This is a genomic window from Variovorax sp. ISS6 (genome assembly GCF_056523145.1).
Genome location: NZ_JAWRZC010000002.1, coordinates 111,261 through 168,241, shown reverse-complemented (window position 1 = coordinate 168,241; position 56,981 = coordinate 111,261). Strand labels below are relative to the sequence as shown.

The window sequence follows — 56,981 nt, the reverse complement described above, 5'->3', positions numbered from 1 at the left end:
CAGCTCGTAGAGCACGAAGTCGCTGACGCAGGCGAGGAAGAAGACGTAGTGCGGCTGGCCCGGAAAGGCCCGGATCACCACGGCGTACGACAGCAGCCGCAGCCCCACCTCGAGCAGCGCCCAGCGCGCCAGCGAGGCCACCGGCACGCGCAGCGCGAGCAGCATCTCGTGGTGCACGGTGTAGGTGCGCAGCAGGAAGTAGGGCGCGATGCACAGGAAGATCTCGAGCGCCTCGTGGCCGACCTTCAGCAGCGGCGCGGCCAGCACGATCAGCGCGGCCAGCCCCGCGAACAGGCCGCAGCCCAGCAGGAAGGATTGCCGTGCGAGCTTGAGCACCGAGGCATCGAGCGCCTCGGCGCTCGCCGTGCGCATCGCCGGCGTCTTGGTGTAGAGGAAGGCCTGCACGAACTGCGAGGGCGCCTCGGCCAGCAGGAACGCGAGCTTGAAGGCGCCCACATAGCTCAGCGGCATGAAGAAGGCCACCACCAGCAGGTCGGACTTGCGCAGCACGAACAGCAGCAGCGAGTAGACGGTGGCGCCGCCCTGGGCCGAGAGCGCCAAGGTGGCGGCCCCGCGCGGTGGCCGGCCGGCGCGGCCCGCGCGCACGATGGCCGCGGCCACCAGCACGAAGGCGAACAGGTTGATGGCCAGCAGCTGCGGCACGTCCAGGGTGTCGCCCGCGTGGCCCAGCGCGGCGAGGCCCGCCACGCCCAGCACCAGGATGCTCGAGCGGAGGCCGGATTCGAGGTTCAGCAGCCCCGCGTGGCCGAGCCCGCGGCTGTAGGCGAGCCGCAGGCTGTTGAACGAGAAGACGGCGAGCGTGGCGGCGACCAGCACCAGCGCCATGGCGGACGCGGGCACGCGCTGCAGCGCCAGCATGCCGAGCGCCAGCAGCAGCGCGATCGGCAGCCCGATCGCGAGCGTGCGCACCAGGTCGCCGCACTGGATGCGCGGGCCCGGGCCGGCGGCGTGGCGCGAGAACAGCAGCGAACTGCCGAGCGTGCCGATCACCAGCGCCGCCTCGAGCACCGACTGGTAGATCGAGTAGGCACCGAAGCGCGCGGGCGCCACGTGGGCGGCCAGCAGGAAGACGGCGAGGAAGCCCGAGAGATAGACGTAGAAGCGCGACGCCATCGCGCCCAGCCCGTGCAGCGGCAACGCGCGCAGCAGCCCCGCGGCGGGCAGGCTGCGCAGCACGGGCGGCAGGCGGAGCGGTCGGATCGGCATGGTGGGTGTCGCGATCGGCGCGTTACTTCGAGGGCGGCAGGTCGGCGAGCCGATCCGCGGCGGGCGCGCGCCGTGCGAGCAGGCCCATGCCGAAGGCCCGGTTCTTGGCCCGGCGCGCGAACTGCAGCCCGTAGGTCAGCAGCGCGACCCGGCGCGTGCCGCCGCGCAGCGCATGCGCTATCGCCAGCTTCGCGCGGCCCTGGAAATGCAGGGCCAGCGCGTTCACCGTCTCGCCGGCCTGCGTCGTGAGGCAGGGCTGGCCGTCGCGGTAGGTCAGGTGCTTGGCGCCGCCCAAGAGCCGGAACTCGTTGGCGCGCAGGTTGTGGGCGCTGCTGATGTTGTGGTCGATCACGCAGCCGCCGAACACGCGGTTGATCGGCCGCGCATTGCCGCTCGCCTGGGCCCACAGATGCAGCAGCGTCATGTCCGATACGCCGCCGCGCTCGCCCCGGGCAGCGAAGCGCGCGGCGATCTCGCGCAGCGTCGCGCGTCCCGCGCGGCTGGTGTAGGTGTCGAGCACGAAGGCGACGAAACCCGCGAGGCCCGCGGCGCTCCAGTAGCTCACGTGCGGCGATATCTGGCACGGGTCCCAGCCATCGAGGGGCTCGATGAACGAGCCCGAGAAGTCCGCCTCTCCGACCAGCCGACGCACGTGCGCACCGAGGCCGCGGAACAGCAGCACGTCGCTGTCGAGCAGCACGAACTCGCGGCATTCGGGCCGCGCCTCGAGGTGGGCCGCCAGCAGGAAGTAGCGCCGGAAGCAGATCTTCTCGAACGCGGGCGTGTTGCTCGACAGGTGCACGTAGCTGCGGCACAGGCGCTCGTAGTCCGCGCCGGCCTCGGTGCCCGCGAGCACCAGCAGGTTCTCCCGCGCGCGGGCCGCCGATTCGCGGCACAGCGCCAGGGTCTTGTTCTGGCGGTCTTCCACCACGATGAAAAGAAGCGGTTGGGTCATGGTCGGCGAGGCCTGGGGCGGGAGCGGTGAATTCAGGGAGCGGGCGCCGTCGCGCTGCGCACCAGCGCGACATGCGCGGGCAGGAAACGGAAGTCGGTGTCGAGCGGCAGGTCGAGCGTGAACAGCCCCTTGCGCGCCACCGCCTCGGCGATCCAGCCGCGCAGCTGGGCCGCGGCGAAGCGCGGCGCGGAGACACGGCCCCACGAGGCGGCCAGGGGCGTCAGCACGTGGAACATCAGGTCCGAGGGCGGCGCGGCCAGCTGCGCGGGCGGGTCCATGAACTCGCCGGCCATCAGGTTCTGGCATGGCGCGGCCTTGAGGCTGAAACGTTGCGGCCCTTCGCCCGCGTTGAAGGCGAGCCAGCGGTCGCTCGCGCCGCTGCGCGCGGCGCCGCACAGCGCGTTCCAGTCGGAGGGCGTCATGTCGCGCGTGTTGTAGGTGCCGTCGAACCACCAGCCGCGCACCAGCGTGCCGTAGCGCTGCGACCACTCGCCGATCACCTGCGACCAGCCCGCGATGAAGCGCGCGGGCGGCGGCTGCTGTTCCGAGACGTCGCCGAGGCATCCCATGAGGTAGCGATCGTCCTGCGGCGCGCGAAACGGCAGGTACAGCACCATCGCGATGCCGCGGCGGCGCAGCGCGCGGCCGATCTCCAGCGGCAGGTCGCGCGGCGGGCGGTCGCGTGCGCTGGCCGGGCACAGCGCCTCAAGCGCGGCATTGGGCGCGATGTACTGGCCGCTGTTCTGCCCCAGCGTCAGCACCAGGTAGGAGGCCCGCATCTCGGCCAGCGTGGCCGCGAAGGCCTCGACGTCGAAGCGCGCCATGTCGGCGATCGAGCGGCGGTCGGGCAGGTAGTGGACCATCACGCCGAAGCCGGGCGGTGTCAGCGCGGGCCATTGCGCGGCAAGACTCGGCTCCGCGGGAACGGTGGTTTGGGCGGTGGCCGTCGCGGCGAACAGCGTCGTCGCCACGATCCGCGCCAGGAACGAACGAAGCATGCGGGTCATGGCAGTGCGGCCTCGAAGGAAGCGGCCGTGCGCTGCAGCCCGAGATAGCGCGTCGCCACCGCCGCGGGCGTGCAGGCCGGCGCGTTCGCCCATGCCGGGCATGCCTGCCGGTGCGCCGCGAGGTGGCGCGCCAGCGCGTCCAGGTCGCAGCACTGGTCGTCGACGAAGAAGGCATAGCCGCCGAACAGCTCGCGGTGCACGGGGATGTCCGACAGCAGCAGCGGCACGCCCAGCGTTGCCGCCTCGGCGGCGGAGAGGTTGAAGCCCTCGAAGCGCGACAGCGAGATGAAGGCCTGTGCGCCGCGGTAGAGGCCGATCAGTTCCTCGCGCGATACCAGCCCGCGGTGGTGCACGCAGCCGCGCAGCGCGGGCGTCTCGGCCGCCACCATGCGCGCCACCTCGGCCGCGCCGTTGCCCGTGATGTCGAGCCGGTCGACCAGCCCCGCGCGCTTCATGCGCTCGAACAGCCGCAAGGTGCCGCCGAAGTTTTTGTGCGGGTAGTAGTGGTAGGCCGCGATCAGGTAGCGCTCGCCCGCGGGCGCGGCCTCGGGCGGGGCCTGCATGGCGACCGCGTCGACGGGGTTGAAGATCACCGTCGAATGCGCGCAAGACCCGAAATGGCGCTCGAAGTCCTGCTGGCTGCTGCGGCTGATGAACACCACGTGCGCGAGGCTGCGCGCGAGCCGGCGCAGGTTCCAGTCGAGCCACAGCCGCTTGCTGCGGCTGAAGTGTTCGGGATGGGCCTTGTACTGCAGGTCGTGCACGATCACGATCGCGTCGCGGTGCCGGCCGAACAGAGCGAAGGGCAGGAAGTAGTTGGGGAACAGCGAGCACAACCGCCGTTCCGCCCGCCAGGCATGCAGCTGGTGGAGGTTATAGAGCAGCGTCTCGAGCACGAAGCGGCTGAGCCCGGTGCGGCGTGCCAGTTCGAACAGCCGCGGGTGCCGCTCGCTGGCCGAGGCGATCGCCTGGCCGGCCGACAGCCGCATGCTGCGCAGCAGCACCTCGCAGACGTTGAGCACGCCGCCGGCGCCCCGGTTGAGGCGCAGCGTGTCGTAGAAGAGATAGTCGGGCATCGTGGAGCTCATGCGTGGGCGGCGGGACGTGGGGCAAGCGCGCGGCGCGCGGGACCGAAGCCGGTGCACAGGGCACCGACCAGCAGCGCCGCGATCAGCCCCGAGGCCGCGAACGGCCCCCAGCCCAGGATCGGCCCGCGCATGAACGGCACGTAGGCCGCGAGCAGCACCAGCGCCGCGAGGTAGCCGCGCGAGAGCGGGCCGTGCGTGTCGATCGCGCGGTCGACCCGGCGAAACAGGCTCGACAGCAGGAAGCCGAACACCAGCGGGCCCGGCAGGCCGAAGTCGAAGAAGACGGTGGCGAATTGCGCCAGCGACAGATTGCTCTGCGAGAAGTTGCCGAGCACGGCGGGCCAGCCCAGCGGGTCGAAGTCGGGAAACAGCTTCATGTCGCGCGGCAGCACGAACGAGAAGCCCGACAGCAGGTAGCGGCCGAAGCCGAGATCGGGCGACGGTGCGCGCTCCAGCAGGCCGGCCACCACGTACATCGCATCGAAGTCGGGGCTGTAGGGAAAGGTCGCGAGCGACTCGCCCCACATGCTGCCGCGCGACAGCAGGTTGAACACCGGGCCCAGGCCCGCGATGGCGGCGAAGACGACGAAGGCCAGCGTCCAGCGCCGCGAGCGGCCAAGGCCGTGGATCAACAGCGGCAGCAGGCCGATCAGCAGGATCTGGCGCGCGGTGTTGACCGGGTTCGCCGCGATGGCGGCCGCGGCCAGCGCCAGCGCGGCCAGGCACCAGGCAGTGGCCGTGCGCTGACGCAACGCATGGATCGCCAGCGCGACGAAGCACATCAGCACCACCAGCTTGGGCAGCGTCGAATAGACGATGAAGTCCAGCGGCGGGTTCTCGATCTCGCCGGGCAGGCCGCGCGCCACGAAGTTGAGGTCCGCGCGCGCCAGCAGCACCGCGAAGGCCGCGCCCAGCAGGCCCAGCAGCAGCAGCGGATGCGCCGCGCCGGACGCCGGCGCGGTGCCCGCGATGCCCGGGATGTGGCGCAACGGTGGATCGACGACGCCGAAGCGCGCCGCCTCCACGCCGGCCATGTACAGCAGCAGCAGCATCAGCGCCTGCGTGTGCGCCACCGTGCCGATCACGCCGGCTTCCCAGAAGCTCAGGTCCTGCGCGATCTGGATCGCCGGCGCGAGCGAGAAGTAGGTCAGCAGGGTGGTGTAGTGCACGAGCAGAAACACGCTCGCGCCCGGGCCGCCGAGCAGCGCGAGCTGCAGCAGCGACAGCAGGAACACCGCCGCGTAGCCCCACACCGGGTCGAGCAGGCCGCACAGCATCGCCGCGGCGAGGCCGCACCAGAAGCACAGGATTCTCATGAGCGTCTCGCCGTTCGTTCGTTCGCGGGCGGCGGCGCTCAGGCCGGTGCCATGGTCTCGACCGGCCGCACCGCGCGGCTGTAGTCGGCATAGGTGCGCCGCAGCCCGTCGGTCAGCGGCATCGTGGCGTGCCAGCCGATGCTGGCGGCGCGCGACACCTCGAGCAGCTTGCGCGGCGCGCCGTCGGGCTGCGAGGTGTCGAACTGGATCCGCCCGCGGTAGCCGACCACCTCGCGGATGTGATCGGCCAGCTCGGCGATCGACAGGTCGTCCCCGGTGCCGAGGTTGATGTGGGCGCGCATCGGCTCGGTGTGCGTGTCGTAGACGGCGCGCGAGAGGTTCATCACCGCGATGCAGCCGTCGACCATGTCGTCGACGTAGAGGAACTCGCGGCGCGCGCGGCCCGTGCCCCAGATCAGCACGCTGGGCGCGGCGGTGGACTTGGCGAGGTGGAAGCGCCGGATCAGCGCCGGCACCACGTGGCTGTTCTCGAGGTGGTAGTTGTCGCCGGGCCCGTAGAGGTTGCTCGGCATCACGCTGCGGTAGTCGATGCCGTGCGAGGCGCCGTACTGCCGGTTGTAGCTCTCGCACAGCTTGATGCCGGCGATCTTGGCGATCGCGTAGGGCTCGTTGGTCGGCTCGAGCCGGCCGCCGAGCAGCGCCTCCTCGGCGATCGGCTGGTCGGCCAGGCGCGGGTAGATGCAGCTCGAGCCGAGGAACAGCAGCCGCGTGACGTTCGCAAGGAAAGCCTGGTGCGTCACGTTGGCCGCGATCATCAGGTTCTGGTAGATGAACTCGGCCGGGTAGCTCATGTTGGCGTGGATGCCGCCGACCTTGGCCGCGGCCAGGTAGACCTGGTCGATGCGTTCGCTCGCGAAGAAGCGGCGCACCGCCTCCTGGTCGAGCAGGTCGAGTGCCTCGCGGTCGCGCGTGACGACCTCGTGGCCCATGGCGCGCAAGCGCCTCGAGAGCGATTGGCCCACCATGCCGCGATGGCCTGCAACGTAGATACGCATAGGTTCTTTCGTGAAGTTCGGAATCCGGGATCGATGGCTGCGGCGGCTTCGCTAGCCCGAACCGCGCGCGCCGGCCACCACGGCGAAGGTCTTGAACAGAATGGCGACGTCGTGGCGCAGCGACAGCGTGGCGACGTAGTCGGCGTCCATGGCGGCGCGGCGCCGATAGCTCACCTCGCTGCGGCCGCTGATCTGCCACAGGCCGGTGATGCCGGGGCGCACCGCGCAGTAGTGGCCCCAGTAGCCGCCGTACAGGTCCTTCTGCGAGAACATGCAGGGGCGCGGGCCGACCATGCTCATGTCGCCCTTGAGCACGTTCCAGAACTGCGGCAGCTCGTCGATGCTGTACTTGCGCAGGATCGCGCCGAAGGGCGTGATGCGCGGGTCGCGGTCCAGCTTCTGGTACTTGGCCCACTGCAGCCGCGCCGCCGCGTCCTCGCGCAGGTGGCGCGCCAGCACCCCGTCGGCGTCGGCCACCATCGAGCGGAACTTGTAGAAGCGGAACACGCGGCCGTTCTTGCCGTAGCGCGGCTGCATGTAGATCGCGGGCCGGCCCGAGCTCAGCAGCACGCCGATCCACACCAGCGCATAGGCCCAGCCGAACAGCAGGAAGAAGCTGCCCGCCATGGCGATGTCGACGCCGCGCTTGGCGGCCATCAGCGCGCGCCCCTCGAGCGAAGGCGCGGCCGGCGCGGTCTGCAGCAGGCTCATGCGGCCGCCCCCGTTGCGCCCGGCGCGGCCAGCGGCGGCGTGAGGGCCGGATACTCGTGCGCGCGCACCCGGTAGGCGCCATAGCGGTAGGCATGGCTGCCGTAGTAGCGCTGCCGCGCATCGAGCGCGTTGAGCACCACGCCCTGGAAGCGCGCGCCCGCATGCCGCAGCTCCTTCATGCTTTGCGTCAGGTCGCCGAGCTCGTTGTCGCCGGCGCGCGCCACCATCAGCAGCGTGCCCATGTGGACGGCCATCTCGGGCGCCTCCGAGGCCAGCAGCGTGGGCGGCGCATCGACGATCACCGTGTCGTAGCGCTGCGAGAGCCGATCGAGCAGCCGCGCGAAGGCATCGCCGCACAGCAGGCCGGTGGGGTCGCGCGGCGGCACGCCGCTGGCCATCACGTCGAGTTGCGGCAGCACGGCGCGGTGGATCGCGGCCCGTTCGTCGATCTCGCCGAGCAGCAGCTCCGCCAGGCCGTCCTGCGGCGCCAGTCCGAAGTACGGCCCCAGGCTGCTGCGCCGCAGGTCGGCGTCGATCAGCAGCACGCGCCGGCCGCCGGCGGCGAGCACCACCGCCAGGTTGGCCGACACGAAGCTCTTGCCGGCGCCCGGCGTGGCGCTCGACACCATGATGCGGTTGTTGCGCGCGCCCGGCAGCGCGAACTTGAGCGCGGTGCGCAGCCGGCGCACGCCCTCGAGCGCCGGGTCTTCGGGGTGCTGCATCGCCAGCACGTGCACGCCGGGCAGGCCGTGCTGCGCCGCGCGGTCGAGCAGGCGCTGGTGCCGGCTCAGCGCCACCGTGCTGTAGACCTCGAGGCCAGTGTGGGCCTCGATCTCGGCCGGGCTCGCGACCGTGGCGCGCCACGAGCGGCGCAGCAGCACCGCGCCCAGGCCCGCGAACAGCCCCGCCACCAGCGCCAGGCCCATCGCGATCGCCGCCCGGGGGCGGATCGGCTTCTCGGGCTGCAGCGCCGGGTCGAGCACGCGCACGTTGCCGATGCGGCCCTCCTTCGCGAGTCGCATCTGCAGCGAGCTGTTGAGCAGCGCCACGTAGAGGTCGGTGTTGACCTTGATGTCGCGCTGCATGCGCAGCGCGTTCTGCTGCAGCTGCGGCATGCGCCGGATGCTGAGCTCGACGGTGCCGAGCCCCTTGCGCAGCGCGGCGATCTGCGCATCGATGGTCTGCACGCTGGGATCGCGCGCGGTGAAGCGCTCGGTCAGCTCGAGCCGCTTCTGGGTGGCGTCGAAGAGCTTGGCCTGCAGGGTCACGTTCTGCGTCAGCGCATTGCGTGCCTCGTCGTCCAGGCTGATGGTGCCGTTCTGGTTGCGGTACTGGTTGTAGGCTTCCTCGGATTGCTCGAGCTGCGACTTGAGCTTGGGCAGCTCGCCGCCCAAAAAGTCGAGCGCGCGCTGCGCCTGCGCGGTCTTCTGGTCGATGTTGAGCCGCACGTAGAGCCGCGCCACCTCGTTGAGCAGGGTGGCCAGCTGCATGCGGTCGTCGTGCTGCCAGCTCAGGTCCATCACCGAGGACTGCTTGCCCTTCTCGATCACGCGCAGGTCGCGCTGCAACGCGAGCAGCGTGAGCTGCTTCGACTGGCGCACCAGCTCGAACTGCGCGCCCGGCAGGCCGGCCATCGATCCCACCAGCAGGTGCAGCGGCCCGAGCGCGGTCTCCACGTCGAGCGGCGCCCCCACCGTGCCGACGATGGGCTCGGCCAGCTTCGGATGCGTCAGCGTGAAGCTGCTGCGCGTGCCCGCCGTGAGCAGGAAGCGCGAGCCCTCGAGTTCGGGCGGCACGTCCATCTGCGCGACGACGATGCGCTCGGCGCCATGGACGTAGCCGCCCATGCCCAGCAGGCCGGGCTGCGACAGTTCCCTGGTGCCGCGCGCGAGCCAGGCGCCGACCAGCGGCAGGTACAGCGGCCGGGCCTCGATGTAGAGCTTGGTGTCCTCGATCGCCTGGCCCAGCACCAGCCGCGACTTGAGGATCTCGGCCTCGCCCGCGGTCGGCGTCTTGGCGTTGAGCGCGCTGCTCGCCGACTCGCCCAGCAGGGTGCCGCCCGAGCGCTCGGCGTCTTCCACCTGCAGCAGCACGTTGGCCTCGTACACGCGCGGACCGAACAGGGTGTAGAGCGCGCCCAGCAGCAGCGCGGCCGCGACGAACTTCGCGATCGTCCAGCGGTTGTCGAGGAAGAGGTCGATGTGTTCCCGCAGGCGCGAGCGCGCCAGGGGAGCATCGGCCGGCGGGTCCGCGGGCGCGGGGGCCGCGATGAGCGATCGGGCATTCATGGGTTCACCTCGTGGTCTGTCGGGGGCGGGAGCGGGGGGAGCCTGGCGAGCGGCGCGCCATCAGCGGCGGCTCGCCGTGCCGCCGAGGTTCACGACCTGGGCGGCGGGCAGGATCAGGCTGATCACGCGGTTCCAGCGCACCAGCGGCACCGGGTCGATGTAGACCACGTCGCGCGGCCGCAGCTCGAAGCGGTCGGCCAGCGCGAGCGCCACCGGGTTCTTCGCGTCGAGGTGGTAGACGTCGGGCACGTCGCCGCTCGCGTTGCGCACCACGTAGATCTGCCCGGGCGAGGAGGTCTGCAGCTCGGGACCGCCGGCGTCGCCGATCGCCTCGTTGAGGCTCAGCCGGCCGTTGCGCATCAGCAGGGCCGAGGGCCGCAGGATCTCGCCCATCACGTAGACGCGGCTGTCGTCGCGCGTGCCGACGTTCACGACGTCGCCGCTGCGCAGCGGGATCCGGCCCGCGTCGTAGCCCTGGACCTGCAGCGCCGGCAGGTCGATCGTCAGCGCGCGCCCGCCGCGCGTGAGCACGATGCGCGAGCGGTCGGCGCTGGCGTTGGTGCTGCCCGCGCGGCTCAGGGCCTCGGCCAGCGTCATCGGCACGTCGGTGAAGATCTGCAGGCCCGGCATGCGCACGTCGCCCTCGACGTAGACGCGGCGGCTGCGGAAGGTCTGGATGCGCGCGCTGACCAGCGGGTCCTTGACGAAGGGCGCGATGCGCCTGGCGATCATCTCGGAGGCGGCGCTCTCGGTCAGGCCTTCCACCTTGGTGCGGCCGATGTAGGGAAAGCTGATCTCGCCTTCGCCGTCCACGATGAAGCCCGGCGCGACGCTCACGCCGGTGGCGTCGGTCTGCTGCGAGATCACGGCGCCCTGGCTGGGCATCAGCTCCGGATGGCGGTAGACCACGATGCCGATCACGTCGCCGGCGCCGATCGTGTAGGCCGGCGACTTGCCGAACAGCTCGCGGACCTCGGGCGATGGCCCCGTCGGCTGGCGCGCGGCCAGCTCGCGCACCAGCGCGGGGGTGATCGGCACGATCCGCGGTTCGCCGCGCGCGCCGGTCGGCCCGCTACCGCCCGTGCTGCCCGCGCTGCCCGAACTGCGCCAGGTGCCGCTGTCGGGCGAGCTGAAGCCCGGGATGCCGCAGCCGGCCAGGCCGAGCGCGAGCAGTGCGGCCACGGCCGCGGCGCCGAAGCGCGCGCGGTGCCCCGGCTGTGCGGCGGGGGCGGTTGAAACGAGGGGCGTCATGGGGTGTCCTTGGAATTCCGTGAGGGGTTACTGCGGCGCGAGCGCGCCCGCGATGGGCGGCTCGAGCGGGGCCGCGGCGGTGCCGGGGCTGCGGCGCTCGGCGGCGGTGCCGCGGGCGCGGGCGATCACCCAGTCGCCCACGGCACCGAGGAACAGCTGCTGCCCCCGGGCCGTGCAGACCGTGTGATCGAGGTCCCGCAGGAAGTCGTACTGCGCGGCCTGCAGGAAGGGTTCGTCGCGGAACGCGCCGAGCTGGTCGCGTCCGCGGTCGCTGACATGCAGCGAACCCGAGTAGAGGAAGTGCAGCGCCACCTGGCGCGCCCACAGGCGCCGCATGGTGGCGCGGAACCAGGCTTCGGCGACGACCGGCGGCAGCTCCTCGCTGAAGAAGCCCGGCAGCGGCCGCGCCGCGCCGGAACGCGACAGCCAGCGCGACAGGCCGCGCCCGATCCAGCGCCGCACCTTGCCCGCGAAGGCGGGATGGGCGGGCGCGGCCAGCGCGCGGCGCAGCGTGCGTTCCCAGCGCGCGCGCCGCTGCGGAAAGGCGAAGCCGTCGAACAGCGACAGGCCGATCACGCGCGCATCGACCATGCCGGCGCTCATCGCATGCTCGGCGCCCGAGCACATGCCGACGATCACGAAGCGGCGGATGCCGAGCCGCGCTTCCACCAGGTCCATGGCCGCCTGCAGGTCGTGCACCGCGCGCAGCGCCAGCGGCACCGCGCTCGCGCCGCCGGGCGCCTCGCTGTCGCCGATGCCGCCGAGGTCCAGCCGCAGGCTGCTCATGCCTTGGGCAGCCAGCGCATGGGCCAGCTTGACGTTGATGCGCCGCGGCCCGACGCGGTGGTTGGCGCCCATGTTGAGCATCAGGCAGCACACCGGCAGCGGCTGGCATTGCACGGGCTCGGTCAGCATGCCGAGCAGGCCGTCGCCGTGGCCGAAGCGCACCGGGCTTTGGGTCATGTCACTCATGGAGGGCCCCTTGCAGGCGGTGAAGCGCATCGGCCGGAACCATGGCGCTGTTGGGATAGGGATCGGCGGTCCAGTCGAGCCGGTGCTGGAAGTAGGCAAGGCGCACCGGCATGTGGCGCGACTGCTGCTCGGCCGCCCACTGGGCGGTGTGGGCCTCGTCGGGACGCGCGAGCACCAGCGTGTCGTGCAGCGCGGTCAGCGGCAGCGAGGCCGGTACGAGCGCCGAGAGCTGGGCGCGCAGCTGCGTCGACAGCGACACGCCCAGTGCCTCCTCGGGCACGGCCTGGGCATCTCGCAGGTAGCCGCGCCGCCAGCCGAGGTCGGGGATGCAGAAACTGGTGTCGACCGCCTCCACGTGCCGCTCGCGCAGCATGCGTGCATAGCGCGGGCCGTCGATCACCGGCTCCCACAGCACCAGCCGGGCCGGATCGCAGCGCCCGTTGCGCGCCGCGAGCACGGCGAGGGTGGCGCCCAGGCGCGCGCCGACCCAGACGATGCGCGCGTCGGGCGCCAGCCCGCGCAGCGTCTCGTGCGCCGAGCACAGGTCGCGGCGCCAGCCGTCGAGTTCGCCCGAACGCTCGTCGCCGGGCGAATCGCCGGTGCCGTGGAAGTCGAAGCGCAGGGTCGCGATGCGCGAGCGGGCGAGCCGTTCGGCCAGCACCTTGAAGAAGCGGTGCGTGCGCAGGCCTTCCTGGCCGAAGGGCGGGCACAGCAGCACCGCGGTGTCGCCCGGGTGCGCCTGTTCGGCGGGATGGAACAGGCCGAACAGCTGGCGCGAGGCCGGCCCGAACATGAGCGGGCGGGCCATCATCGCGCCACCTCCACGCCACGGACCGGGTCGCCGGCGAAGGCCGCGCCCGGGTTGGCGCGCAGGGCCTGCATGGCGAGCATCTGCGACAGCGCCTCGGGCGTATCGAACAGCGTCTCGGGCGCGCGCCATTCGGCGAGCGAGGCCACGCTGCCGGGCCGCGCGGGCGCCGGGCCCACCACCAGCCACAGGATGCGGCCGCCCAGCGGGACTTCGACGCTGCGCAGCTCGGGCCGCAGGCCCACCTCGACCGTGTCGGGCCGCACCCGCAGGCCCAGGCCGATGGCCTTGAGGCAGGCTTCCTTGCGTGTCCAGCAGGTGAGGAAGGCGAGCCCGCGCCGGGCGGCCGGCAGCGCGAGCAGGGCCTCGTACTCGCGGGGCGTGAAGTGGCGCTCGGCCAGCGTCAGCGCGTCGGGCACGGGGCGCAGGTGTTCCACGTCGGCGCCCAGCGGGCCGCGCGTGCCGACCGCGATCAGCGCCAGCGCATGGCTGTGGCTCAGCGAGAAGCGGATGCGCGGGCGCTCGGGCATCCACGGCTTGCCGAACGGTCCGCAGACCAGGCACAGCGTGTCGGCGCGCAGCGCGCTCTGCTCGGCCAGCGCCCGCCGCAGCGCGACATGGGCGGCGATGAAGCGCTCGCGGTCGATGCCGAAGTGCAGGCGCGAGGCCCGCACGCGCTCCTCCTCGGACAGCTCGCGTTCGCAGTCCGGGTCCAGCCGCAGGTCGAGGTCGACGTAGCGGCACACGGGCGCGTCGATCGAAAGGGCGTAGCCGGAGCCGTTCATCGAAGTACCTTCGTGCTTCGCACTGCGGTGCGAGCTTGCTTGGGGCGGCCCGGCGCGGCGCTCATGCCCGGTCCCCGCGCAGCCAGCCGCTGAGGGTGCGTCCCAGCAAGCCGAGCGTGCGGCCGGGGGTCGGCGCGCGCTTCGGGCCCCCGGCCTCGGCCGGCGTGATATCCGCGGAGGGCGGCGAGGCCGCCAGCTGCGCCAGGTTCTCGAACAGGTAGCGGCGCGGCTCGACGCGATGGCCCAGGGTCAGCGCGGTCCGCTCGACCGAGCGCTGCACCAGCAGCGAATCGCCGCCGAGGTCGAAGAAGTTGTCGCTGGCGCGGATCTCGTTGACGTCGATGCCGATCACGTCGGCCCAGATCTGCGCCAGCCGCGCATGCTCGGGCGGCAGCACGTCGGCGAGCGGCAGCGCCGCCGCGGCGGCCTGCGGTGCCAACGCTTCGGGCGGCTCGGCCGCGAGCTTGCGCAGGTAGGCCGCGCTGGGCGAGCCTTCCTCGCTGGCCAGCTGCGCGAGCGTCGCGTGCGGGCGGTCGGCCGCGCGGCGCAGCAGCTCGAGGTAGCGCTCGCGCAGCCGGGCGCCGGTCTCGCGCAGGTAGATGTCGGCGTTGTAGATCAGCGCGCCCTCGAGCCCGTGCGGGGCGTCGAGCAGCCACACGCCGATGTCGTCGGTGGCGCCGCGCTGCAGCAGGTGCATCTGCTGCGTGCGCAGGCTGCCGATGCGGGAACCGCGTTCGCGCGCATCCTGGAACGAGAACATCGTCTGGTAGGCGCCGGCCGCCCGGGCCGGGCCGCCGGGCTCGGCCACCAGGCGCTCGAACGGCACCTGCTGGCAGGCCATCAGCGCGAGCAGCTCCTGCTTCACGTAGCGCAGGTACGCGGGCAGCGTCAGGCCGAGGTCGATGCGCAGCGACACCGGCAGCATGTTGTTGAAGACGCCCATCACGTTCTCGGTCTCGGGCTGCTGCCGGCCGCGCACCGGGTTGGCGACCACGAGGGTGTCGCTGCCGATGGTGCGGCTCATCGCGAGCGCATGGATCGCGAAAGTGAACATGCTGAGCGTCACGTCGAGTTCGCGCGCGGTCTCGCGCAGCCGCTGGGTGGCGGGCAGGTCGATCGCGATCCATTGCGAACCGCCCTGGCCGCTCCTGCCGGCGCGGCGCGGCATGTCGGTGCGCGGCAGGCGCGGCGCGGCCACGGCGGCGGCGCGCTCGCGCCACAGCGCGCGCTGCGCCTCGAAATCGGGCGTGGCCATCCAGCCGGCCAGCCACTCGGCATAGTCGCCGTGCGTGGTCGCGAGCGCGGGCAGCGCGTGCGGGCGGCCACGCTCGGCCGCGTCGTAGAGCGCGGCCAGCTCGGCCTGCAGCAGGTCGAAGGACCAGCCGTCCCAGACCAGGTGGTGCGGCACGAACACGAAGACATGCGCGTCCTCGTCGATGCGGAACAGCGCGGCGTGCAGCATCGGCGCGCGGTGGATGTCGATCGGGCGGTCGGCCAGCTCCTGCATGCGCTCGGCGAGCTCGGCCTCGCGCTGGTCGGCCGGCAGCTCGCGCAGGTCGATCACGGGCAGCGAGAAGTCGACCGCGCGGGCGATCGACTGCACCGGCGCGCCGTTGGCCGGATCCACGCCCATGCAGGTGCGCAGCGCGGGCTGGCGGCGGATGATCTCGCGCAGCACGGCCTCGAAGCGCGCGGCGTCGAAGGCGCCGAGCAGCCGCTGCGCCGAGGGCGCGTTGTAGACCGAGCGGCCCGGGTGCAGCTCCTCCATGAAGCGGATGCGTTCCTGCGACGGCGTCATCGGCGCCAGCTCGCGCTCGAAGTGGCAGGGCAGTGCGGTCTGACGCGTTTCGCCCGCGCCGCGCAGGGCGGTGATGGCGGCAGCCAGCCGCTGCGCGGTCGGCGCCTCGAACAAGGTGCGCAGCGGCAGCGCCAGATCGAACTCGCGGCTCAGCAGCGTGGCCAGCCGCGCGGCCAGCAGCGAATGGCCGCCCAGGGTGAAGAAGTCGTCGCCCATGTCCATGCCCGGCAGGCTCAGCACCTGCTCCATCGCCGCGAGCACCTTGCGCTCGACCTCGTTGGCGGGGCCGGCACCGCGCTGCACCGCCGCGCGCGGCAGCGCGCCCGGCGGCGGCAGCGCGACGCGGTCGAGCTTGCCGTTCGGCAACGTGGGCAGCACGGGCAGGGTGACCACGTGCTGCGGCAGCATGAAGGCCGGCAGGTTTTCGCGCAGGTGCTGCATCAGCGCCCCGAGCTCGAAGGCCGCGCCCGCGGCGCCCGGCTGCAGCGCCAGGTAGGCCACCAGCCGCACGTCGCCGGGCCGGTCCTCGCGCGCCACGACCACGCTGCGCGACACGCCCGCCGCCTCGTTGCAGCGCGCCTCGATCTCGCCGGGCTCGATGCGGTAGCCGCGCACCTTGACCTGGAAGTCCAGCCGTCCCAGGTGTTCGAGCAGGCCGTCGTTGCGCCAGCGGCCGCGGTCGCCGGTGCGGTAGAGGGCGGTGGCCTGCCCGAGGATGCGCGCGCTGACGAAGCGCTCCGCGCTCAGTTCCGGCCGCTCGAGGTAGCCGAGCGCGAGGCCCTCACCGCCGATGCAGAGCTCGCCCGGCACGCCGACGGGGCAGGGCTGCAGCGCGGCATCGAGGATCCAGACGCTGGTGTTGTCGATCGGCTGCCCGATCGACACGCCGTGCGCGGCGATCGTGTCGCGTCGCATGTTCCAGGCCGTGGACCAGACGGTGGTCTCGGTCGGGCCGTAGACGTTCCACAGCTGCGCGCAGCGCTCGAGCAGCTCGAGCGCGAGCCGCCCGCGCACCGGCTCGCCGCCGATCCAGCCGCGCAAACCGGGCGCGCCGGGCCACTGCGCGTCGAGCAGCAGCTGCCACATGCCGGGCGTGGCCTGCAGCACGGTGACGTCCTCCTCCTCGAGCAGCGCGCGCAGGCGGCGGCCGTCCATGGCGGTCTCGCGCGGGACCATCACGATCTCGGCGCCGGCGGCCAGCGGCAGCAGCAGCTCGGCCACCGCGATGTCGAAGGACAAGGTGGTGACCGCGGCCAGCCGGTCGCCCTCGCCGAGGCCCGGCGCCTTGCGCATCGACTGCAGCAGGTTCGCCACCGCGCGGTGCGGCACGCACACGCCCTTGGGCGTGCCGGTCGAGCCCGAGGTGTAGATGACGTAGGCCGCGTCCTCGGGGCCGGCATCGTCGTCACCGGGCGGCAGCGCGCCCGCGGGCGCGCGCTGCCAGGCGGTGTCGCGGTCGAGCTCGAACACGCGCTCGGCGGCATCGGCACGCCAGCCGCGCGGCGCGGTCGCGATGTCCGAGCTGGTCAGCAGCAAGGCGAGCTGGGCATCCGCGGCGTAGTGATCGAGCCGTGCCTGCGGAAAGCCCGGGTCGAGCGGCACGTAGGCCGCGCCCGACTTCAGCACCGCCAGCAGCGCGACGACCATGTCGATGCCGCGCTCCAGGCACAGGCCCACGCGCTGGCCGCGGCCCATGCCGCGTTCGCGCAGCGCATGCGCGAGCCGGTTCGACTGCGCGTCGAGCGTGCCGTAGCTGCAGCGGCGCGCGCCGTCGCGGATCGCGGGGCGATCGGGCTGCAGCAGCGCGCTGGCCTCGAAGCCGGCATGCGCCAGCGGCAGGCCCGCCAGCGGGCTCGGCGCGGGTTGCAGCGCGAGCAGCTCGCGCGCCGCCTCGGGCGAGAGCAGCGCCAGCCGGCCGATGGGCTGGTCCGGTGCCTGCACGGCCGAGCGCAGCAGGCACTCGAACATGTCGAGCCAGCGCCGCACGCTGGCCTCGTCGAACAGGCCGGTGTTGTACTGGGCCTCGACCACCAGGCCGCCCTCGGCCGGCCGCAGGTTGAGGAACAGCTCGAAGTTCTCGTAGCGCCGCGGCACCGTGTCCTGCGTGACCGCGAGGCCGGCGAAGTTCTGTGCGCTGCCGGCCACGTCGGGGTCGAGGTTGAACATCACGCTCACCAGTGGCTGGCGGCTCGCGTCGCGCTCCAGCGAGAGCTTGCCGAGCAGCGCGCCATAGGTCAGCGACTGGTGCTCGAAGGCATCGAGCACGGCCGTGCCGCATTCGCCCATCAGCGCGTCGAAGCGCAGTTGCCCGCCCACCGCGAGACGCAGCGGCAGCAGGTTCACGCAGTGGCCGACCAGCCCCGGCATGTCGCGCGAGAGTTGCCCCGAGGCGGGAATGCCGATCACGATGTCGTCCTGCCCGCTCAGGCGGTGCAGCGTGGCGGCGAAGGCGGCCAGCAGCCCCGCGAACAGGCTGGTGCCGGACTTCGCGCTCGCGCCGCGCATCGCGCTCACCAGCGCGCGATCGAGCCCGCGCTCGATGCGTTGCGAATCGAAGCCGCGCACCGCCGGGCGCGGCCGGTCGGTCGGCAGCTCGAGCACCGGCAGGGTACCGGCGAAACGCGCGAGCCAATGGTCCACATGCGCCTGCATGGCGGGCCCGGCCGCCTCGGCGGCTTCCTCGGCCGCGAAGGCCGCGTAGCTCGGCGCGGCGCGCAGCGGCAGGCCTTCGCCGATCTCGTCGGCATAGAGATGGCCGAGCTGCTCGGCGATGACGGCCCACGACCAGCCGTCGCACACCACGTGGTGCGCCGACATCACGAGTTCATGCTCGGCATCGCCGAGCCGGTACAGCGCAGCCCGGAACAACGGACCGTGCTCGAGCGGGAACGGGGTGCACACCGCGTCTCGGTGCGCGGCGTCGAGCGCCTGCGCGCGGCCCGTCGCATCGAGCGTGCGCAGGTCGCGCAGCTCGAGGGCCGGCGCGTCGCCGCCGCCGACCAGCATGCTGCGGCCGTCGGGTGAGAGGGTGGCGCGCAGCGACTGGTGGCGCTGCACCAGCCGCGCCAGCGCGCGCGACAGCGCCGGGCCATCGAGCGTGCCGCGCAGCCGCAGCAGCACCGATTCGTTGTAGGCCAGCGAGGCCTCGGCGCTCAGCATGGCGCCGAGCCAGACCTCGCGCTGCGATTCGGTGGTGGGAATCACGCACTCGACGCTGCCGCGGGCCGGCGCGGTGTCGATGGCATCGGGGGTAGAGCGAAGCACGGCGTTCATGCGACCGCCTTGGCGTTCGCGCCACCGGCCGGGGACTGGTCCGCCACCGCGGGCACCGCGCCGCCGTCGACGGCCGGCACGTACCAGAAGGGCTGGCCGTCGACGTCGCGGGCGAGCACCGAGCCGTCCTGCGCGTTCCTGCGCACGTCGAAGCTCAAGGGACTGGGCGCGCGGCGCGGCAGGAAGTCTGACTCCTGCAACTCGGCCACCGAGGCCTTGAACGCCGCCTGGATGGCCGCGATGTCCTGTGCGCCGTGGGCGCTGGTCAGGAAGCAGGGGAAGTTGTCGAGGATGTGGATGCCGCGGCTGCGCATCATGGCGAACAGCAGGTCCTGCAGCGGATGTTCCTCGAGCCAGTGCACGCGCCACAGCGATCCGCAGTGCCGTATGGCGATCGGCGCGCCGACCTCCAGGCACCAGGCGCTCAGTTCGTCGGCCATGGCGCCGGTGCGCTGGTTCAGGCCCTCCTGCAGCGCCGCGCCGGCTTCCTTCAGGTGCGTGAGCGCGGCCTTGGCCGCGGCCAGCGCGAGCGGATGGCGCACGAAGGTGCCCGCGAAGTAGGTGACGCCGACGCCCGGGATGGAGTCGTCGCCGTACTGCCAGGCGCCGCCGTCGAGCGCGTCCATGTAGGCGCGCCGGCCCGCGACCACGCCGATCGGAAAGCCGCCGCCGATGACCTTGCCGTAGGTGGCGAGGTCGGCGCGCACGCCGAACAGCGCCTGCGCGCCGCCGAGCGCGACGCGAAAGCCGGTGATGACCTCGTCGAAGACCAGGCAGCAGCCCTGCTGCTCGGTGATGGCGCGCAGCGCGTGCAGGAACTCGCGCGGCTGGAAGTCGGGCCGCCGGCTCTGCACCGGCTCGACCAGCACGGCCGCCAGGTCGCCGGCGTGCTCGCGGATGAAGGCCAGCGCCTCGGGCGTGCCGTAGTCGAGCACGCGGATGTCGCCGAACATGCCGCTCATCACGCCGGGCGCGGCGGACAGGCCCTTGGCGTTGCGGCCCGCGCGCACCAGCACCTCGTCGAAGGTGCCGTGGTAGGAGCCGGTGAACACCACCACCGTGCTGCGGCCGGTGACGGTGCGCGCGATGCGCAGCGCCGCCATCACCGCTTCGGAGCCGGTGTTGCAGAGGCCGGCGCGGTCGCTGCCGGTGAGCTCGCAGACCAGGCCTGCGACGTCGGCCGCCAGCGGGTGCTGCGGGCCGATCTCGTAGCCGGCGTCGAGCTGCCGGCGCACCGCCTCCTGCACGAAGTCGGGCTGCCAGCCGAACATGTTCATGCCGAAGCCGTTGAGCGCGTCGACGTACTCGTTGCCGTCGATGTCCCAGAGCTTCGAGCCCTTGGAGCGCTCGACCACGATCTGGTAGACGATCTCCTTGGTCAGCGGCCGGAAGCCGTTGACCACGCGCGGATCGGCCATATGCGGGCGGTTGTCCTCGGTGAACTGCTTGCTGCGGCGCGTGCGCTCGACATAGCGGCGCACGAAAGCCGCGAGCCGCGCCTGCTGCCGCGCGCTGGGTTCGGCCGTGCGCTGGGTGTGGATGCGCGCGATGGCGCCGAAGGCCTTGGCCACGTCGTAGCGCTGCGGCGGGCTCGCGGCCGGGACCGCCTCGGCGGTGGGCTGCGGGACTACGGCGGGAGCAGGCGCGATCGAGGCGGCGCCGGACATCAGCGCGAGTTGCTGGCGCATGATTTCCATTTGCTGCGCAATCAGTTGTGGCAACTGGAATGCGCCCGCGTTTTCATCGAGCCGCGGGACCGCCATCGCGGGCATGACAGGCATCGCGGCGGCGCTCGGCACCTCGTCCTGCAGGCTCTGGCGCAGGAAGGCGGCCAGCGCGTCGAAGCTGCGGTGCTTCTCCATCAGTTGCCTGAAGCTCAGCTCGACCTTGAAGTGCTTGCGAATCTGCGTCGCGGCCTGCGTCAGCGTCAAGGAATCGAGCCCGAGTTCGGCGAACGGCGCATGCCCGTCGGCCTGCGCCATGTCGAGGCCGCAGATGTCCTCGAACAGCGCGCGCAGGCGGGCGTCCAGGGTGGACGCGGACGCGGGGGGAAGAGGCGGGGGCGTTGCAACGGTCACGGTGGACTCCAGGGCGATCGGGGGGACGAGGGGTGCGGCGGCTGGCGTGGCGGCCGAGGCGGAAGCGGAAAGAGGGGGCGCGATGTCGACCCAGCAGCGCTGGCGCTCGAACGGCGTGGTCGGCAAGCGCACGCGCCGCGCATCGGTTCGGGTCGACAGGCGCGCGAGCTCGATCTCGGCGCCGCGGGTCCACAGCCGCGCGCAGGCCAGCCGCAGCAGCGCCACCTCGTCGGCCGGATCGCCATGCAGCAGCGACACCGCCGTGCCCGCGTGCTGGCGCGCGAGCGTGGCCAGCGTGTTGCGCGGCCCGGTCTCGACGAACAGCGGCTGCGACAGCCGCGCGAGGGTGTCGCGCAGCGCGGGCGAGAAACGCACCGTGCCGCGCACATGCTGGGCCCAGTAGGCGGCGCTGGTGGCTTCCACTTCACTGAGCGGCTGGCCGGTGAGCGTCGAGACGATGGGAATCCGCGGCGCGCGCAGCACCATCTGCCGCACCAGCGCCTCGAAGGGCGCGACCACCTCGTCCATCATCGAGGAATGGAAGGCGTGCGAGGTCTGCAGCGCGCGGCTCGCAATGTCCTCCTGCTGCAGCGAGGCCTGCAGGGCGGCGATGGCCTCCGACGGCCCCGCCGCCACGCAGGCCGTGGGGCCGTTGTCCGCCGCGAGCGACAGCGAGGGATCGAGCCGCGCGAGCAGCTCGGCCGCGCCGAGGCGCACCGACAGCATCGCGCCCGCCGGCTGCGCCTGCATCAGCGCGCCACGGCGCGCGACCAGGCGGGCCGCATCCTCGAGCCGCATCACGCCGGCCAGCACGGCCGCCACGAACTCGCCGACGCTGTGGCCGATCAGCAACTGCGGCCGGGCGCCGAGCGAGAGCAGGCGGCGCGCCAGCGCATATTCGAGCGTGAACAGGGCCGGCTGCGCGACGGAGGTCGGCAGCAGGGCCTGCGGATCGCTCGAGAACATGCGCTCGCGCAGGTCGACGTCCAGTTCGCCCGCGAAGGCCGCGAGGGCGTCGTCGAAGGCGGCCGCGAACACCGGGTCGCCCGCGTGCAGCGCCCGGCCCATGCCGGCGTACTGGGCGCCCTGGCCCGGGAACATCAGCACCAGTTGCGGCACTCGCGCGCCCACGCTGCCATTCGCGCGCCATGGCGAGCCGGGGTCGCGCAGCGCGGCCACCGCGTCGTCCGCGCGGGACGCCACTACCGCGCGGCGGAATGCATGCGCCTTGCGGCCGACCGCGAGCGTGTGGGCCACGTCGGCCAGCGAATCCTCGGGATGCGTCTCGAGGTGCGCCGCGAGCCGCTCGGTCGCCATCGCCAGCGCGGCCTCGGAACGCGCGGCCAGCGGCAGCACGTGCATGCCCTCGTCGGGCGCCGAGGGCGCGCGCGCGGGCGCCTCCTCGACGATGACGTGGGCATTGGTGCCGCCGACGCCGAAGGAGCTCACGCCGGCGCGGCGAGGCTGCGCGCCGCGTGGCCAGGGCTTCGGATCCGGGTTGACGCGAAAGGGCGTGCGCTCGAAGCCGATCGCGGGATGCGGTTCGGTGAAATGCGCGGTTGGCGGTATGCATTCGTGCTGCAGCGCCAGCGCCGTCTTGATCAGTCCGGCCGCGCCGGCGGCCGTGACCATGTGGCCGACGTTGCTCTTGAGCGAGCCCAGCGTGCAGAAGTCCAGCGCATCGGTGTGCTCGGCGAAGGCACTGGCCAGCGCCTCGACCTCGATCGGGTCGCCCATCGGCGTGGCGGTGCCATGCGCCTCGACGAAGGAGATGCTGCGCGCATCGACCCGGGCCGCGGCCAGCGCCGCGCGGATCACCGCGGCCTGCCCGTCGACGCTGGGCGCGGTGAAGCTGGCCTTCGCGCCGCCGTCGTTGTTGACGCAGGCGCTGCGCAGCACGGCATGGATGGTGTCGCCGTCGGCCTGCGCGTCGGCCAGCCGCTTGAGCAGCACCACGGCCGCGCCGTCGCTGAAGACCGTGCCCTGCGCCTTCGCGTCGAAGCTGCGCGTGTGGCCGTCGGGCGAGAGCATCGCGCCCTCGTTGTAGAGGTAGCCGCTGCGCGGCGGGCAGGTGACTGCGGCGCCGCCGGCCAGCGCCATGTAGCACTGGCCGCTGCGCAGCGCATGGAAGGCCTGGGCCACCGCGACCAGCGAGGTCGAGCAGGCGGTGTGCACGCTGACCGCCGGCCCGGTGAGGTTGAGCCGGTGCGCGACGCGGGTGGCGATGTAGTCCTTCTCGTTGGCCAGCATCGTCTGGAACTCGCCGACCGCCTCGACCAGGTCGGGCCGGGTGCTCAGGTGGCGCTGCGCGTAGCTGGCGTTGTACATGCCGGCATACACGCCGACCGGGCCCGGCGCGGCATCGGGCACGTAGCCCGCGCGCTCCAGGCATTCCCAGCAGATCTCGAGGAACACGCGCTGCTGCGGGTCCATCAGCGCGGCTTCCTTGGGCGCGATGCCGAAGAAGGCTGCGTCGAAGTCCTCGATGCCGTCGATCACGCCGCGCGCCCGCACATAGGCCGGGTCGCGGCGCAATGCATCGCTCACGCCGGCGTCGAGCGTGGCGTCGTCGAAGAAGCTGATGCTGTCGCGGCCGGCCACGAGGTTGTCCCAGAACTGCTCGACATCGGCCGCGCCCGGAAAGCGGCCGGCGGTGCCGATGAGGGCGATGGCATCGACATCGGCGTCGGCGGCTACGGCACGTTCGTGCGGCGCTTCGATGGCGGCGCGGGCTTTCGCCTTGCCGCCCGGGCGCAGCCGGGTCGCGATCGCCGCGGGTGTGGGATGGCTGAAGAACAGGTTGGTCGACAGCGGCACGCGCTGGTCGCGTCGGTCGCGCTGGAGCACGGCCAGCACCTGCAGCACGCGCATCGAGTCGCCGCCCAGGTCGAAGAAGTTGTCGTGCCGGCCGACCTCGGCGAGCTGCAGTGCGTGCGCGAAGGCCTCGCACACCGCCTGCTCGGCGGCATCGCGCGGCGCCTCGTAGGCCTGCGCGAGCGCGGGGCGCTCACCGGCCGGCTCGGGCAGGGCCTGGCGGTCGAGCTTGCCGTTGGGCGTGAGCGGCAGCCGGGGCAGCCACAGCTGCGCCGAAGGCAGCAGCGCGGCGGGCAGCCGGGCCGCGAGGTGGGCGCGCAGCGCCTCCCAGGGCAGCGGCTGCGCACGCGCGACCAGGTAAGCGACCAGGCGCAGCGCGCCGCCCGCATCGGGCCGCGCGGCGACCGCGCAGGACTGGATGGCCGGATGCGCGAGCAGGGCGGTCTCGATCTCGCCGAGCTCGACCCGGTGGCCATGGATCTTGACCTGCCCGTCGCGGCGGCCGACGAACTCGATCGTGCCGTCGGGCAGCCAGCGCGCCAGGTCGCCGCTGCGGTAGAGGCGGTCGCCGGCCGCGCCGAAGGGGTCGGTGACGAAGCGCTGCGCGCTCAGCGCGGGCTGGCCCAGGTAGCCGCGTGCCAGGCCATGGCCACCGATGCAGAGCTCGCCCACCAGGCCCGCCGGCAGCAGCGCGAGCGAAGGGCTCAGCACGCGCAGCACCGTGTCCTGGATCGGCCGCCCGAGCGGCACCGAGCGCAGCGTGTCGGGCAGCACGGCGGGAATGCGGTGGGTCGCCGCGAAGGTGGTGCACTCGGTCGGGCCGTAACCGTTGCTGAGCACCAGCCCCGGCAGCGCAGCGAGCGCGCGCCGCACATGCGGTAGCGACAGCGCTTCGCCGCCGGTGATCAGGTGGCGCAGGCCCGCGAGGTGGGCGGGATCGTCGTCGACCACCGCATTGAAGAGCGCGGCCGTGAGCCAGGCCGTGTGCACGCCGTGCCGGGCGATGGTGCGCGCGAGCCCCGCGCCGGTGGGCAGCCGTTCGTCGTGGACCACGCAGCAGCCGCCATTGAGCAGCGGCCCCCAGAATCTCGAGCGTGGCCGCGTCGAAGCCCAGCGGCGCGGCATGCAGCATGGACAGGCCATGGCCGAAGGCGGCGAAGTCCGAGCCCACGACCAGGCGCAGGATCGCGCGATGGCAGATCGCTATGCCCTTGGGCGTGCCGGTGGAGCCCGAGGTGTACATGAGGTAGGCCAGCGATTCGCCGTCGACGTCCGGCTCATGCCAGCTGCCGCGTGGGCCGTCATCGGCGCGCGCGTCGACACGCATCACCGGGGTCGATGAGGGCAGCAGCGCGTCGAACGCCTCGGTCGTGATCGCGAGCCGCGCACCGGCCTGCGCCAGCATCGCGGCGATGCGCTCGCGCGGTTGCTCGGTCGGGATCGGCAGGTAGGCCGCGCCGGCCTTGAGGATCGCCAGTTGCGCCACCACCGCGTCGATCGAGCGCTCGAGCACGAGAGCGACTGTGTGGCCAGCCTGCACGCCGCGCTGCTGCAGGCACTGCGCGAGTGCTTCGGAGCGCCGGTCGAGTTCGCGGTAGCTCATGCGCGCCTGGCCCTGGACCAGCGCGATGGCGTCGGGCACGGCGGCGGCCTGGGCGCGGAAGCGGCCCGTCACGGTCAGCGCGCGGTCCAGCGGTGCCACGGGGCGGTTCCACTCGGCGAGCTGCCGTTCGCGGTCGGCCTGCGGCAGGCCTCGAATCTCGGCGATCGGTGCGTCGGGGCGCGACAGGAGGTCGGCCGCCGTGTCGGCCACTGCCGCGAGCAGTTGCTGCAGCGAGATGGCATCGAGCCAGCCGGCGGCGGCGTCGGCATGCAGGCAGGGGGGCTGGGCGCTGAAGCGCAGCCGGATCGGCGCGGGCGCCGCGGCGGCGTCGATGGCATTGACGGCATCGCGCAGCCACAGCACGGCGGGCAGTTCGGCGGGCAGCGGCGTGGCGCTTGCCTCGCCGCGCTGGCGGTCGATGGCGGCGATCCACTCGCCGGCGGTCGGCGCCGCATCCCAGGCGAAGGACGAGGCGAATGCATCGTCGGCGCTCGCGGCCTCTTGCAGGACCGGTGCGGGCTGGCCCAGCCAGCGCGATTGCAGCAGCACCCAGGCCGCGGCCCACGGTGCGTCGGGGAATCGGTGGGCGCTGGCCGAATGCCGCGCCGCGTCAATCGGCAAGGGCAGGGTGGCCGCCAGCCTCGGACCGGCGCCGCGCCCGGAGCGCGACGCGAACAGGTCCTCCCATGCGAGGCTCCGGCTTTCCGGGAGCTCCGGAAACATCGTCTGAATGTCCATATCACCGTCCGATTCGAAATTGCAAAAGACAGCGAAAAAACAGCTTCGAACGGCTATTGATTCGACGACGCAAGAGGTTGTTTGTTATGAATTTGTGTCGAAATAGTAGGAGGTTTGAAGATGTGCGTGGGCCCTATTTGGAAGGCCAATTACGTTTGGACTTGCTTATTTCAGATGGGAACTACCGAATTTCGATTAAACGAGGTAGCCATTTGGCTTTTCGGCCGGAAAAGCCTGGCAGAGGCTCTCGCGATGGGTATGCCGGGCCCGTTCCAAGGGTGGTTCCCCTGGAGAAATCCGCGTTTTCTCGAAGCATCGCAGCGAGTGCGAGCGGGCTGGAATGGTGGCTCTCAGGGCTGGCGGGAAAAGGGAGGATCGGCTCTTCAATTCGGCTCGGCGCGATTTCAATTGCGCGATCCGCGGCGCTGGCGTTATTAATTCATCCGACTCGTAAGCAGAATCGAAAAATCGGCCGGGGATTTGTAATTTCCGGAAATCGCAAGCAGCATCGGCCTCGACGCGAAAAATCAATTCTTTCGAAAGGGGCCTGCAATGCTCTCGAACCTGCTGGCGCGGCTGCCCCGCGCGAATGCCTATCGGCGCAAGTTCCTCGACAACCAGGACGACAACCTCTTCATGGGCTCGTTCGAGAGCTTCGCCGCGGCCGAAGCGGGCGCGCCGCCCTCCAAGGCGGTGGGCTACGACAACGCGCAGGCGGCCACGCAGCTCTACAGCCACCAGATCTACTTCTACGACTACCCGGCGCTGTTCTGGCTCGGGCGCTCGCTCGAGGACGGCATGACGCGGATCTTCGACCTCGGCGGCCACGTGGGGATCAAGTACTACGCGTTCCGCCGCGTGCTGCCCTATCCCGATGGCCTGCGCTGGACCGTGTGCGACGTGCCAGGCGTGGTGCGCGCCGGCGAGGCACTGGCGCTGCAGCGCGACGCGGCGGCCCAGCTGGGCTTCACCACGGCGCTGGCCGACGCCAGCGGCTGCGACGTGCTGTATGCCTCGGGCAGCCTGCAATACCTGCCGCAACGGCTGTCGGAGATCCTGGCCGCGCTCGCGGTGAAGCCCCGGCGCATCGTGCTGAACACCACGGCGCTGCATCCCGATCGCACCCTCTACACGCTCAACAGCATCGGCTTCGCGGTCTGCCCCTATCGCATCGAGCATCACGACGACCTGATGGCACAGCTCAAGCAGGCCGGCTACCGTCGCCGCGATGGCTGGCGCAACGAAGGCAAGCCGATCGAGGTCCCGTTCGTGGATGGCGGCGACAAGGCCTATTACGCGGGCTGCTGCTTCGATCTGGCCGGCTGATCCGGCACCCGCCCGCGCCGCGCGCGTCCCGCCTGCATGCCTGGCGCAGGCGTTGCGGCGGAGGTTCGTTCCCCATGGATGGGAGAGTGAAGCTAGCCAGAACGTCTAGCTATGATTTATTTTCCATCCATCGGAGGACCTAGCCTCTAGACTATGAGCATTCATAGACTGATCCGCGAAGGGCGCCGACGGCTCGGGATGAGCGAGCAGCAGTTTGCTGACGCCGTCGGTGTGAGTCGGGGTGCAGTCCAGCAATGGGAAAAAGCCGGAGGCACCGCACCCAAGCGCGCCAACCAGCCGCGCGTTGCCGAACTGCTCGGCATCTCCGTCGGCGAGCTGCTCTCGGGCGGCCCGAACATCAGCCAGGGCACGGTCATGCGCGCTGAGGTACCGCTGGTGTCCGAGGTCGAGGCGGGCAACTACACGGTCATCGACAACTTCAAGCCACGCGGCAATTTCGAGACCGTCCCCGTGACGGTCCCGGTCAAGCGCCACACCTATGCGCTGCGCGTGCATGGCGACAGCATGGCCAGCGAACTGGGCGACTCTTTCCCCGAGGGCTCGATCATCGTCGTCGAACCCGACCTCGAGGTGCTGCCCGGCGACTACGTCATCGCGCTCAACGAGCACGCGCAGACCACCTTCAAGCAACTGGTCAGGGACGGGGGCGAGTTCTACCTGCGGCCCCTCAATCCGCGCTATCCCATCAAGCCGCTCGGCGCGGCGCGGGTGATCGGGGTGGTGCGCGAATTCAGCAAGCGCTTCCGTTGAGAGCCGCGCGAGCGCAGCGGCGCGGGGCGTCAGGTCGATTCGGATAGATAGAATTGCTACTCATTGATATATTTACTATCAATCCGATCTCTCGAGATACCCCTTCGCCTGGCGAACGGCGCCTGCCTGTCATGACTCCCGACAACGAACTCGACTTCTGCTACCAAGGGTGGCACGTGAAGATTCGCGTCACGACCGCGCAGGGCGCGGCCTTCGCATCGGGCCATGCCGATCTGGATCTGGGCGGCATCGTCCGGCGCCGGCTCGTCGTGGCGGGCACGGACGGCCCCGATGTCATCGATGCGTTGAAGCGGGATGCGAGGACCTTCGTCGAGCAGTGGAGCCGCGAGCGCCATCTCGATTCGTGAAGCACCGAACGGCGCCACGGGCCGCGAAGGTCTCGTGTCTCTGGCCTACGACTCCGCCGTGAACCCGATGCGTTTGACCAGCGGCCCCCAGCGCTCGAACTCGGCCTGCTGCGACTTCGCCATCTCTTCCGCGGTGGAGCCGCGCGCGATCAGGCCGACGACGCCCAGGCTGTCGATGACGGCGCGCTCCTTGACCGCGGCGTTGACGGCGGCGTTGGCGCGCGCGATCGCGGCGGCCGGCGTTTGCGCGGGCGCATAGAAGCCGAACCATTCCTCGGTCGTGAGCTCGGCGAAGCCCTGTTCCGCGAAGGTCGGCACCTCGGGCGAGAAGGGCGAACGCTGGCGGCCCGAGGTCGCGATCATCCGCAGCTTGCCCGCGCGGTGGTTGGCGAGGAAGTCGCCGCTCGGCGTGACCATGGCGGCGATCTGCCCGCCCACCACGTCGGTGATGCCGGGCACCGAACCGCGATAGGGCACGTGCCGCAGGTCGACATTGGCCGTGAGACCGAGCAGGGCGCCGATGAAGTGCGGCGTGGAACCCGCGGCCGGCGAGCCGTAGTTCGCCTCCTGCGGGTTGGCCTTGGCCCAGGCCAGGAAGTCCCGCACCGTGACCACGCTGGTGGGCACCTTCGGTCCCACCGCGAGGCCGTGGTGCATGACCGCGCCGATCGACACGGCCACGAAGTCCTTGTTCGCGTCGTAGCTGAGCTTCGAGTAGACATGCGGATAGATCGAGGTGCAGGAGAACGGCGACAGCGCCAGCACCGATCCGTCGGCCGGCGCCGACTTCAGCACCTCGAGCGCGATGCGCCCGCCGGCCCCCGGGCGGTTGTCGACCACCGCGACGTTGCGCGAGTACGCGGAGCCCGCGACCTTCTCGCCGATGCGGCGCGCCACGCTGTCGCCGGCACTGCCCGCGGGAAAGCCGTAGTAGATCTTGACCTGGTCCAGTGCCTGGGCCGAAGCCGCGAGCGGCAGCAGCGAGCCGAGCGCGCCGCCGCCCGCTGCCTGAATGAAGGTCCGTCGTGTCTGCATGAAAGTCTCCTCGGTCGTTGTGAATGTCGTGGTTCAGGCGGCGGACGCGATGTCCGCGCCGGCCTGCGGCGTGCGCACCTTGGCGCCCGCGCCGTCGAGGAAGGCCTGCACGCGCAGCTTCGCCTCGGGCGCGCTCTGCGTGATGGCGCTCATCAGCGCTTCGGTCATCAGCCCGTGGTCCGCGGGCTGTTCCGCGATGCGCGGCAGCGCCTGCATCACCGCGAAGTTGGTCAGCGGCGCATTGCGCGCCACTTGGCGGGCCAGCGAGAGCGCGTGCGACCAGGCCTTGCCCTCGGCCACGAGGTACTGAGAGAAGCCGACGCGCTCGCCCTCGTCGGCGCGGTACACGCGGCCGGTGAGCATCATGTCGGCCATGCGCGAGACGCCGATCAGCTTGGGAATGCGCACCGATCCGCCACCGCCGACGAAGATGCCGCGCGTGCCTTCGGGCAGCGCGTAGAAGGCGGTGGCATCGGCCACGCGCACATGGCAGGCCGCGGCCAGCTCGAGGCCGCCGCCGATCACGGCCCCGTGCAGCGCGGCGATCACGGGCACCGGGCCGAACTGGATGGCATCGAGCGCCGCATGCCACATGCGCGAGTGCTGCACCGCCTGCGGCGGATCACGGTGGGCCAGTTCGGACAGGTCGAGCCCGGCGCAGAAGTGCGCGCCCTGGCCGCCTAGCACGGCGGCGCGCACATGGCCGGGCAGGTTCTCGAACGCATGCCGCAACTCCAGCACCAGGCCGTCGTTGAGGGCATTGCGCTTGCCGGCGCGGTTCAGGTGCAGGTGGGCGATCTCCTCCTGGAGTTCGAGGGTCAGGAACTGGTACTGCATGGCTTTCGATGAGGTCGGGGAAGAAGCTTTTTCGCGTTTCTCAATACACGTACAGATGTGTATGGTGAGGCGATGCTATCAGCCGGATCCGGACGGACGGCTCAGGGTTTGCCCAAGGGAATGGGCCCTGACTCTGGTGCATGCGGGCCTCCGCTATCATCGGCGCATGCTGACGACCACCCCTGGCAAACCGCGCCCGCGCAAGGCCTCGGCCGCCCTGCAGCGCAAGAGCGAGGCCGGCGCCAAACCGGCCTCCGAGCGGTCCCAGCTCGGGCCCGCCGACTGGATCGTGGCCGCGACCGAACTGCTGATCGACAAGAGCATCGACGCGGTCCGCGTCGACGTGCTGGCCAAGCTCCTGCAGGTGACGCGCGGTTCCTTCTACTGGCACTTCGTCGATCGCGACGACCTGCTCAAGCGCATCCTCGTAAGCTGGCAGGAGGCGCAGACCGAGCAGATCATCGCGCGCTACCGCAAGCAGGGCGTCCAGGCGCAGGACCTGATCGTCGAGCTGGTCGAGCTGCCGTTCCATGGCCGCGCGGCCATGAAGGGCGCCTCGGTCGAACTCGCGGTCCGGGCCTGGGCCCGGCGCGACGAGATGGCGCGCATGATCGTCGACGAAGTCGATGCCAAGCGGCTCGCCTACATCGAGGAATGCTTCCTCTCGTGCGGCTTCGACGCCAGGTCCGCGCGCTCGCGCGCCTTCACGCTCTATTGCTACATGCAGTCGGAGTCGCTGTTCAGGAACCAGGGCTCCGCCGCCGACAAGGCCGAGCGCCGCCGCTTCGTGGCCCAGATGCTGCTGGCGCCGGAGCCCGGCAAGGCCCAGGCACGCTAGCTCAGTCGTAGGCGCAGCTGAAGCTGGCCGCCAGGTTCTTGTCGCCGGTGCCGCGGTACTTCGGCCAGGTCGGATAGCGGCACAGCGGACGGGTCATCTCCACGCTCTTGCCGTCGGCCGCGAGCCGCGCCGCCGTGAGCGAATCGTCGGGCGCCTTGCCCTTCTCGACCCAGTTCTCGAGGATCGCGAGGTTGTCGACGATGCCGGCACCCGGGCCGCCCGGACCATGGACCACGCCCGGCAGCATGTAGAAGCGCATGAAGGAATCGGTCGTCTCCTGGCCCAGCTTGCCGACCACGCTCTGGTAGTAGTCCGTGGCATAGCCGGGCGGCACCAGGTTGTCGCTCGCGCCGGCCCACAGCAGCAGCTTGGCGCCGCGTCCCGCGAAGGCCGACAGGTCGGGATTCGTCGCGTTGACCTTCTCGGAGAGCTCGAGCCAGCGCGCCGGATCGGCCCCCGGCGTGTAGCCGAGCACCGTCGTGTTGACGTTCGAGGTCACCTGGTACTTGAGCCACCAGTCGGAGAAGAAGTAGAGCTGGCTCGCGGGTGCCGTCGGGCTCGCGCCGAACTGCGCGATGGTCCAGTTGCCGGCGGCGGCAGCCTCTCCGCCCACGCCCCAGGCCGGCGCCCTGGTGATGCCGTTCGCCACCGGCACGGGCAGCGTGAAGTCCGAGCGCATGAAGTCGACCGACGCGATCTGCGGATCCGACAGGCAGCTGTCGCCGCTGTCCGCGCCGCCCGGGCAGCGCAGCGTGCGAACGTCGAAGCGGCAGGCGCTGACATGGGAGATGACGCCGTCGACCGCGCCATCGAGGCCGTCGCAGGCCGCCATCTGGGCATCGCCGAACAGCTTGATCTTGGCCGGGCTGAGCCAGCCAGCGCCGTTGTTCGAGAACGCCAGCTTGGCCAGCGCGATCCCGCGCTGGATCACGTTGCTGTAATCGACCACCGGCTCGCCGGCCACGATGCCGTCGTAGCTCTGCGGATAGCGCTGCGCCTGCAGCAGCGCCTCGCGGCCGCCCGTGGACATGCCGTAGAAGTAGGTCCTGGCGGCGGGCTTGCCGTAGATCGACTGGATCGCGGCGCCGGCCGCCTTCAGCACCTGCGGGTGGTAGGCGAAGGCGAAGTTGTCGAAGGCCGAGGGGTTGTTGAGCGTCGAGCTCAGGTCAGGCACCTGCACGCCGCCATCCGCGCTGACCCATGCATAGCCGCGCTTGTAGACGTCGCCATTGGCCAGCATCACGAGGTCGGGCCCGACGACCACGCCGTCGTAGCCGCCACCGCCGATCTGCACCAGCCGCTGGTTCCACACCGACTCCTCGGGCAGGTCGATGCGGAAGTTGATGGTCGAGGTGGGCGAGCTCACGATGGCGCCACGCACCTGGCAGGTCTGCAGCGTGGTTGCGGACGCGGCCATCACTTCGGCCGTGGCGATGCTGCCCGGTCCGACGGCCTTGCCGACGAGTCCGCTGCAGCGCTCCTTGAACGCGGCCCGCGGGGCCGGCGGTGCGGATCCCGGCCCGTTGGCGCCGGCATTGGCCGCTGCGATCGCGGCCGCCAGCGCGGCCGCGTCTCCACCCCCGCCGCTGCCGCCTCCGCACCCGGCGACCAGCGCGGCCAGGCTGCATGAAAGGGCAAGGGCTATCGATCTGTTGCGAGTCATGTTGTCTCCGGTTTGGGGCGCCAGTTCGATCATTCACCATACACATGTGAATGGTCGGAGCGGATGATAGGGAGGACAAAGCGATACGCAGCCCGGGCTTACCCTGACTTTTCCATACAGTAGTGAATGTTCAAGAACGCGACGACTGCTGCGTCGTCGCGGCTCAGCGCACCTCGATCTTCAGCCCGTCGAGCACCCGCCCCCAGCGCTGCCGCTCGTCGGCCACGAAGCGCGCGGTCTCGGCCGGCGTCAACGCACGCGGGAACACGCCGAGTTCCACGAAGCGCGCCGCGAGCCGGGGATCCTGCAGCACCTGGCGGACGTCGCGGTTCACGCGCTCGACCACCTCGGCGCTCGCGTTCTTCCGGCCGAACAGCACGAACCAGCCGCTGAGTTCCGGGCTGCCCGGCAGCGTCTGCGCCAACGTCGGGAGTTCGGGCTCGCCCGGCAGGCGCTCCGAGGCGGTGGTGGCCAGGGCCTTGATGCGCCCGGACTGGCGCATCGCGCCCACGCCCGGAATGCCGTCGACCATCAGTTGCGCATCGCCATTGACGAGGGCATTGAGGGCGCCTCCGGTGCTGCCGAAGGAGACGATGTTGACATCCAGCCCCGCGGCCTTCCGGATGTACTCGGCCGACAGGTGCGGAATGGAGTACTGGCCCGTGGCGGCCACCGTGATCGGCTGCCTGCCCGAACGCGCGAGCGCGAAGGCCTCGGCGAGCGTGTTCGCGCCGAAGTCCTGGCGCGCGAGGATCATCATGGGGCTCAGCGCGACGAGCGCGATCGGCGTCATGTCCGCGTCGACATCGAAGCGCGGGTTCGCCAGCGTGCGCGGCGTCACCGCGATGACCGCCGCCTGCGCGAGCAGGAAGCCGTGCTGGTCGGCCGGCGCCTGCTTGAAGGCCGAGATGCCGATGACGCCGCTGGCGCCCGGCTTGTTCTCCACGATCACGGGCTGCTTCCAGAGCTGGCCGAGCCGCTCGCCGAGCAGGCGCGCGATGACGTCCGGCGCGCTGCCCGCCGCCGTGGGCAGGACCACGCGCACCGGCTTCACGGGCCAGTCGTCGGCGCATGCGCCCGGCGAGAGAAGCAGCGCGGCCGCGGCGGCGGCCAGATGGGCAAGGACTTTCATGCGGCGGGAGTCTAGGCAGCGCGTTCGCACGGCGGCAGATGCCGCGGCGTCGATGAAGATAGGTCGCGGTTATGGCTGCGTGCCGCCGCGGTGGGCCGTGACGTGGTACTCGATGTGCCGGCGCAGCAAGGTCAGCATGTGCTCGGCCGCGGGCGTGAGCGGCATGGCGGCTTTCGCGATCAGCACGATCTCCGCGCCCGGCAGCGTCTCGCCGATCGGGATCTCGACCAGGAAGCTGTCGAAGGGCCGGGCGTCCGCGTACTGGCGCGGAACGATGGCGAGCATGTCGGTGCGGGCCAGCAGCGAGAGCAGGGCCGTCGGGTATTCGCACTGCACCACCGATCGCGGCACCGGCAGGCCCAGCCCCAGGAAGACCTGGTCGTGCTCCGCCGCGGCCAGGCCCATCGCACCGGGCACCAGCCACTGGGCCTCGGTGAGTTCGCCCAGCGATCTCGCATGGCGCAGCGGATGGCCGGCGCGGCACACGACGGCGCGCGTGTTGGTGAACAGCTGCTCGACGCAGAACTCCTCGCTCAGCGACACGGCCGGCCGGGGCCCGATCGAGAAGTCGAGCGCGCCCGCGCGCAGCTCGCTGAACATCACGGCGAAGGTGCCCGAGACCACGCGCACCGCGGCATCGGGATAGCGCCTGCGGAATTCGGTCAGCGCCTCGGGCAGGGCCGTGAGCGCGGCGGCCGCCGACACCGCCATGTTCACATGGCCGCCCGCGCCGCCGAGGTGCTGGAGTTCGGAGGCGGCGCGCTGCAGTTCGTTGAGCACCGTCTCGGCGCGCGGCAGGAAGGCGCGGCCCGCGAAGCTCAGCACGGCGCCGCGCGCATGCCGCTCGAACAACGCGCTGCCCAGTTCCTTCTCGAGCTGCTGGATGCTCTTCGAGAGCGAGGGCTGCGTGAGCCCCAGGCGCCGCGCCGCCGCGCGCAGGCTGCCGGTGGAGGCCACGGCCACGAAGTCGCGCAACTGGTGCAGTTTCATCGATCGTCCCGGGTGCCAAACGCCACGCGCTGGCGATAGCCGCCGGCGATCGAGCGCGAGAAATTGCCGTCTTCTGGCCCCGCGAGGCCGTGGCTACCGTGCGGGGGCCGTCGATGCAGGGCACCCGCGAAGACCGGCATCCACCCCCACGAGGACCAGAAGACATGAGACAAGAAAAACGGGCCGTCATGGCCCTCGCGCTCGTCGCGGCGCTCGCCGCGGCCACGCCCGCCCGGGCGCAGGGCAGCCTGCAGACCTACGGCCTGCTCGACCTCGGGGTCGAGCACGTGCAGGGCCATGGCGGGCCGGGCGCGATCGGCGTCACGCGCATGCAGTTCGGCACCCTGCCTTCGCGCCTGGGCTTCCGGGGCGCCGAGGACCTGGGCGGCGGCACGCGCGCGATCTTCAACCTCGAGATGGGCTTCAACGCCGACACCGGGGTCATCGCCAACGGCGGGCGCAGTTTCGGCCGCACCTCCACGGTCGGCCTGGCGGGCGACTGGGGCACGGTCACGCTGGGCCGGCAACTGACCTTCCTGTTCTGGTCGATGACCGAGTCGGACATCATGGGACCCGGTGCCTACAGCTCGAGCTCGCTCGATCCCTATCTCGCGAACATCCGAGCCGACAACGCGATCGCCTACCGCGGCAGCTTCGGCGCGTGGAGCGTCGGCGCGCTCTACAGCCTGGGCCGCGACGTGGTCGCGACCAACAGCCCGGGCGGCACCAACTGCGCGGGCGAACTGCCCGGCGACGCACGGGCCTGCCGCACGCTGTCGGGCATGCTCAAGTACGAGCAGGCGTCGTGGGGCGTCGCGCTCGGCGCCGACCGGATCCAGGGCGGCCCCGGTGCCTTCGGTGGCCTGTCCAGCAGCGACCGCAGCGACACGCGGGCCACGCTCAACGGCTACCTGAAGCTCGGCGAGGTCAAGCTCGCCGCGGGCTACCTTCGGCGCGACAGCGAAGGCAGCGCGACGCAGCCGCGCAGCGACCTGTGGTGGCTGGGCGGCACCTACCCGAGCGGCCCGTGGCTGTTCGAGGCGCAGCTGTTCAAGCTCGACTACCGCCACACCGCCAACGGGGCGCGGCTGGCCGTGTTCCGCGCCAGCTACTTCCTGTCGAAGCGCTCGCTGGTCTACGCGACCGCGGGCCACATCCGCAACAGCGGCAGCCTGGCGCTGCCGGTCAACGGCTATCCCGGCCTCACCAACACGCCCGGCGGCTCCCAGAGCGGCTTCATGCTGGGCGTGAAGCACACGTTCTGAACCTCCCATCCCGGGGCGCGATGCGCCCTTCACCCTCGAGAAAGCGCCATGCCATCGAAGACCGAACCTATCCTCCACCAGGCCGCCATCGCCGAACTGATCCAGCGCTGGGCCTTTTGCCGCGACAACGCGCGCTGGGCCGCGCTGACCGACTGCTTCACGCCCGCGGGCGACATCGCCGTGAGCTGGTTCCGCGGCCGCCATGTCGATTTCGTGGAGGCCTCGCGCCGATTGCAGGGCCGCAGCTTCAACCGGCACCGCATGCTCGGCACGCTGTGCGAGGTGGAGGGCGAGCGCGCCTGGGCCGAGTCGGCCGTGATGATGATCGGGTTCGGCAGCCTGGACGGCACGCCGGTGCGATGGGAATGCCACTTCCGCTTCATCGACCTGCTCGCGCAGGAGGAGGGCGCGTGGAGGCTGGCGCGGCGCACGGCCGTCTACGACATGGACAGCCTCGTCGCGGACGCCGAGGGCGCCGCGCTCGCGCTCGATGCGAAGCGGCTGTCGCGCTTGCCGCGGCCGTACCGCTACCTCGGCTACCGCCTGCTGCAGGCCGGACACGAGGTTCCCCTCGACCTGCCGACCGCCGACTCGGAGGCAGAGCGCGAACTGCGCGAGCAGGCACGCGCGTGGCTGCAACGGCCCTGAACCCGCGCGATGCGGAGAACGCACGCCGCGCTCAATCGAGCTTGACCCGCGCCTCGCGGATCACCTTGCCCCACATCGCGCGATCGGCATCGATGAAGGCCTTGAACTCCGTGGGCGTGTTGCAGCGCAGCTCGCCGCCGTAGTCGCGCCACTTGCGCGCGAGCTCGCTCGACTGGCAGGCCTTGCGCATCGCCGCGCTGAGCTTCTCGAGCACGGGCTTGGGCGTGCCCGCGGGCGCGAGCAGCCCCTGCCAGGCGATCGGCGCGTAGTCGGGCAGGCCGGCCTCGGCAAAGGTGGGCACGTCGGGGAAGCTCGGCGCGCGCTCCTTGCCGGTGATGGCCAGCAGCCTGAGCTTGCCGGTGTGGATGTTGCCCGCGGCGGCCGGCAGGCCGTCGAACATCAGCTGCACCTGGCCCGCGATCAGGTCGACGTAGGGGCTGCTGCTGTTGTAGGGCACGAGGTTGGTCTTCACGCCCGCGGCGCTGTTGAACCACAGGGCCGACAGGTGCGAGTAGCTGCCGATGCCCGCGGTCGCGACCGCCACCGAATCGGGCCGGGCCTTGAGCGCGGCGATCAGTGCGCGCGCGTCGCGCGCCTCCACGCCGGGCGTGGCGATCAGGCCGGTGTTGAGCACGCCGAGCAGGCTCACGGGCGCGAAGTCCTTCTCGGCATCGAAGGGCAGCTTCGAATAGAGATGCGGCACCACCGACAGCGAGCTGGTGGTGCCGATGTAGAGCGAGTAGCCATCGGCCGGCGCCTTCGCGGCGACCTCGGTGCCGATGATGTTCGAGGCACCGGGGCGGTTCTCCACATAGAAGCTCTGGCCCAGCAGCTTCGTGAGCTCGGCCGCGATCTCGCGCGCGTTCGCGTCGGGGCCGCTGCCGGCGGGGAAGGGGGCAATGATCCGCACCGCCTTGCTCGGGTAGTCGGCCTGGGCCCAGGCCGCGCTCGCCAGCAGGCCCGCGGCGGCGATGCATCCAGGGGCCAGCCAGCGGCGGCCCCGCGTCTTCGAAACGTTCATCGGTTTGTCTCCATTCGATCTTGGGTGGGGCTTGCACCGGTCGCGATGATAGATAAAACATAGTTATTGTCAAAATATGAGAATAACTATAGTATTTCATCATCGAGACGGAAAAGCTCCGTGCGATTTATCGTTTGGAGACATTGAGATGACGGATTTCGGCCCCTCGGACCTGCAGTTCAGCCACATCGGCCTCTATGTGAGCGACCTGCCGCGCATGGCGCGCTTCTACAAGCAGGCGCTGCGCTTCACGCAGACCGACGCGGGCGACCTGAGCGCGGTGCAGCTGGTGTTCCTGAGCCGCGATCCGCGCGAGCACCACCAGCTCGTGCTGGCCACCGGCCGGCCCGCGAACCCGGGCTTCAACGTGGTCAACCAGATCTCGTTTCGCGTGCCCGACCTCGGCGCGCTGCGCCGCTTCCACGACCGGCTGCTGGCCGAGGGCGCGAGCGAGATGCACCCGGTCACGCACGGCAACGCCATCTCCGTCTACTGCCGCGACCCCGAGGGCAACCGGCTCGAGCTGTTCATGGACACGCCCTGGTACTGCGACCAGCCGCTGCGCGAGACCATCGACCTGTCGCAGTCCGACGCAGCCATCCTCGCGCAGGCCGAGGCCATCGCGAAGCGCTTCCCCAAGTTCATGAGCCGCGCCCAATGGCAGGCCGAGGTGGCGCGCCGCATGCAGGAAGACCAGCGTGGCTGAAGCGATGGAGATGCACGACGTCGCGATCGTCGGACTCGGGCCGACCGGCGCCACGCTCGCCAACCTGCTGGGCGCGGCCGGGTTGTCGGTGCTGGTGCTCGAGAAGGAGGCCGGCATCTTCCCGCTGCCGCGCGCGATCCATTTCGACGGCGAGGTGCTGCGCATCCTGCAGGGCGCGGGCCTGCGCGAGCGGGTTCTGGCCATCGCGCGCCCGGGCGAGCAGGGCATGCATTTCGTCAACGGCGCGGGCGAGACGATGCTGATTCGCGGCGGCAGCGCGGCGCTCGGCCCGCATGGCTGCGCCAACAACTACTACTTCCACCAGCCCGAGCTCGAGGCCGTGCTGCGCGAAGGCCTCGCGCGCTTTCCCAACGTGGAGCTGCGGCTGCGGCACGAGCTGATCGGCATCGCGCAGGACGCGGACGGCGCCACGCTGAGCGTGCGCGACCTGCAGCGGCAGGAAAACACCACGCTGAGCGCGCGCTATGTCGTCGGCTGCGACGGCGCGCGCTCGCCGGTGCGCCGGCAGATGGGCAGCGCGATGGTCGACCTCGGGCTGCGCCAGCCCTGGCTGGTGTTCGACGTACTGCTGCGGCAACCCGTCGACCTGCCCACCCACACGGTGCAGCACTGCGACCCGGCGCGGCCCATGACCTACTGCAACGTGGTCGGCGACCGGCGGCGCTGGGAGATCATGGTGCTGCCCGACGACGACCGCGAGGCGCTGGTGCAACCCGACACGCTGTGGCGTCTGGTCGCGCCCTGGGTGAAGCCCGAGCAGGCGTGGCTTGAGCGCGCCGCCATCTACACCTTCCATTCCGTCATCGCGCAGGGCTGGCGCCAGGGCCGGCTGCTGCTGGCCGGCGATGCCTGCCACCAGACGCCGCCGTTCCTCGGGCAGGGCATGTGCGCGGGCATCCGCGACGCGGCCAACCTCGCCTGGAAGCTCGAGGCCGTGCTCGCGCGCGGCGCGCCTGCCGCGCTGCTCGACACCTACGAGTCGGAGCGCGCGCCGCATGTGCGCGCATTGATCGAGCTCGCGGTGCGGCTGGGCAACATCATCCAGACCACCGATCCCGCGCGCGCGGCCGAGCGCGATGCGCGCTTTCGTGCCGGGCGCCCCGAGATCTTCGAGCTGCCGCCGCAGTTGCTGGGCCAGGGCGCCTTCGATGCCGACGCGGGCTCGCTCGCCGGGCGGCCCTTTCCCCAGCCGCGGCTGACCGACGGCCGCCTGCTCGACGAGCTGCTGGGCCGGCGCAGCGCGGTGATCGGCAGCCCCGACGCGCTCGCGGCCGCCGCGCCCGCCACCGCCGAACGCTGGCGCCGCGCCGATGCCATCGTCATCGACCGGCCCGACGCGCCGCTGCGCCACTGGCTCGAGGCCCACGAGGCGCGGGCGGTGATACTGCGCCCCGACCGATATATCGTCGGCGTCGCGCGCACGGGGCACGATCTGGATCGCATCTCGCAACACCTCCCCGTCGCGCCATGACACTCTGGAGGAATTGGCGTGCCGGAAAAATCCATGTCCAGCCTGGGGCGCATGCTGGGGGTGCTCGACCTGTTCGACGACACCCACCTGACGCGCACGGCGGACGACATCTCCGCGGCGCTCGAGGTCTCGCTGCCCACGGGCTACCGCTACGTGCGGCTGCTGCTCGAGGCCGGGCTGCTGCAGCGCGTGGAGGATTCGCACTACGCGCTCGGGCCGCGGATCATCCTGCTGGACCACTACATCCGCAATGCCGACCCGGTGCTGCGCGAAGGCATCCCGGTGATGCGCGAACTGGTGGCCGCCACCGGCTTCGACTGCGTGAGCTCGGGCATCTTCGGCATGCAGGTGCTCGACACCCATCGCGAGATGGGCGGCGCGCCGCCGACGCTGGCCTACGGGCGCGGCCGGCCGCGCCCGCTGTTCCTGGGCGCCGCGCCCAAGGTGCTGCTCTCGACCTTCGCGCCGCCGCAGCTGCGCAAGGTCTTCGATGCCCGCCACGACGAGGTCGTGCGCAGCGGGCTGCCGGCCGAGTGGAGCGAATTCCGCCGTCTCTACGCGGGGATCCGCAAGGCCGGCCACTACGTGTCGATCGGCGAACTCGAACCGCAGCTCGCGGCCGTGGCCGCGCCGATCCCGAAGGCAGACGGAGGCGCATGGGCCGCCATCCAGCTGGTCTTCGACACCTCGCGCCTGTCCATCGTCGACCTCGACAAGATGGTTCACCTGATCACCGAGGGCGCGCAGCGCATTGGAGGTCGGCTGGCGTAGTTCTATTTCCATCACTCCTCACGGACAGACCATGAAACTCATCAGCTACCAACTCAACGGCACCGACAGCTACGGCGCGGTGACCGGCGACCGCGCGGACCGCGTCGTCGACCTGCGCCAGATCTTCGGCGAGCGCGCCGCGGACCTGAAGGCGCTGATCGCGGCCGACCTGCTGGCCGAGGCCACCACGGCCGTGGGCCAGGCGAGCGCCACGCTGGCGCTGAGCGAGCTTCAACTGCTGCCCGTGATTCCCAACCCCGGCAAGATCGTCTGCGTGGGCCTCAACTACGGCGAGCACGTGCGCGAGACCGGCCGCGAGATCACCGAGCAACCCACGCTGTTCCTGCGCGTGGCCGAATCGCAGCTCGCGCACGGCGAGGACATCGTGCTGCCGCCCGAGTCGACGCGCCTCGACTACGAGGGCGAGATCGCGGTCGTGATCGGCCGCGGCGGCCGGCGCATCGCCGAGGCCGATGCCTGGGAGCACATCGCGGGCTATGCCTGCTACAACGACGGCAGCATCCGCGACTGGCAGACCGCCACGCCGCAATGGACCGCCGGCAAGAACTTCTGGCGCACCGGCGGCTTCGGCCCCTGGATGGTCACGCGCGACGAGATCGCCGACGGGCGCGTGATGACGCTGGTGACGCGGCTCAACGGCCAGGAGATGCAGCGCACCACCACCGACAAGCTGATCCACAGCATCCCGCGCCAGATCGCCCACATCTCGGCCTTCACGCCGCTGGCCGCGGGCGACGTGATCGTGACCGGCACGCCGGGCGGCGTGGGCGCCAAGCGCAACCCGCCGGTGTGGATGAAGCCCGGCGACATCGTCGAGATTGAGGTCGACGCCATTGGCGTGCTGCGCAACGGCATCCGCGCCGAGTAACTCGCCGGCGGCACTCCCATGAACCGACGATTCGATCGCCGCAGCGCGCTGCTGCTCGCTCTGATGTGCGCCGCGCTGTCCGCCGCGGCGGCCCCCGACTATCCCTCGCGCCCGATCCAGATGATCGTGCCCTTCGCCGCCGGCGGCGGGCTCGACATCAACGCGCGCAGCCTCGCGCAGGCCATGTCCGAGAACCTCGGCCAGCCCTTCGCGGTGATCAACCGCGACGGCGCGGCCGGCACCATCGGCCTGAACACGGGCGCCGGCGCGCGCGCCGACGGCTACACCGTGGTCTTCACGCCCGCCGTGCCGCTGACCAGCGAGCCGCACCGGCTCAAGGCGCTGAACTACAAGCTCGATTCCTTCCGCTACGTCTGCAAGGTGTTCGACAACATCTTCGCGATCGCGGTGCCGGCGAAGTCGCCGTACCGCAGCGTGCAGGACATCCTGGCCGACGCGAGGAAGGAGCCGGGCAGGGTGAGCTACGGCACCTCGGGCACCGGCTCGATCCCGCACCTGGGCACCTCGGACATCGAGGCCGCCACCCGGGTCGCGCTCACGCACGTGCCCTACAAGGGCGACGCGCCGATGCTGCAGGACCTGCTGAGCGAGCGCCTGAGCTTCGGCGCCGTGCTCGCGAGCTCGATCACCGGCCACCTGCAATCGGGCGCGCTGCGCCTGATCGCCGTGTACACCGACAAGCGCCATCCCTCGTTCCCCGACGTGCCCACCCTCAAGGAGTCGGGCGTGCCCGTGGTGCAGGCGAGCTTCGGCGGCGTGCTGGTGCCCGCGAAGACGCCCGACGAGGTGGTCGCGCGCCTCGAGTCCTCGTGCCGCGAGGCCGTGGCCTCGCCCAAATACCAGGCCTGGGCGCGCGGCGCCAACCAGGTGGTCGACTTCCAGCCGGGCAAGGACTTCGAGCGCCAGGTGCGCGAGGACAGCCGCCTCAAGGCCGCGACCCTCGCGCGCCTCGGACTGGCCGCGCCATGACTTAGGATTCCGCGATGACCCGTCCCATCCTCCATACCCTGATCTGCAGCACGCGGCCCGGCCGCGTGGGCCCGGCCGTCGCCCAGTGGGCGCACGGCATCGCCGAAGCGCACGGCGGCTTCGAAGCCCGTCTCGTCGACCTGGCCGCCTTCGGCCTGCCGGTGTTCGACGAGCCCGAGCATCCGCGCCTGCAGCGCTACACGCACGAGCACACACGCGCCTGGAGCGCGAGCGTCGCCGAGGCCGATGCCTTCCTGTTCGTGCTGCCCGAATACAACTTCGCGCCGCCGGGCGCGCTGGTCAATGCCCTGAACTACCTCGTGCGCGAATGGCAGTACAAGGCCGTCGGCTTCGTGAGCTACGGCGGCATGTCGGGCGGCATCCGCGCGGTGCAGGTCACCAAGCAGCTGCTGGGCACGCTCAAGGTAGTGCCGATGCTCGAGGCGGTCGCGTTCACGAACGTGGGCCAGCAGCTGCAGGCCGAGGGCGGCCTGTCGGCCAACCCCGCCAACGCGACGGCCGCGAAGGCGATGCTCGACGAACTGCTGCGCTGGACCTCGGCGCTGCGGACGCTGAGGTCGTAGGCCTCGGGCGAGAATGCGCGCATGAACCTCATCGCGCGCGAAGACATCACGGGCCTGGTGCTGGCCGGCGGCCGCGGCAGCCGCATGGGCGGCGTCGACAAGGGCCTGCAGGACCACCGCGGCACGCCGCTGGCGCTGCATGCGCTGCGCCGCCTGCAGCCGCAGGTGGGCACGGCCATGCTCAGCGCCAACCGCAACCTGACGGACTACGAGGCGATGGGCGTGCCCGTGTGGTCCGATTCCATCGAAGGCTATGCGGGGCCGCTCGCGGGCCTGCTGACCGGGCTCGAGCATGCGCGCACCGATTGGCTGGTCACCGTGCCCTGCGACACGCCGGACTTTCCGTCGGATCTGGTCGACCGGCTGGCCGAGGCCGCGGCCGCGCAGGGCGCCGAGATCGCGATGGCCGCCACGCGCGAAGACGGCAAGCTGCGCGCGCAGCCCGTGTTCTGCCTGCTGCGCACCGGCCTGGCGCCGAGCCTGCTCACCTTCCTGCAGGCGGGCGAGCGCAAGTTCGGCCAATGGACCGCGCAGCACCGCAGGGTGCAGGTGGCGTTCGACGATGCAGCGGCCTTCTTCAACGCCAACACCAGCGACGAGCTGCGCCAGTTGCAAGGCTGAGCGCGGCGAAAGCGAAGGGGCCGCCGCGGCCGAGCGCTTCCTGGGGCGCGGCTGGTTCACTCCGTGGCGTCGAAGGCCTCGCTGTACGCGACGCTGCCCGTGGGCACCGCCCCCGCCAGCGCGAGTGCCATGAAGTACTCGGGCGGAACGCCCGGCAGCGTCAGGCCGGGCTCGGCCCTGAAGCCGAAGCGCGCGTAATAGGCCGGATCCCCCAGCAGCACGCAGCCACCGGCGCGCAGAAAGCGCAGCGCGTCGAGGGCTTGCGCCATCAGCAGCGAGCCGATGCCCCGGCCCTGGCAGTCGGGCCGCACCGAGATCGGACCCAGGCCGTACCAGTCGCCCGCCCGACCGTCGATGCGAACCGGGGACACGGCCACATGGCCGACGAGCCGCTCGTCCTCGATGGCGACCAGCGACACCGTGAGCTGGCCCCGCGCGCGCAGTGCCCGCACGATGAACTGCTCGGTATGGCTCGTGTGCGCGGCATGTTCGAAGGCCGCGATGGTGACGGCTTCGATGGCCTGGGCGTCAGCGGGCGTTTCCTGGCGGATGTGGATGTTCATGGTGTCGGATTCTCGGGCCGGTCATGCACGGCATCGAACGCGCGTCAGCGCTTCCCGGTGGTCGAAGCGCGGGACTACAACCGGCCCTGCCGCATGTCCTCGGTCATCTTGAGGATCCTCTGCTGCTGGCCGACCTGGACACGCTCCCACAGCGTGCCCTTGCCCTGTTCGCGGCCGAGGCGATCCTCGCGCCGCAACCATTCCTCGGCGCTGCGGATCCTGCCCGGGTGGATCTCGTCGAGCAGCTCGTAGTTGCGCCGCACCACGCTCGTGCTTCCAGACGTTCCAGAAGCCGGTGAAGTTGTCGCGCACGCTCATCGTGCTCTTGTCGCGCGGATCGGCGTTGTAGCCGGCCGGCGCATCGGCGATGCGGCCGAAGGGGCCCTGCCAATAAGCGGCCAGGTCGGTGTCGACATAGCGCGCCGGCTGGCCGGTGACCCGCTCGAACGCTGCGGCGAGATCGGCATAGCGCACATGCTCGATCGCGACCTCGAGGTCCATGCCGTTGGCGAGGTTCGGATGATCGAACAGCCAGCGCACGTAGTGGCCGCAGTCCTCGAGCGCCACGTGCGGCACCGCCCCCTGTCCCAGCGGCACGCGCCAGGTGAGCACGCCGTCCTCCACGGCGGGGGACATCGGCGTCATCGCCGAGATCGCCATCTCGATGTAGGGGCCCGAGGTGAAGATCGCCGCGCCCATGCGCTCGCGGTGGGCCTGGTTCTGGAAGCGTATCCATTCGCCCATGCGGCCCTTGCCGTCGTAATGGCCGGTGCGAAAGGCCGCGTCGAAGCCCGCCTTCTTGAGCGCGTAGTCGAGGTTGCCGTAGACGAAGAAGCGGATGCCCTGCTCGAGCGCGATCTCGTAGGCGCGGAAGGCCCAGTAGGTCTCGGTCTTCTCGCCAGTATTGAAGCCGTCGATGTTGACGAAGGCACCGTCGCAGCTCGAGAAGCCCTCGCGCAGCACGGCCTCGTCGGCGAAGCTGCCCTCGAGCAGGCTCACGTTGCCCAGTGCCAGCAGTTCCTTCGCGCGGCGCGAGGCCGTGTCGCGCGTGAGCACGCGCACGGCATAGCGGCCGTCCGCGACCAGCGCACGCACGATCGGCATGCCCTGGGCGCCGGTGCCGCCGACGACGAAGATCCTCGAGGTTTTCTTGGAGTTCATTTCATCTTTCCTTTGAATCGTTCACAGTGAGAGTGACTTCATTGTATGACGTGCATAATTCTATTGGGCGAGTTCGACGTGCCTTCGACAAGTCGGATGAAGCGGAGAGAGGGAAGCGGAGCGCGCGGCCTAGAGGCTCGCGGCGTCCAGCCGCAGCCGGCCCAATATTGAATCGCGCGAGCGCTCGAGCACCGCGTCGGAGGCCTTGCGCTGGCCGATGCCGCGGGCCAGGGTCATCGCGCCGACCATCTCGGCGACCACGGAGCCCGCGAACTCCCGGGCCTCGCCGATGCCCAGCGCCTCGATCGGCCCGGCGAGCGCTTCGGTCAGCGTTTCGACGCCGCGCTGGAAGTCGCGGCGCGCCTCGGCGCCGAGGCGGGCAACCTCGTTCACGAGCAGCGGCAGCGGGCAGGTGATCGTCATGCTGTCGCGATGCTGGGGGGAGAGATAGAAGCGCAGGTAGGCGGCCAGGGCCCGGTCCGGCGGCAGCTCGGCCGTCACCTTTGCGAAGCGCTCGGCGATCTCGCCGTACATGCGTTCGAGTGCGGCGTCGACCAGCGCATCCCTGGAGCCGAAGTGCGCATAGAAGGCACCATGCGTGAGCCCCGCATCCGCCATCACGCTGGCGACGCCGACCGCGGCGACCCCATCGCGGCGGATGGTCTTCGCGGCCTCCTTGAGGATGCGCTCGCGCGTCTGTGCCTTGTGTTCTGGCGAATATCTCATGCGGCTCGCGGTCCGGTTCTTTGCATGATCTTCATCATACGACGGCCCATGCCTTCCGCGACGGGTCGGCGTGCGTCAGGAGCGCGAAGTGCCGGGCAGGTCGAGCTCGATCCAAGCCGGCGCATGGTCGCTCGCGCCCGGGCGCCCGCGCACGTCGCGGTTCACGCCCGCATCGCGCAGCAGCGGCGCGAGTTCGGCATTGAGCAGCAGGTGATCGATGCGCAGGCCTGCGTCGCGCGGGAAGCGGTTGCGCCAGTAGGTCCAGAAGGTGAAGGGCGCGCGTTCGGGATGGCGCGCGCGGATCGCGTCGGTCCAGCCCTGCTTCAGCAGGCGCGCGTAGGCAGCGCGGCTCTCGGGCTGCAGCAGCGCGTCGTCGCGCCACGAGGCGGGGTTGTAGATGTCGGCATCGGTGGGCACGACGTTGTAGTCGCCCGCGAGCACCACGGGCAGGCCGCTCGCGTACAGCTTCTTCGCATGCTTGTGGAAGGCTTCGAACCAGCGCAGCTTGTAGTCGAACTTCGGCCCGGGCTGCGGGTTGCCGTTGGGCAGGTAGAGGCAGCCGATCACCACGCCGTCGATCACGGCCTCGAGGTAGCGGCTCTGCGGGTCGTCCTCCATGCCCGGCAGGCCGCGCCCGGTTTCGATCGGCTCACGCCCGCGCGCGAGGATGGCCACGCCGTTCCACGCGGGCTGGCCGTGCGCGACCACGCCGTAGCCCGCGCGCCGGATCGCGGCGAGCGGCAGCTTGGCGTCGGGCGACTTGAGTTCCTGCAGGCAGGCCACGTCGGGCTTCGACGCGGCGAGCCATTCGAGCAGCCGGTCGAGCCGGCTGTGGATGCCGTTGACGTTGAAGGTGGCGATCTTCATGGCAGCCATCTTCCGGCGCGTGCCGGCGCTTCGCGCGTCGGACAACGCGTCCTCCTGCCCGCAGAAATCACCCGGCCATGACGTCGCGCAGGTAGATGCCCTGCGACAGCGCGCCCTTGACCTGGCGCGTGCCCTCGTCGACCAGCACCTCCTCCTGGCCGGCCTCGATGGCCGCGAAGGACTGGCGCACCACGTCCTCGGGCGAGGCCTTCGGCACTTCGAGCGCGCGCACCATGTCGGTATCGATCGGGCCGGCATGGAAACCCACCACCTGCGTGCCCTGGGCGCGCAGCTCGTGGCGCAGGCCGTTGGTCAGCGCCCAGGCCGCGGCCTTGCTCACGCCGTAGGCGCCGATCATCGGCGTGTTGGCCCAGCTGAAGAGTGACAGCAGGTTGAGCATCGCGCCGCCGCCGTTGCGGCCCAGCACGCCCGCGAAGGCGCGGCTCATGTGCAGCATGCCGAAGAGGTTGGTCTCGAGCTGCTCGCGCAGGACGGCCACGGGGTCGGTCTCGGCATCGCCGCCGACGAAGCCGCCGAGCCGGCCGATGCCCGCGTTGTTGATCAGCAGCGTCACGTCGCGGCAATCGGCCGCGGCCTGGGCGACCTGCGCGGGATCGCGCACGTCGAGCCGGATCGGCAGCACGCCCAGCAGCGGGATCTGCGAGGGCTCGCGCGCGGCGGCATAGACCTTGGCGGCGCCGAGCGCCAGCGCCTGGCGGGCGAATTCGAGGCCGAGGCCACGGTTGGCGCCCGTCACGAATACGACGGAACCTTGGATCTTCATGGTGTTTCCTTGTGCGCCGGAGCGCGGGGTGAGTCAAACGGTGGCCAGGGCGATCTGGTGCAGGAACAGGGTGCGGCGATGGCGGAAGCCGAGCCGCTCGTAGAGCGCGATGGCATTCGCGTTGTCGCTGAGCACGTGCAGGAAGGCGGTCTCGCCGCGCGCCTCGATGCGCGCGCGCAGCAGGTTCACGAGGCCGGCGGCGAGGCCGCGGCCGCGCCAGGCGTCGTCGACGCAGACCGCGCTGATCTCGGCGTGGCCGTCGAAGCGCATGCGCTCGCCGGCCATGGCCACGAGCAGGCCCTGGTCGCGGATGCCGAGGTAGTCGCCCATCTCGAGCGTGCGCGGGCCGAAGGGGCCGGGCCGGGTGCGGGCAACGAGGGCCAGGGCATCGGGCACATCGGAGGCGTCGAGCGGCGTGGCTTGGAGTTCCGCCGCACGGCCCGAACCGGGGTGCAGCGCGACCATCTGGTGGACCTGGCCCAGCAGCCTGGCCTGCAGGCCGTCGATGCCGGCGACCGGCGCGAGCGTGGGCACCATGACGCGATCGTCCGAACCCAGCAGCGCACGCAGCGCCCCGAAGGCGGCCGGGCTTTCCTCGACCAGTCCCGCGAACGGCGCGACCTCGGGGTGGTAGCGGCGGGCCAGGGCGTTGCCGTGTCCCAGGTGCGCCTGCGGGCCGACCAGCGAGGTCCAGGCCGAACGGTCGAGCGGGGAGTCGATGGGTGATGTCATGGTCTCTAGCGTAGGGCTGTCTTTCCTGGAGGACCACGGTCGTAAATGACAATATTGATATCATTTGCGCCATGATGAAGCTAGCGATCCTGGCGCTCGACGGCGTGTTCGATACCGGCCTGAGCGTGTTCCTCGACCTGTTCTCCGCGGCCAACGAGGTGGCGGCCGAGCAGGGCGCGGCGCGGCCGCCCTTCGAGCTGCGCGTGGTCGGCGTGCGCCAGCGCATCCGCACGGCGCATGGCCTGACCATGGTGGTGGACCCGGCCGACGCGCTGCGCCAGCCCGACTGGGTGCTGGTGCCCGCGCTCAACACCAAGCAGCCCGCGCGACTGGTCGAGGCGCTGGACCGGCGCGACGTGCGCGATGCCATGGCCATGCTGCGCAGCTGGCATGCGCAGGGCAGCGGCGTGGGCGGCGCCTGCATCGCGAGCTTCCTGCTGGCCGAGGCCGGCCTGCTCGACGGCCAGGAGGCCACCACCATGTGGCTGCTGGCGCCGCTGTTCCGCGAGCGCTATCCGCAAGTGCGGCTCGACGAGTCGCGCATGGTGGTGGCCTCGGGCCGCGTGGTCACGGCCGGCGCGGCGATGGGGCATCTCGATCTCGCGCTGTGGCTGATGCGCCAGGCGAGCCCCGAGACCGCCGCGCTGGTGTCGCGCCTGATGCTGGTCGACAAGCGGCCCTCGCAGGCGCAATACATCATTCCCGACCACCTCGCGCATGCCGATCCGCTGATCGAGCGCTTCGAGCGCTGGGCCCGCGAGCGCCTCGCGCGGGGCTTCTCGCTGCACGACGCGGCGGACGCGCTCGCGGTCAGCCCGCGCACCCTGCAGCGGCGCATGGAGGCCGTGCTCGGCAAGTCGCCGCTGGCCTTCTTCCAGGACCTGCGCGTCGAGCATGCGCAGCACCTGGTCTCGATCGGCCAGGGCCTTGAGGAGATCGCGAGCGAGGTCGGCTACGCCGATGCCGCGACCGTGCGCAGCCTGCTGCGGCGCAAGCTGGGGCGCGGGGTGCGGGAACTGCGCTCGGCGCTGGCATAGGTCGTGGGGCACGATCTCTTCGTGTCCGCCAATGGCGCGATCCGCAAGGCATCCGAATTGGCGCGTCGATTCAGTGGACGCGCAATTGCTCTGCTTCTTTCATGGCCCGGCGCATTGGCGAAATAGCGCTCGCTCATTCGACGCGCGCCGTGTTGCGAGCGCATTCCACGCTCAGGCTTCGCCGCAATTCGAGAGGTCGGCGAAAGGCTTTTATTCGTAATGAGATAAATTCTCATTCGAATTGATTGCGTCGTCAGAGGGCAACAAGTTTCGCAAACCAAAGGTAAAGTTGCCGTAAACCGATAGTGCGAGTCATTATCATTTGCGGGTACTTTGTTACGCCGATGTCACTTCCAGTGCACACCCGGCGTGACCGCCGGCGCCGCGCGCCGGCAGCGCTTTCACCGCGACAAATCACTCACAACATGACCTACATCAGAAGCCGCAAGCACTCGACTTCGCGCTATCTCAACGCGCACGCCGCCACCCTGGTCGCGCTCGGATCGGTCGGCGCGGCGCATGCGCAGGGCGCGCTGAAGGCGGTCCAGGTCGATGCGGCGCCCGACTACAAGGTGGAGCAGTCCTCGTCCTCGAAGCAGACGGCGCCGCTGCTCGACACGCCCAAGTCCGTCACCGTCATCCCGCAGGAAGTGATGACGCAGATCAACGCGACGACGCTGACCGAGGCGCTGCGCACCACGCCCGGCATCACCTTCGGCGCCGGAGAGGGCGGCAACCCGGTCGGCGACCGCCCGTTCCTGCGCGGCTACGACAGCCAGGCCAGCACCTTCGTCGACGGCCTGCGCGACATCGCGCCGAGCACGCGCGAAGTCTTCAACCTCGAGTCTGTGGAAGTGGTCAAGGGACCGGACTCGACCTCGGGCGGACGCGGCGGCGCCGGCGGCACGATCAACCTCTACACCAAGGCACCGAAGCAGGAGAACTTCTTTCTCGGCTCGGTCGGCCTGGGCAGCGACAAGTACCACCGCGAGACGATCGACTGGAACCGCAGCTTCGGCGAGAACGGCGCCTTCCGCCTGAACCTCATGGACTTCGGCGCCGATGTCGCGGGCCGCAACGGCCCGAGCAACAAGCGCTTCGGCATCGCGCCCTCGATCAGCTGGGGCCTGGGCACGCCCACGCGCGTGACGCTGTCGCTGTTCCACATGCGCACCGACGACGTGCCCGACGGCGGCATTCCCTACTACCTGCCCTCGAGCTTCCCGCGCTTCGGCGTGGTCGAGCTCCAGCCGACCTACGGCTTCGACCGCAAGAACTGGTACGGCGTCGAGGGCCGCGACTTCCGCAAGGACAAGTCCGACTCGGTCACGCTGCAGGTCGAACACGACATCTCGCCCGAGATGAAGCTGCGCAACATCACGCGCTTCACCAAGAGCAGCATGGACTACATCTGGACCCAGCCCGACGACAGCCAGGGCAACGTGGCGCGCGGCCTGGTGTGGCGCCGCTTCAACGGCAGCATGCGCGACATCGACACCTTCGCGAATGCCACCGAGCTCAGCGGCAAGCTGCAGACCGGCAGCGTCAAGCAAAGCTACGTCACGGGCCTGGAGTTGTCGCGCGAGCGCGCCGACAACGACAGCTACACCCAGGTCAACCGCGCCTACACGGCGCAGCAGAAGTGCCCGGGCGGCGCCGGCGTGGGCTCGAGCTTCGTCTGCACGAGCCTCTACTACCCCACGTCCAGCGACCCGTGGCTGGGCACCTTCGTGCCCAACGGCAACCCGACCAGCTACCGCACCGATACCGCATCGCTCTACGGCTTCGACAGCATCGAGCTGTCGCCGCAGTGGATCGTCAACGCGGGCCTGCGCCTCGACAGCTACAAGACGCAGCAGACCAACCCCTATCCCAGCACCACCGCCACCGGTGGCATGGCGCTGCCGGTGCTCACGAGCGGCATCCGCACGAGGTTCGAGCGCAACGACACGCTGCTCAACTACCAGCTCGGCGTGGTCTACAAGCCCGCCAGCAACGGCAGCATCTACGCGTCGATCGGAACCTCCTCCACGCCGGGCGGCAACAGCCTGGGCCAGGGCTCCGAGAGCCAGGCCCTCAGCGGCACCGTGGGCGGCGTGGTCAACACCGCGATCGACCTGAAGCCGGAGAAGAACCGCAGCATCGAGATCGGCACCAAGTGGGACCTGCTGGAGCGCAAGCTGTCGCTGACCGGCGCGATCTTCCAGATCGAGACCACCAACGCGCGCATCACCAACCCGACCGACGGCACCGTGTCGCTGGCCGGGGACAAGCAGGTGCGCGGCTTCGAGCTCGGCTTCTCGGGCAACATCACGCACCAGCTCTCGGTCTTCGGCGGCTACACGCTGCTCGACAGCAAGGGCAAGAACCTCGGCCAGAGCAGCACCACCGACGCCAACGGCCGCACGGTCTACGTGCCCAACGCCGGCACGGGCCAGCCCTTCCCGAACACGCCGAAGCACAGCGCGAGCATCTGGGCGACCTACAAGCCCACCTCCGACTGGACCTTCGGCCTGGGCGCCTTCTACCAGAGCGAGGTCTACGGCGGCTTCGCCTGGGCGGCCGGCACGGGCGGCGCCACGCTGATCAAGCGCAGCATTCCGGGCTACACCCGCATCGACGCGATGGCCGGCTACCGCGTGAACAAGAGCTTCAACCTGCAGCTCAACGTCCAGAACCTGACCGACCGCATCTACTACAACACGGCCTACTCGACGCACTACGCGAACATCGCGCCGGGCCGCTCGGTGACGCTGACGGGCAACTTCTCGTTCTGATCGCCGAAGCGCTCGACACGACGACGACAGTGAACAGCGAAGGCGCATCCCCCGCGTTCGTGTTCCCCAACGCGAGCGCGCTCAACACCCTGACGCGCGCGCAATGGGACGCGCTGCTCGCCGGCCCGCCCGAGCGCGCCGCGACCTGGCTGTCGGCGGCCGCCCATGCGGGGCACGCCGAAGCGCAGGCGGTGCTCGGGCAATGGCTGCTCGATGGCCGCGGCGTGGCGCGCAACGAGACCTCGGCCTTCGCCTGGTTCCAGCGCGCGGCCGAGCAGCGCCATCCGATGGCGGCCAACATGCTCGGGCGCTGCTTCGAGCATGGCTGGGGCACCGCGCCCGATCCGCAGCGCGCGGCGAGCGCCTACCGCGCGAGCGCCGAGCTCGGCCTCGACTGGGGCATGTACAACCTCGCCAACCTGCTGGCGACCGGGCGCGGCATCGCGCTGGACCACGCCGCGGCCTTCGACTGGTACCGGCGCGCGGCGGCGCTCGGCCATGCGCGTTCGATGAACATGCTCGGCCGCTACCACGAGGACGGCCTCGTCGTGCCGCCGGACCGTGACCGGGCCCGCGCGCTCTACCGGGCGTCGGCCGAGGCCGGCGACTTCCGCGGTCGTTTCAGCCACGCCAGCATGCTGGTGGAGCAGGGCGAGGTCGACGCGGCGGTGCGCTGGTTCGAACGCATCCCCGAGACCGCGCCGAAGCACTACCTGGCCGAGGTCGTCCAGCGGCTGCGGGCCTCGCCGCTGGCGGCGCTCAGGGAGGTCGCGGACCGCCTGGAGGCCCAGGCGTCGGCGCGCGCCTGAAGACCGCCCGGCGATCCGGTATCCGGGCGGCACGAACCGGAAGCTCACGGGAACGCGGCATCGCAGGCGACTGCTACAATTGAGAACCATTCGTATTAAATCCTGAACGCAGTCTGCGCGCTGCGTGGAGATGCCATGCCGGCCGCCGAGTTCGTGCCTCCGCACGAAGTGCAAACGCTCTACAGCAACCACCACGGGTGGCTGCAGGGGTGGCTGCGCCGCAAGCTGGGCTGCCCGCACAACGCGGCCGACCTCGCGCAGGACACCTTCGTGCGCGTGCTCGGCAAGAAGGAGCCGGTGGCCGCCGCGGAGCCGCGCGCCTACCTCGCGACCATCGCCCACGGGCTGGTGGTCGACTTCCATCGCCGCCGCGCGCTCGAGCGCGCCTACCTCGAGACCCTGGCCGCGCTGCCCGAGCCGCAATCGCCCTCGCTCGAAGAGCGCGCGATCGTGCTGGAGGCGCTGAGCGCGATCGACGCGATGCTAGACGGCATGAAGCCCGCGATCCGGCAGGCCTTCATCCTCTCGCAGCTCGAGGGCCTGACCTATGCGCAGATCGCGCAGCGGCTGCAGGTGACGGTGCGCACGGTCAACAACTACATGCTCAAGGCGCTCGAGCATTGCTACCTGCTCGCCCCATGAGCTCCTTCGAACTCGATCGACCGGGCGGCGACATCGGCCTGCCCGCCGGCCACGAGGCCCGCGTGCGCAAGGAGGCGATCGCCTGGTACGCGCAGCTGTGCTCGGGCGAGGCCACGCCGGCCGACCAGGAGGCCTGGCGCCGCTGGCACCGCGCGCATGCGGAGCACCGCCGCGCCTGGGAAAAGCTCGAGGCGATGCAGGCCACGCTGCAGCGCGTGCCCGGCCACATCGCGGCTTCGACCCTGCGCGCGGCCGGCGCGGCGCGCACCGACCGCCGGCGCCTGCTGCGCGGCGTCGCGCTGGTCGTCTCGGGCGGCGCGCTCGGCTACCTGTCGTGGCAGGTGGCCGATGGCGGCGGGGGCTGGTCCGCGCTGCTGGCCGACTACCGCACCGGCACCGGCGAGCAGCGCGGCATCGACCTCGCCGACGGTTCGCGGCTGCTGCTCAACACGCGCAGCGCGGTCGACGTGGTGTTCGACGGCACGCGCCGGCTGGTCCGGCTGCGCGAGGGCGAGCTGCTCGCGGAGACCGCGCGCCATCGCGTGCCCGGCAGCCACGACGCGCGCCCGTTCCTGGTCGAGACCGCGCAGGGCCGCATCCTCGCGCTCGGCACCCGCTTCATCGTGCGCAGCGAGGGCGGCATCACGCGCGTCACGGTGCTCGACGACGCGGTCGAGGTCCGGGCCGCGAATGTGCCCGAACGCGCGCTGCGGTTGCAGGCCGGCCAGCAGGTCGACATCGGCAGCGACGGCGTGGGCGTGCCGCATGCGGCCGACACGGCCTCGGCCGCCTGGGCCCAGGGCAGCCTGGTCGTCAACGACTGGACACTGCGGGAGGTGGTGGCCGAACTCGCGCGCTACCGGCGCGGCCGGCTGGCCTGCGATCCGGCGGTGGCGAACATCAAGGTGTCGGGGGCCTTCCCGATCCACGACACCGACAGGGCGCTGTCGGTGATCGCGCGCAGCTTCCCGGTGCGCGTCGCCAGCCTCACGCGCTACTGGGTCTCGCTGGTGCCGGCCTGATTCCTGCATTCCGGGTCCGCGCAAAAAAATCTTCCGCCGCCTTTCATCTTTTCCGATTTCGTTCGGCCTTCCTCCTGAGAACCATGGCGAGCGCCATGGATTGCAGTTCTGCCGAAGGAATCCCATGCACGCGCACCCGTCCTCACCCACCCCCGTCTCCAAGGCGCTGCTGTGCCTGCTGGCGCTGGCGGCCGCCATGCCCGTCGCGGCGCTGGCCGCCGAGCCGGCGCGGCTCGCCGCCAGCGCCAGCGCGCCCGGCGCCGCGCGCGCCTACCGCATCGAGCCCGGCCCGCTGGCCGCGGTGCTGGGCCGCTTCGCGGCCGCGGCGGGCGTGGCGCTGTCCTTCGATCCCGCCCACACCCGGGACCTGAACTCGCGCGGCCTCGACGGCAGCTTCACGGTGCAGGCCGGCTTCGCCACGCTGCTCGCGGGCACGGGCCTCGAGGCGGTCGAGGGCGGTGCGGGCGAATTCATCCTGCGCCGCTCGGCGAGCGCGCAGGCCGAGCCCGGCGTGATCGAGGGCGCCGGCGCGCTGCCCGCCGTGCGCGTGGTGGCGCGCGCGGCACCCGTGCCCGGCGATGCCGACGACCGCTACCAGCCCACGCCCGATGCCTCGACCCTGCGCACCACCGCGCCGGTGCTCGAGATCCCGCAGGTGGTCAACGTGGTGCCCGCGCAGGCGATCCGCGACCAGCGCCCGCGCAACATCGACGATGCGCTCGCCAACGTCAGCGGCATCAACCAGGGCAACACCCTGGCCAGCACGCAGGACACCATCATGAAGCGCGGCTTCGGCGGCAACCGCGACGGCTCGATCATGCACAACGGCATGCCGCTGGTGCAGGGCCGCGGCCTCAACGCGGCGGCCGAGAGCGTGGAGGTGCTCAAGGGCCCGTCCTCGCTGCTCTACGGCCTGATGGACCCCGGCGGCGTGATCAACGTGGTCAGCAAGAAGCCGCAGCTGCGCCAGCGCACCGCGCTGTCGCTGGGCGCCTCGGGCTACGCGGGCGGGCGCAACGGCACCGGCCAGACGCTCGACACCACCGGTCCCATCGGCGAGAACGGCCTGGCCTACCGGCTGATCGTCGACCGCGTGGACGAGGACTACTGGCGCAACTTCGGCACCCACCGCGAGACGCTGGTCGCGCCCTCGCTGGCCTGGTATGGCGAGGACACGCAGGCCGTGCTCTGGTACGAGTACCGCAAGTTCGTGACGCCCTTCGACCGCGGCACCGCGCTCGACCCGCGCACCAGGAGCCCGCTGGACCTGCCCAAGACGCGGCGCCTGGACGAGCCCTGGAACGAGATGCGCGGCGAGAGCCACCTGGCCCAGCTCTCGGTCGACCACCAGTTCGGCGGCGGCTGGGCCGGCCACCTGAACCTCAGCTACAACCGCGAGACCTACGACGCCAACCAGCTGCGCATCACCGGTGTGAACACCACGCGCGGCACGCTCACGCGCAGCAACGACGCCACGCACGGCGCCCTGAGCACCGACAGCTATGCCACCGCCTACGTCGACGGCCGCGTCGAGCTCGGCGGCATGCGCCACGACCTGCAGTTCGGCTGGGACGCCGAGTACCGCAAGATCTACCGCGCCGACCTGCTGCGCCAGGCCGTCGCGCGCAGCTTCAGCTACCTCAACCCGGTCTATGGCCTCGAGTTCCCGTCGGCCACGGTGTCGGCCAGCGACAGCGACCAGACCGACAAGCTGCACAACCAGTCCTTCTTCTTCCAGGACTCGATCCATCTCAATGAGCGCTGGATCGCGGTGGCCGCGCTGCGCTACCAGGCCTGGTCGCAGACCGCGGGCCGCGGCCGTCCGTTCAAGGCCAACACCGACACCGATGGCTCCAAGGTGCTGCCGCGCCTGGGACTGGTCTACAAGTGGAGCGACAACCTGTCGCTCTACGGCAGCTACACCGAGTCGCTCAAGCCGAGCTCGACCATCGCGCCGCTGTCCTCGGGCTACGTGCTCGACGCCTCGGTGGCGCCCGAGCAGGGCAGGTCGTGGGAGCTCGGCGCCAAGCTCGACCTGGCCGGCGGCCTCACCGGCACCGTGGCGCTGTTCGACATCCGCAAGAAGAACGTGCTGGTCTCGCAGTTCAACGACGTGACCAAGCTGACCGACTGGCGCACCTCGGGCGCGGCGCGCTCGCGCGGCCTCGAGGTCGACGTAGCCGGCG

46 protein-coding genes and 1 pseudogene (2 of these 47 cut by a window edge) are annotated in these 56,981 nt (G+C 71.0%); 20 read left to right on the top strand and 27 right to left on the bottom strand.

What is annotated here, in order from left to right; translation table 11 throughout:
- The 15 genes and pseudogenes from AC1HIL_RS32765 to AC1HIL_RS32695 form a co-directional block, all read right to left on the bottom strand.
- On the bottom strand, window positions 1–1,227 hold the 5' portion of the coding sequence (locus tag AC1HIL_RS32765) for a lipopolysaccharide biosynthesis protein (protein ID WP_479669146.1). The gene continues 84 nt to the left of window position 1, outside the view; the window shows 1,227 of its 1,311 coding nt (coding positions 1–1,227); the start codon lies at window positions 1,225–1,227; the stop codon falls past the left edge of the window.
- 22 nt (window positions 1,228–1,249) lie between these two features.
- The gene (locus AC1HIL_RS32760) at window positions 1,250–2,182 is read right to left on the bottom strand and encodes a hypothetical protein (RefSeq protein ID WP_479669147.1); all 933 of its coding nucleotides are present in this window, start codon (window positions 2,180–2,182) and stop codon (window positions 1,250–1,252) included.
- A 32-nt stretch (window positions 2,183–2,214) separates the two neighbouring features.
- Complete coding sequence (locus AC1HIL_RS32755; RefSeq protein WP_479669148.1) at window positions 2,215–3,189, bottom strand: hypothetical protein; 975 nt, start codon at window positions 3,187–3,189, stop codon at window positions 2,215–2,217.
- A complete protein-coding gene (locus tag AC1HIL_RS32750) occupies window positions 3,186–4,265 on the bottom strand; it encodes a glycosyltransferase (RefSeq protein WP_479672800.1) in 1,080 nt (359 codons plus the stop codon). The genes AC1HIL_RS32755 and AC1HIL_RS32750 overlap by 4 nt, the downstream gene beginning before the upstream one ends.
- Before the next feature lie 8 nt (window positions 4,266–4,273).
- Window positions 4,274–5,593, bottom strand: a complete 1,320-nt coding sequence (locus tag AC1HIL_RS32745; protein WP_479669150.1) for a hypothetical protein — start codon at window positions 5,591–5,593, stop codon at window positions 4,274–4,276.
- A 38-nt stretch (window positions 5,594–5,631) separates the two neighbouring features.
- Window positions 5,632–6,609 (bottom strand): GDP-L-fucose synthase family protein, encoded by a 978-nt coding sequence (locus tag AC1HIL_RS32740; RefSeq protein WP_479669151.1) that lies wholly within the window; start codon window positions 6,607–6,609, stop codon window positions 5,632–5,634.
- A 51-nt stretch (window positions 6,610–6,660) separates the two neighbouring features.
- Window positions 6,661–7,320, bottom strand: coding sequence for a sugar transferase (locus AC1HIL_RS32735; RefSeq protein ID WP_093350076.1), 660 nt, complete (start codon window positions 7,318–7,320; stop codon window positions 6,661–6,663).
- Entirely contained in the window at window positions 7,317–9,608 is a 2,292-nt protein-coding gene (locus AC1HIL_RS32730; protein WP_479669152.1) for a polysaccharide biosynthesis tyrosine autokinase, read from the bottom strand. Before AC1HIL_RS32730 ends, AC1HIL_RS32735 begins: the two co-directional genes overlap by 4 nt.
- 60 nt (window positions 9,609–9,668) lie before the next feature.
- Entirely contained in the window at window positions 9,669–10,859 is a 1,191-nt protein-coding gene (locus AC1HIL_RS32725; protein ID WP_479669153.1) for a polysaccharide biosynthesis/export family protein, read from the bottom strand.
- A gap of 27 nt (window positions 10,860–10,886) precedes the next feature.
- The gene (locus tag AC1HIL_RS32720) at window positions 10,887–11,831 is read right to left on the bottom strand and encodes an alpha/beta hydrolase family protein (RefSeq protein WP_479669154.1); all 945 of its coding nucleotides are present in this window, start codon (window positions 11,829–11,831) and stop codon (window positions 10,887–10,889) included.
- Window positions 11,824–12,639 (bottom strand): serine aminopeptidase domain-containing protein, encoded by an 816-nt coding sequence (locus tag AC1HIL_RS32715; protein ID WP_296775749.1) that lies wholly within the window; start codon window positions 12,637–12,639, stop codon window positions 11,824–11,826. The genes AC1HIL_RS32720 and AC1HIL_RS32715 overlap by 8 nt, the downstream gene beginning before the upstream one ends.
- The gene (locus tag AC1HIL_RS32710; RefSeq protein ID WP_479669155.1) at window positions 12,639–13,424 is read right to left on the bottom strand and encodes a 4'-phosphopantetheinyl transferase family protein; all 786 of its coding nucleotides are present in this window, start codon (window positions 13,422–13,424) and stop codon (window positions 12,639–12,641) included. The genes AC1HIL_RS32715 and AC1HIL_RS32710 overlap by 1 nt, the downstream gene beginning before the upstream one ends.
- A 61-nt stretch (window positions 13,425–13,485) precedes the next feature.
- A complete protein-coding gene (locus AC1HIL_RS32705; RefSeq protein ID WP_479669156.1) occupies window positions 13,486–18,495 on the bottom strand; it encodes an amino acid adenylation domain-containing protein in 5,010 nt (1,669 codons plus the stop codon).
- Entirely contained in the window at window positions 18,492–24,440 is a 5,949-nt protein-coding gene (locus AC1HIL_RS32700) for an aminotransferase class III-fold pyridoxal phosphate-dependent enzyme (RefSeq protein ID WP_479672799.1), read from the bottom strand. Before AC1HIL_RS32700 ends, AC1HIL_RS32705 begins: the two co-directional genes overlap by 4 nt.
- A 94-nt stretch (window positions 24,441–24,534) precedes the next feature.
- Window positions 24,535–24,990 (bottom strand): annotated as a pseudogene (locus AC1HIL_RS32695) (AMP-binding protein); the annotation flags it as partial.
- Between AC1HIL_RS32695 and AC1HIL_RS32690 the strand changes: the two are divergent.
- The 4 genes from AC1HIL_RS32690 (at window position 24,913) to AC1HIL_RS32675 (ending at window position 28,193) form a co-directional block, all read left to right on the top strand.
- On the top strand, window positions 24,913–25,788 hold the full coding sequence (locus AC1HIL_RS32690; RefSeq protein ID WP_479672824.1) for a hypothetical protein: 876 nt from the start codon (window positions 24,913–24,915) through the stop codon (window positions 25,786–25,788). The pseudogene AC1HIL_RS32695 and the gene AC1HIL_RS32690 overlap by 78 nt on opposite strands.
- 492 nt (window positions 25,789–26,280) lie before the next feature.
- On the top strand, window positions 26,281–27,054 hold the full coding sequence (locus AC1HIL_RS32685) for a TIGR04325 family methyltransferase (protein ID WP_479669158.1): 774 nt from the start codon (window positions 26,281–26,283) through the stop codon (window positions 27,052–27,054).
- Between the two features lie 153 nt (window positions 27,055–27,207).
- A complete protein-coding gene (locus AC1HIL_RS32680; protein ID WP_479669159.1) occupies window positions 27,208–27,825 on the top strand; it encodes a LexA family protein in 618 nt (205 codons plus the stop codon).
- A gap of 131 nt (window positions 27,826–27,956) precedes the next feature.
- Window positions 27,957–28,193 carry a hypothetical protein gene (locus tag AC1HIL_RS32675; RefSeq protein ID WP_479669160.1) on the top strand — a complete coding sequence of 79 codons (237 nt, stop codon included), beginning with the start codon at window positions 27,957–27,959 and terminating at the stop codon, window positions 28,191–28,193.
- Between the two features lie 45 nt (window positions 28,194–28,238).
- Here AC1HIL_RS32675 and AC1HIL_RS32670 read toward each other — a convergent pair whose 3' ends face one another.
- The gene (locus AC1HIL_RS32670) at window positions 28,239–29,228 is read right to left on the bottom strand and encodes a Bug family tripartite tricarboxylate transporter substrate binding protein (RefSeq protein ID WP_479669161.1); all 990 of its coding nucleotides are present in this window, start codon (window positions 29,226–29,228) and stop codon (window positions 28,239–28,241) included.
- Window positions 29,229–29,261: 33 nt separating this feature from the next.
- A complete protein-coding gene (locus AC1HIL_RS32665) occupies window positions 29,262–30,065 on the bottom strand; it encodes a crotonase/enoyl-CoA hydratase family protein (RefSeq protein WP_479669162.1) in 804 nt (267 codons plus the stop codon).
- Window positions 30,066–30,231: 166 nt separating this feature from the next.
- On the opposite strand from AC1HIL_RS32665, the gene AC1HIL_RS32660 reads away from it, so the two are divergent.
- Entirely contained in the window at window positions 30,232–30,903 is a 672-nt protein-coding gene (locus tag AC1HIL_RS32660) for a TetR/AcrR family transcriptional regulator (RefSeq protein WP_261213308.1), read from the top strand.
- Between the two features lies 1 nt (window position 30,904).
- On the opposite strand, the gene AC1HIL_RS32655 is transcribed toward AC1HIL_RS32660, so the two are convergent.
- The 3 genes from AC1HIL_RS32655 to AC1HIL_RS32645 all read right to left on the bottom strand — a co-directional run bounded on the left by AC1HIL_RS32655 (window position 30,905) and on the right by AC1HIL_RS32645 (window position 34,688).
- Window positions 30,905–32,566 carry a tannase/feruloyl esterase family alpha/beta hydrolase gene (locus AC1HIL_RS32655; RefSeq protein WP_479669163.1) on the bottom strand — a complete coding sequence of 554 codons (1,662 nt, stop codon included), beginning with the start codon at window positions 32,564–32,566 and terminating at the stop codon, window positions 30,905–30,907.
- A gap of 163 nt (window positions 32,567–32,729) precedes the next feature.
- Window positions 32,730–33,698: a Bug family tripartite tricarboxylate transporter substrate binding protein gene (locus AC1HIL_RS32650; protein WP_479669164.1), complete on the bottom strand. Its 969-nt coding sequence runs from the start codon at window positions 33,696–33,698 to the stop codon at window positions 32,730–32,732.
- 69 nt (window positions 33,699–33,767) lie between these two features.
- Entirely contained in the window at window positions 33,768–34,688 is a 921-nt protein-coding gene (locus AC1HIL_RS32645; protein ID WP_093350035.1) for a LysR substrate-binding domain-containing protein, read from the bottom strand.
- Between the two features lie 164 nt (window positions 34,689–34,852).
- Here AC1HIL_RS32645 and AC1HIL_RS32640 point away from each other — a divergent pair, with 164 nt between their 5' ends.
- Window positions 34,853–35,953: a porin gene (locus AC1HIL_RS32640; RefSeq protein ID WP_479669165.1), complete on the top strand. Its 1,101-nt coding sequence runs from the start codon at window positions 34,853–34,855 to the stop codon at window positions 35,951–35,953.
- 48 nt (window positions 35,954–36,001) lie between these two features.
- Window positions 36,002–36,601 (top strand): nuclear transport factor 2 family protein, encoded by a 600-nt coding sequence (locus tag AC1HIL_RS32635; RefSeq protein WP_479669166.1) that lies wholly within the window; start codon window positions 36,002–36,004, stop codon window positions 36,599–36,601.
- Between the two features lie 31 nt (window positions 36,602–36,632).
- Here the strand turns inward: AC1HIL_RS32635 and AC1HIL_RS32630 are convergent, their stop codons facing one another.
- On the bottom strand, window positions 36,633–37,622 hold the full coding sequence (locus tag AC1HIL_RS32630) for a Bug family tripartite tricarboxylate transporter substrate binding protein (protein WP_479669167.1): 990 nt from the start codon (window positions 37,620–37,622) through the stop codon (window positions 36,633–36,635).
- Between the two features lie 148 nt (window positions 37,623–37,770).
- On the opposite strand from AC1HIL_RS32630, the gene AC1HIL_RS32625 reads away from it, so the two are divergent.
- The 7 genes from AC1HIL_RS32625 to mobA are packed head-to-tail and all read left to right on the top strand — an operon-like array spanning window position 37,771 to window position 43,675.
- The gene (locus AC1HIL_RS32625; protein ID WP_479669168.1) at window positions 37,771–38,328 is read left to right on the top strand and encodes a VOC family protein; all 558 of its coding nucleotides are present in this window, start codon (window positions 37,771–37,773) and stop codon (window positions 38,326–38,328) included.
- A complete protein-coding gene (gene mhpA / locus AC1HIL_RS32620) occupies window positions 38,321–39,820 on the top strand; it encodes a bifunctional 3-(3-hydroxy-phenyl)propionate/3-hydroxycinnamic acid hydroxylase MhpA (protein WP_479669169.1) in 1,500 nt (499 codons plus the stop codon). The genes AC1HIL_RS32625 and mhpA overlap by 8 nt, the downstream gene beginning before the upstream one ends.
- Before the next feature lie 33 nt (window positions 39,821–39,853).
- Window positions 39,854–40,591 carry an IclR family transcriptional regulator gene (locus AC1HIL_RS32615; RefSeq protein WP_057596260.1) on the top strand — a complete coding sequence of 246 codons (738 nt, stop codon included), beginning with the start codon at window positions 39,854–39,856 and terminating at the stop codon, window positions 40,589–40,591.
- Window positions 40,592–40,622: 31 nt separating this feature from the next.
- Window positions 40,623–41,480 (top strand): fumarylacetoacetate hydrolase family protein, encoded by an 858-nt coding sequence (locus AC1HIL_RS32610; protein ID WP_479669170.1) that lies wholly within the window; start codon window positions 40,623–40,625, stop codon window positions 41,478–41,480.
- Window positions 41,481–41,498: 18 nt separating this feature from the next.
- Entirely contained in the window at window positions 41,499–42,470 is a 972-nt protein-coding gene (locus tag AC1HIL_RS32605) for a tripartite tricarboxylate transporter substrate binding protein (RefSeq protein ID WP_479669171.1), read from the top strand.
- Between the two features lie 14 nt (window positions 42,471–42,484).
- Window positions 42,485–43,054 (top strand): NADPH-dependent FMN reductase, encoded by a 570-nt coding sequence (locus AC1HIL_RS32600; RefSeq protein ID WP_479669172.1) that lies wholly within the window; start codon window positions 42,485–42,487, stop codon window positions 43,052–43,054.
- Window positions 43,055–43,075: 21 nt separating this feature from the next.
- A complete protein-coding gene (gene mobA / locus AC1HIL_RS32595) occupies window positions 43,076–43,675 on the top strand; it encodes a molybdenum cofactor guanylyltransferase MobA (RefSeq protein WP_479669173.1) in 600 nt (199 codons plus the stop codon).
- Window positions 43,676–43,731: 56 nt separating this feature from the next.
- On the opposite strand, the gene AC1HIL_RS32590 is transcribed toward mobA, so the two are convergent.
- The 6 genes from AC1HIL_RS32590 to AC1HIL_RS32565 form a co-directional block, all read right to left on the bottom strand.
- A complete protein-coding gene (locus AC1HIL_RS32590) occupies window positions 43,732–44,238 on the bottom strand; it encodes a GNAT family N-acetyltransferase (protein WP_479669174.1) in 507 nt (168 codons plus the stop codon).
- Between the two features lie 21 nt (window positions 44,239–44,259).
- The gene (locus AC1HIL_RS32585; RefSeq protein ID WP_479672798.1) at window positions 44,260–45,399 is read right to left on the bottom strand and encodes an NmrA family NAD(P)-binding protein; all 1,140 of its coding nucleotides are present in this window, start codon (window positions 45,397–45,399) and stop codon (window positions 44,260–44,262) included.
- A 129-nt stretch (window positions 45,400–45,528) separates the two neighbouring features.
- Window positions 45,529–46,125, bottom strand: a complete 597-nt coding sequence (locus AC1HIL_RS32580; RefSeq protein WP_057596267.1) for a TetR/AcrR family transcriptional regulator — start codon at window positions 46,123–46,125, stop codon at window positions 45,529–45,531.
- A gap of 75 nt (window positions 46,126–46,200) precedes the next feature.
- On the bottom strand, window positions 46,201–46,992 hold the full coding sequence (locus tag AC1HIL_RS32575; protein ID WP_479669175.1) for an exodeoxyribonuclease III: 792 nt from the start codon (window positions 46,990–46,992) through the stop codon (window positions 46,201–46,203).
- 67 nt (window positions 46,993–47,059) lie between these two features.
- The gene (locus tag AC1HIL_RS32570; protein WP_479669176.1) at window positions 47,060–47,776 is read right to left on the bottom strand and encodes an SDR family oxidoreductase; all 717 of its coding nucleotides are present in this window, start codon (window positions 47,774–47,776) and stop codon (window positions 47,060–47,062) included.
- A 33-nt stretch (window positions 47,777–47,809) separates the two neighbouring features.
- Window positions 47,810–48,508: a GNAT family N-acetyltransferase gene (locus tag AC1HIL_RS32565; RefSeq protein WP_479669177.1), complete on the bottom strand. Its 699-nt coding sequence runs from the start codon at window positions 48,506–48,508 to the stop codon at window positions 47,810–47,812.
- Window positions 48,509–48,582: 74 nt separating this feature from the next.
- Here AC1HIL_RS32565 and AC1HIL_RS32560 point away from each other — a divergent pair, with 74 nt between their 5' ends.
- From AC1HIL_RS32560 to AC1HIL_RS32535, 6 genes are all read left to right on the top strand, one after another.
- Entirely contained in the window at window positions 48,583–49,545 is a 963-nt protein-coding gene (locus AC1HIL_RS32560; RefSeq protein WP_479669651.1) for a GlxA family transcriptional regulator, read from the top strand.
- A gap of 425 nt (window positions 49,546–49,970) precedes the next feature.
- A complete protein-coding gene (locus tag AC1HIL_RS32555; protein ID WP_479669178.1) occupies window positions 49,971–52,322 on the top strand; it encodes a TonB-dependent receptor in 2,352 nt (783 codons plus the stop codon).
- A 29-nt stretch (window positions 52,323–52,351) separates the two neighbouring features.
- A complete protein-coding gene (locus AC1HIL_RS32550; protein WP_479669179.1) occupies window positions 52,352–53,131 on the top strand; it encodes a tetratricopeptide repeat protein in 780 nt (259 codons plus the stop codon).
- A 135-nt stretch (window positions 53,132–53,266) separates the two neighbouring features.
- Window positions 53,267–53,773, top strand: coding sequence for a sigma-70 family RNA polymerase sigma factor (locus AC1HIL_RS32545; protein WP_261213268.1), 507 nt, complete (start codon window positions 53,267–53,269; stop codon window positions 53,771–53,773).
- Window positions 53,770–54,795, top strand: a complete 1,026-nt coding sequence (locus AC1HIL_RS32540; protein WP_479669180.1) for a FecR domain-containing protein — start codon at window positions 53,770–53,772, stop codon at window positions 54,793–54,795. The genes AC1HIL_RS32545 and AC1HIL_RS32540 overlap by 4 nt, the downstream gene beginning before the upstream one ends.
- 124 nt (window positions 54,796–54,919) lie before the next feature.
- A protein-coding gene (locus AC1HIL_RS32535) for a TonB-dependent siderophore receptor (RefSeq protein ID WP_479669181.1) crosses the window boundary here: on the top strand, window positions 54,920–56,981 show its 5' portion. It continues 419 nt past the right edge of the window; only the first 2,062 of its 2,481 coding nucleotides appear in the window; it begins with the start codon at window positions 54,920–54,922; its stop codon lies beyond the right edge, outside the window.

Excerpts from the sequence above, each read along its gene's own strand:
- AC1HIL_RS32760 (WP_479669147.1), bottom strand. The coding sequence starts at position 2,182 with ATGACCCAACCGCTTCTTTTCATCGTGGTGGAAGACCGCCAGAACAAG.
- AC1HIL_RS32755 (WP_479669148.1), bottom strand. The coding sequence starts at position 3,189 with ATGACCCGCATGCTTCGTTCGTTCCTGGCGCGGATCGTGGCGACGACG.
- AC1HIL_RS32750 (WP_479672800.1), bottom strand. The coding sequence starts at position 4,265 with ATGCCCGACTATCTCTTCTACGACACGCTGCGCCTCAACCGGGGCGCC.
- AC1HIL_RS32745 (WP_479669150.1), bottom strand. The coding sequence starts at position 5,593 with ATGAGAATCCTGTGCTTCTGGTGCGGCCTCGCCGCGGCGATGCTGTGC.
- AC1HIL_RS32740 (WP_479669151.1), bottom strand. The coding sequence starts at position 6,609 with ATGCGTATCTACGTTGCAGGCCATCGCGGCATGGTGGGCCAATCGCTC.
- AC1HIL_RS32735 (WP_093350076.1), bottom strand. The coding sequence starts at position 7,320 with ATGAGCCTGCTGCAGACCGCGCCGGCCGCGCCTTCGCTCGAGGGGCGC.
- AC1HIL_RS32730 (WP_479669152.1), bottom strand. The coding sequence starts at position 9,608 with ATGAATGCCCGATCGCTCATCGCGGCCCCCGCGCCCGCGGACCCGCCG.
- AC1HIL_RS32725 (WP_479669153.1), bottom strand. The coding sequence starts at position 10,859 with ATGACGCCCCTCGTTTCAACCGCCCCCGCCGCACAGCCGGGGCACCGC.
- AC1HIL_RS32720 (WP_479669154.1), bottom strand. The coding sequence starts at position 11,831 with ATGAGTGACATGACCCAAAGCCCGGTGCGCTTCGGCCACGGCGACGGC.
- AC1HIL_RS32715 (WP_296775749.1), bottom strand. The coding sequence starts at position 12,639 with ATGGCCCGCCCGCTCATGTTCGGGCCGGCCTCGCGCCAGCTGTTCGGC.
- AC1HIL_RS32710 (WP_479669155.1), bottom strand. The coding sequence starts at position 13,424 with ATGAACGGCTCCGGCTACGCCCTTTCGATCGACGCGCCCGTGTGCCGC.
- AC1HIL_RS32705 (WP_479669156.1), bottom strand. The coding sequence starts at position 18,495 with ATGAACGCCGTGCTTCGCTCTACCCCCGATGCCATCGACACCGCGCCG.
- AC1HIL_RS32685 (WP_479669158.1), top strand. The coding sequence starts at position 26,281 with ATGCTCTCGAACCTGCTGGCGCGGCTGCCCCGCGCGAATGCCTATCGG.
- AC1HIL_RS32680 (WP_479669159.1), top strand. The coding sequence starts at position 27,208 with ATGAGCATTCATAGACTGATCCGCGAAGGGCGCCGACGGCTCGGGATG.
- AC1HIL_RS32675 (WP_479669160.1), top strand. The coding sequence starts at position 27,957 with ATGACTCCCGACAACGAACTCGACTTCTGCTACCAAGGGTGGCACGTG.
- AC1HIL_RS32670 (WP_479669161.1), bottom strand. The coding sequence starts at position 29,228 with ATGCAGACACGACGGACCTTCATTCAGGCAGCGGGCGGCGGCGCGCTC.
- AC1HIL_RS32665 (WP_479669162.1), bottom strand. The coding sequence starts at position 30,065 with ATGCAGTACCAGTTCCTGACCCTCGAACTCCAGGAGGAGATCGCCCAC.
- AC1HIL_RS32660 (WP_261213308.1), top strand. The coding sequence starts at position 30,232 with ATGCTGACGACCACCCCTGGCAAACCGCGCCCGCGCAAGGCCTCGGCC.
- AC1HIL_RS32655 (WP_479669163.1), bottom strand. The coding sequence starts at position 32,566 with ATGACTCGCAACAGATCGATAGCCCTTGCCCTTTCATGCAGCCTGGCC.
- AC1HIL_RS32650 (WP_479669164.1), bottom strand. The coding sequence starts at position 33,698 with ATGAAAGTCCTTGCCCATCTGGCCGCCGCCGCGGCCGCGCTGCTTCTC.
- AC1HIL_RS32645 (WP_093350035.1), bottom strand. The coding sequence starts at position 34,688 with ATGAAACTGCACCAGTTGCGCGACTTCGTGGCCGTGGCCTCCACCGGC.
- AC1HIL_RS32640 (WP_479669165.1), top strand. The coding sequence starts at position 34,853 with ATGAGACAAGAAAAACGGGCCGTCATGGCCCTCGCGCTCGTCGCGGCG.
- AC1HIL_RS32635 (WP_479669166.1), top strand. The coding sequence starts at position 36,002 with ATGCCATCGAAGACCGAACCTATCCTCCACCAGGCCGCCATCGCCGAA.
- AC1HIL_RS32630 (WP_479669167.1), bottom strand. The coding sequence starts at position 37,622 with ATGAACGTTTCGAAGACGCGGGGCCGCCGCTGGCTGGCCCCTGGATGC.
- AC1HIL_RS32625 (WP_479669168.1), top strand. The coding sequence starts at position 37,771 with ATGACGGATTTCGGCCCCTCGGACCTGCAGTTCAGCCACATCGGCCTC.
- AC1HIL_RS32615 (WP_057596260.1), top strand. The coding sequence starts at position 39,854 with ATGTCCAGCCTGGGGCGCATGCTGGGGGTGCTCGACCTGTTCGACGAC.
- AC1HIL_RS32610 (WP_479669170.1), top strand. The coding sequence starts at position 40,623 with ATGAAACTCATCAGCTACCAACTCAACGGCACCGACAGCTACGGCGCG.
- AC1HIL_RS32605 (WP_479669171.1), top strand. The coding sequence starts at position 41,499 with ATGAACCGACGATTCGATCGCCGCAGCGCGCTGCTGCTCGCTCTGATG.
- AC1HIL_RS32600 (WP_479669172.1), top strand. The coding sequence starts at position 42,485 with ATGACCCGTCCCATCCTCCATACCCTGATCTGCAGCACGCGGCCCGGC.
- mobA (WP_479669173.1), top strand. The coding sequence starts at position 43,076 with ATGAACCTCATCGCGCGCGAAGACATCACGGGCCTGGTGCTGGCCGGC.
- AC1HIL_RS32590 (WP_479669174.1), bottom strand. The coding sequence starts at position 44,238 with ATGAACATCCACATCCGCCAGGAAACGCCCGCTGACGCCCAGGCCATC.
- AC1HIL_RS32585 (WP_479672798.1), bottom strand. The coding sequence starts at position 45,399 with ATGAACTCCAAGAAAACCTCGAGGATCTTCGTCGTCGGCGGCACCGGC.
- AC1HIL_RS32580 (WP_057596267.1), bottom strand. The coding sequence starts at position 46,125 with ATGAGATATTCGCCAGAACACAAGGCACAGACGCGCGAGCGCATCCTC.
- AC1HIL_RS32575 (WP_479669175.1), bottom strand. The coding sequence starts at position 46,992 with ATGAAGATCGCCACCTTCAACGTCAACGGCATCCACAGCCGGCTCGAC.
- AC1HIL_RS32570 (WP_479669176.1), bottom strand. The coding sequence starts at position 47,776 with ATGAAGATCCAAGGTTCCGTCGTATTCGTGACGGGCGCCAACCGTGGC.
- AC1HIL_RS32565 (WP_479669177.1), bottom strand. The coding sequence starts at position 48,508 with ATGACATCACCCATCGACTCCCCGCTCGACCGTTCGGCCTGGACCTCG.
- AC1HIL_RS32560 (WP_479669651.1), top strand. The coding sequence starts at position 48,583 with ATGAAGCTAGCGATCCTGGCGCTCGACGGCGTGTTCGATACCGGCCTG.
- AC1HIL_RS32555 (WP_479669178.1), top strand. The coding sequence starts at position 49,971 with ATGACCTACATCAGAAGCCGCAAGCACTCGACTTCGCGCTATCTCAAC.
- AC1HIL_RS32545 (WP_261213268.1), top strand. The coding sequence starts at position 53,267 with ATGCCGGCCGCCGAGTTCGTGCCTCCGCACGAAGTGCAAACGCTCTAC.
- AC1HIL_RS32540 (WP_479669180.1), top strand. The coding sequence starts at position 53,770 with ATGAGCTCCTTCGAACTCGATCGACCGGGCGGCGACATCGGCCTGCCC.